Annotated in this window: 65 protein-coding genes, 1 tRNA gene and 2 pseudogenes (2 of these 68 cut by a window edge); 60 read left to right on the top strand and 8 right to left on the bottom strand. The window is 59.8% G+C overall.

All coding sequences use genetic code 11. The annotated features are described in order from the left end of the window. Both asrA and AAEU42_RS08905 read right to left on the bottom strand, forming a co-directional pair. On the bottom strand, positions 1–859 hold the 5' portion of the coding sequence (gene asrA, locus AAEU42_RS08910) for an anaerobic sulfite reductase subunit AsrA (RefSeq protein WP_342233347.1). 185 nt of this gene lie to the left of the window's left edge; 859 of the gene's 1,044 nt are visible here — the first part of the coding sequence; its start codon is at positions 857–859; the stop codon falls past the left edge of the window. Between the two features lie 167 nt (positions 860–1,026). Continuing rightward, on the bottom strand, positions 1,027–1,896 hold the full coding sequence (locus AAEU42_RS08905; RefSeq protein ID WP_342233184.1) for a LysR family transcriptional regulator: 870 nt from the start codon (positions 1,894–1,896) through the stop codon (positions 1,027–1,029). Between the two features lie 242 nt (positions 1,897–2,138). Between AAEU42_RS08905 and AAEU42_RS08900 the strand changes: the two genes are divergently transcribed. The 5 genes and pseudogenes from AAEU42_RS08900 to AAEU42_RS08880 all read left to right on the top strand — a co-directional run bounded on the left by AAEU42_RS08900 (position 2,139) and on the right by AAEU42_RS08880 (position 4,208). Beyond that, complete coding sequence (locus tag AAEU42_RS08900) at positions 2,139–2,351, top strand: 4Fe-4S binding protein (RefSeq protein ID WP_342233183.1); 213 nt, start codon at positions 2,139–2,141, stop codon at positions 2,349–2,351. Then, positions 2,348–2,923 carry a 4Fe-4S binding protein gene (locus AAEU42_RS08895; RefSeq protein WP_342233182.1) on the top strand — a complete coding sequence of 192 codons (576 nt, stop codon included), beginning with the start codon at positions 2,348–2,350 and terminating at the stop codon, positions 2,921–2,923. Before AAEU42_RS08900 ends, AAEU42_RS08895 begins: the two co-directional genes overlap by 4 nt. 173 nt (positions 2,924–3,096) lie before the next feature. Beyond that, a pseudogene (trxA, locus tag AAEU42_RS08890) lies at positions 3,097–3,401 on the top strand (thioredoxin). Between the two features lie 44 nt (positions 3,402–3,445). Continuing rightward, positions 3,446–3,817 (top strand): DsrE family protein, encoded by a 372-nt coding sequence (locus AAEU42_RS08885; protein ID WP_342233181.1) that lies wholly within the window; start codon positions 3,446–3,448, stop codon positions 3,815–3,817. Between the two features lie 31 nt (positions 3,818–3,848). Further along, the gene (locus tag AAEU42_RS08880) at positions 3,849–4,208 is read left to right on the top strand and encodes a CoA-binding protein (RefSeq protein ID WP_342233180.1); all 360 of its coding nucleotides are present in this window, start codon (positions 3,849–3,851) and stop codon (positions 4,206–4,208) included. Between the two features lie 88 nt (positions 4,209–4,296). Here the strand turns inward: AAEU42_RS08880 and AAEU42_RS08875 are convergent, their stop codons facing one another. Continuing rightward, positions 4,297–4,920, bottom strand: a complete 624-nt coding sequence (locus AAEU42_RS08875) for a Crp/Fnr family transcriptional regulator (protein ID WP_342233179.1) — start codon at positions 4,918–4,920, stop codon at positions 4,297–4,299. Positions 4,921–5,213: 293 nt separating this feature from the next. Here AAEU42_RS08875 and AAEU42_RS08870 point away from each other — a divergent pair, with 293 nt between their 5' ends. The 3 genes and pseudogenes from AAEU42_RS08870 to trxB all read left to right on the top strand — a co-directional run bounded on the left by AAEU42_RS08870 (position 5,214) and on the right by trxB (position 7,041). Next, positions 5,214–5,588, top strand: coding sequence for a desulfoferrodoxin family protein (locus tag AAEU42_RS08870; protein ID WP_342233178.1), 375 nt, complete (start codon positions 5,214–5,216; stop codon positions 5,586–5,588). Positions 5,589–5,772: 184 nt separating this feature from the next. Further along, positions 5,773–6,069: pseudogene (locus tag AAEU42_RS08865) on the top strand (thioredoxin family protein); the annotation flags it as partial. Positions 6,070–6,135: 66 nt separating this feature from the next. After that, the gene (gene trxB, locus AAEU42_RS08860) at positions 6,136–7,041 is read left to right on the top strand and encodes a thioredoxin-disulfide reductase (RefSeq protein ID WP_342233346.1); all 906 of its coding nucleotides are present in this window, start codon (positions 6,136–6,138) and stop codon (positions 7,039–7,041) included. Between the two features lie 160 nt (positions 7,042–7,201). Here trxB and AAEU42_RS08855 read toward each other — a convergent pair whose 3' ends face one another. The 3 genes from AAEU42_RS08855 to AAEU42_RS14570 are packed head-to-tail and all read right to left on the bottom strand — an operon-like array spanning position 7,202 to position 8,379. Then, positions 7,202–7,777, bottom strand: coding sequence for a Swt1 family HEPN domain-containing protein (locus tag AAEU42_RS08855; RefSeq protein ID WP_342233177.1), 576 nt, complete (start codon positions 7,775–7,777; stop codon positions 7,202–7,204). 9 nt (positions 7,778–7,786) lie between these two features. Continuing rightward, the gene (locus AAEU42_RS08850) at positions 7,787–8,188 is read right to left on the bottom strand and encodes a DUF5343 domain-containing protein (RefSeq protein ID WP_342233176.1); all 402 of its coding nucleotides are present in this window, start codon (positions 8,186–8,188) and stop codon (positions 7,787–7,789) included. After that, positions 8,113–8,379, bottom strand: a complete 267-nt coding sequence (locus tag AAEU42_RS14570; RefSeq protein WP_425288207.1) for a DUF5343 domain-containing protein — start codon at positions 8,377–8,379, stop codon at positions 8,113–8,115. The genes AAEU42_RS08850 and AAEU42_RS14570 overlap by 76 nt, the downstream gene beginning before the upstream one ends. 609 nt (positions 8,380–8,988) lie before the next feature. Here AAEU42_RS14570 and AAEU42_RS08845 point away from each other — a divergent pair. After that, a complete protein-coding gene (locus AAEU42_RS08845; RefSeq protein WP_342233175.1) occupies positions 8,989–9,222 on the top strand; it encodes a hypothetical protein in 234 nt (77 codons plus the stop codon). A 319-nt stretch (positions 9,223–9,541) separates the two neighbouring features. Here AAEU42_RS08845 and AAEU42_RS08840 read toward each other — a convergent pair. Beyond that, positions 9,542–9,618 (bottom strand) — tRNA-Pro (locus AAEU42_RS08840). Positions 9,619–9,811: 193 nt separating this feature from the next. Here AAEU42_RS08840 and AAEU42_RS08835 point away from each other — a divergent pair. The 17 genes from AAEU42_RS08835 (at position 9,812) to AAEU42_RS08755 (ending at position 25,516) form a co-directional block, all read left to right on the top strand. Next, a complete protein-coding gene (locus AAEU42_RS08835; RefSeq protein ID WP_483145452.1) occupies positions 9,812–10,309 on the top strand; it encodes a DUF3795 domain-containing protein in 498 nt (165 codons plus the stop codon). Between the two features lie 103 nt (positions 10,310–10,412). Beyond that, entirely contained in the window at positions 10,413–11,372 is a 960-nt protein-coding gene (locus AAEU42_RS08830) for a M23 family metallopeptidase (protein WP_342233173.1), read from the top strand. Continuing rightward, on the top strand, positions 11,369–11,974 hold the full coding sequence (locus AAEU42_RS08825) for a metalloprotease (protein WP_342233172.1): 606 nt from the start codon (positions 11,369–11,371) through the stop codon (positions 11,972–11,974). Before AAEU42_RS08830 ends, AAEU42_RS08825 begins: the two co-directional genes overlap by 4 nt. A 155-nt stretch (positions 11,975–12,129) precedes the next feature. Then, a complete protein-coding gene (gene rplS / locus AAEU42_RS08820; RefSeq protein WP_342233171.1) occupies positions 12,130–12,471 on the top strand; it encodes a 50S ribosomal protein L19 in 342 nt (113 codons plus the stop codon). 156 nt (positions 12,472–12,627) lie between these two features. Then, a complete protein-coding gene (gene ylqF, locus AAEU42_RS08815; RefSeq protein WP_342233170.1) occupies positions 12,628–13,509 on the top strand; it encodes a ribosome biogenesis GTPase YlqF in 882 nt (293 codons plus the stop codon). Further along, a complete protein-coding gene (locus tag AAEU42_RS08810; protein WP_342233169.1) occupies positions 13,506–14,120 on the top strand; it encodes a ribonuclease HII in 615 nt (204 codons plus the stop codon). The genes ylqF and AAEU42_RS08810 overlap by 4 nt, the downstream gene beginning before the upstream one ends. After that, positions 14,117–14,539, top strand: a complete 423-nt coding sequence (locus tag AAEU42_RS08805; RefSeq protein ID WP_342233168.1) for a VOC family protein — start codon at positions 14,117–14,119, stop codon at positions 14,537–14,539. Before AAEU42_RS08810 ends, AAEU42_RS08805 begins: the two co-directional genes overlap by 4 nt. Beyond that, complete coding sequence (locus AAEU42_RS08800; protein WP_342233167.1) at positions 14,536–14,904, top strand: YraN family protein; 369 nt, start codon at positions 14,536–14,538, stop codon at positions 14,902–14,904. Before AAEU42_RS08805 ends, AAEU42_RS08800 begins: the two co-directional genes overlap by 4 nt. After that, entirely contained in the window at positions 14,904–15,839 is a 936-nt protein-coding gene (locus AAEU42_RS08795) for a dipeptidase (RefSeq protein ID WP_342233166.1), read from the top strand. Before AAEU42_RS08800 ends, AAEU42_RS08795 begins: the two co-directional genes overlap by 1 nt. Next, positions 15,827–17,314: a threonine synthase gene (gene thrC / locus AAEU42_RS08790; protein ID WP_342233165.1), complete on the top strand. Its 1,488-nt coding sequence runs from the start codon at positions 15,827–15,829 to the stop codon at positions 17,312–17,314. Before AAEU42_RS08795 ends, thrC begins: the two co-directional genes overlap by 13 nt. Then, positions 17,314–18,009: a metallophosphoesterase gene (locus AAEU42_RS08785; protein WP_342233164.1), complete on the top strand. Its 696-nt coding sequence runs from the start codon at positions 17,314–17,316 to the stop codon at positions 18,007–18,009. Before thrC ends, AAEU42_RS08785 begins: the two co-directional genes overlap by 1 nt. A gap of 139 nt (positions 18,010–18,148) precedes the next feature. After that, on the top strand, positions 18,149–19,642 hold the full coding sequence (tig, locus tag AAEU42_RS08780; protein ID WP_342233163.1) for a trigger factor: 1,494 nt from the start codon (positions 18,149–18,151) through the stop codon (positions 19,640–19,642). 75 nt (positions 19,643–19,717) lie between these two features. Next, positions 19,718–20,299, top strand: a complete 582-nt coding sequence (locus AAEU42_RS08775; protein ID WP_342233162.1) for an ATP-dependent Clp protease proteolytic subunit — start codon at positions 19,718–19,720, stop codon at positions 20,297–20,299. A gap of 75 nt (positions 20,300–20,374) precedes the next feature. Continuing rightward, positions 20,375–21,691 carry an ATP-dependent Clp protease ATP-binding subunit ClpX gene (gene clpX / locus AAEU42_RS08770; protein WP_342233161.1) on the top strand — a complete coding sequence of 439 codons (1,317 nt, stop codon included), beginning with the start codon at positions 20,375–20,377 and terminating at the stop codon, positions 21,689–21,691. Positions 21,692–21,759: 68 nt separating this feature from the next. Then, on the top strand, positions 21,760–24,159 hold the full coding sequence (gene lon, locus AAEU42_RS08765; protein ID WP_342233160.1) for an endopeptidase La: 2,400 nt from the start codon (positions 21,760–21,762) through the stop codon (positions 24,157–24,159). 8 nt (positions 24,160–24,167) lie between these two features. Continuing rightward, positions 24,168–24,767, top strand: a complete 600-nt coding sequence (yihA, locus tag AAEU42_RS08760) for a ribosome biogenesis GTP-binding protein YihA/YsxC (protein ID WP_342233159.1) — start codon at positions 24,168–24,170, stop codon at positions 24,765–24,767. Continuing rightward, complete coding sequence (locus AAEU42_RS08755; RefSeq protein ID WP_342233158.1) at positions 24,764–25,516, top strand: fumarylacetoacetate hydrolase family protein; 753 nt, start codon at positions 24,764–24,766, stop codon at positions 25,514–25,516. The genes yihA and AAEU42_RS08755 overlap by 4 nt, the downstream gene beginning before the upstream one ends. A gap of 55 nt (positions 25,517–25,571) precedes the next feature. Here the strand turns inward: AAEU42_RS08755 and AAEU42_RS08750 are convergent, their stop codons facing one another. Beyond that, positions 25,572–26,702, bottom strand: a complete 1,131-nt coding sequence (locus tag AAEU42_RS08750; protein WP_342233157.1) for a GGDEF domain-containing protein — start codon at positions 26,700–26,702, stop codon at positions 25,572–25,574. A 224-nt stretch (positions 26,703–26,926) separates the two neighbouring features. Here AAEU42_RS08750 and AAEU42_RS08745 point away from each other — a divergent pair, with 224 nt between their 5' ends. The 34 genes from AAEU42_RS08745 to pknB form a co-directional block, all read left to right on the top strand. Then, a complete protein-coding gene (locus AAEU42_RS08745; protein ID WP_342233156.1) occupies positions 26,927–27,172 on the top strand; it encodes a helix-turn-helix domain-containing protein in 246 nt (81 codons plus the stop codon). Positions 27,173–27,374: 202 nt separating this feature from the next. Beyond that, a complete protein-coding gene (locus AAEU42_RS08740; protein WP_342233155.1) occupies positions 27,375–28,088 on the top strand; it encodes a site-2 protease family protein in 714 nt (237 codons plus the stop codon). Positions 28,089–28,106: 18 nt separating this feature from the next. After that, a complete protein-coding gene (locus AAEU42_RS08735) occupies positions 28,107–28,904 on the top strand; it encodes a segregation and condensation protein A (RefSeq protein WP_342233154.1) in 798 nt (265 codons plus the stop codon). Positions 28,905–28,919: 15 nt separating this feature from the next. Next, positions 28,920–29,645: an SMC-Scp complex subunit ScpB gene (scpB, locus tag AAEU42_RS08730; RefSeq protein WP_342233153.1), complete on the top strand. Its 726-nt coding sequence runs from the start codon at positions 28,920–28,922 to the stop codon at positions 29,643–29,645. Positions 29,646–29,878: 233 nt separating this feature from the next. Then, positions 29,879–30,256, top strand: a complete 378-nt coding sequence (locus AAEU42_RS08725) for a DUF2953 domain-containing protein (protein ID WP_342233152.1) — start codon at positions 29,879–29,881, stop codon at positions 30,254–30,256. Then, a complete protein-coding gene (ytfJ, locus tag AAEU42_RS08720) occupies positions 30,257–30,667 on the top strand; it encodes a GerW family sporulation protein (protein WP_342233151.1) in 411 nt (136 codons plus the stop codon). A 41-nt stretch (positions 30,668–30,708) separates the two neighbouring features. Further along, positions 30,709–31,845, top strand: coding sequence for a D-alanyl-D-alanine carboxypeptidase family protein (locus AAEU42_RS08715; RefSeq protein ID WP_342233150.1), 1,137 nt, complete (start codon positions 30,709–30,711; stop codon positions 31,843–31,845). Between the two features lie 7 nt (positions 31,846–31,852). Continuing rightward, on the top strand, positions 31,853–32,557 hold the full coding sequence (locus tag AAEU42_RS08710) for a pseudouridine synthase (RefSeq protein WP_342233149.1): 705 nt from the start codon (positions 31,853–31,855) through the stop codon (positions 32,555–32,557). 134 nt (positions 32,558–32,691) lie between these two features. Then, on the top strand, positions 32,692–33,555 hold the full coding sequence (locus AAEU42_RS08705; protein ID WP_342233148.1) for a MurR/RpiR family transcriptional regulator: 864 nt from the start codon (positions 32,692–32,694) through the stop codon (positions 33,553–33,555). 12 nt (positions 33,556–33,567) lie between these two features. Then, the gene (locus AAEU42_RS08700; protein WP_342233147.1) at positions 33,568–34,824 is read left to right on the top strand and encodes a BaiN/RdsA family NAD(P)/FAD-dependent oxidoreductase; all 1,257 of its coding nucleotides are present in this window, start codon (positions 33,568–33,570) and stop codon (positions 34,822–34,824) included. Further along, positions 34,814–35,488, top strand: a complete 675-nt coding sequence (gene cmk, locus AAEU42_RS08695) for a (d)CMP kinase (protein WP_342233146.1) — start codon at positions 34,814–34,816, stop codon at positions 35,486–35,488. The genes AAEU42_RS08700 and cmk overlap by 11 nt, the downstream gene beginning before the upstream one ends. After that, entirely contained in the window at positions 35,485–36,078 is a 594-nt protein-coding gene (locus tag AAEU42_RS08690; protein ID WP_342233145.1) for a lysophospholipid acyltransferase family protein, read from the top strand. Before cmk ends, AAEU42_RS08690 begins: the two co-directional genes overlap by 4 nt. After that, positions 36,075–38,081: a bifunctional 4-hydroxy-3-methylbut-2-enyl diphosphate reductase/30S ribosomal protein S1 gene (locus tag AAEU42_RS08685; RefSeq protein WP_342233144.1), complete on the top strand. Its 2,007-nt coding sequence runs from the start codon at positions 36,075–36,077 to the stop codon at positions 38,079–38,081. The genes AAEU42_RS08690 and AAEU42_RS08685 overlap by 4 nt, the downstream gene beginning before the upstream one ends. Positions 38,082–38,318: 237 nt before the next feature. Next, complete coding sequence (locus tag AAEU42_RS08680; protein WP_342233143.1) at positions 38,319–38,798, top strand: CarD family transcriptional regulator; 480 nt, start codon at positions 38,319–38,321, stop codon at positions 38,796–38,798. A gap of 69 nt (positions 38,799–38,867) precedes the next feature. Then, positions 38,868–39,596: a 2-C-methyl-D-erythritol 4-phosphate cytidylyltransferase gene (gene ispD / locus AAEU42_RS08675; protein ID WP_342233142.1), complete on the top strand. Its 729-nt coding sequence runs from the start codon at positions 38,868–38,870 to the stop codon at positions 39,594–39,596. Then, on the top strand, positions 39,593–40,075 hold the full coding sequence (gene ispF, locus AAEU42_RS08670; RefSeq protein WP_342233141.1) for a 2-C-methyl-D-erythritol 2,4-cyclodiphosphate synthase: 483 nt from the start codon (positions 39,593–39,595) through the stop codon (positions 40,073–40,075). Before ispD ends, ispF begins: the two co-directional genes overlap by 4 nt. Before the next feature lie 100 nt (positions 40,076–40,175). Continuing rightward, positions 40,176–40,442 (top strand): putative Se/S carrier protein, encoded by a 267-nt coding sequence (locus AAEU42_RS08665; protein ID WP_342233140.1) that lies wholly within the window; start codon positions 40,176–40,178, stop codon positions 40,440–40,442. Next, the gene (locus tag AAEU42_RS08660; RefSeq protein ID WP_342233139.1) at positions 40,442–41,566 is read left to right on the top strand and encodes an aminotransferase class V-fold PLP-dependent enzyme; all 1,125 of its coding nucleotides are present in this window, start codon (positions 40,442–40,444) and stop codon (positions 41,564–41,566) included. Before AAEU42_RS08665 ends, AAEU42_RS08660 begins: the two co-directional genes overlap by 1 nt. A gap of 209 nt (positions 41,567–41,775) precedes the next feature. After that, a complete protein-coding gene (gene cdaA, locus AAEU42_RS08655; RefSeq protein WP_342233138.1) occupies positions 41,776–42,666 on the top strand; it encodes a diadenylate cyclase CdaA in 891 nt (296 codons plus the stop codon). Further along, positions 42,644–43,864 (top strand): CdaR family protein, encoded by a 1,221-nt coding sequence (locus AAEU42_RS08650; RefSeq protein ID WP_342233137.1) that lies wholly within the window; start codon positions 42,644–42,646, stop codon positions 43,862–43,864. Before cdaA ends, AAEU42_RS08650 begins: the two co-directional genes overlap by 23 nt. Positions 43,865–43,879: 15 nt before the next feature. Continuing rightward, positions 43,880–44,308 (top strand): SoxR reducing system RseC family protein, encoded by a 429-nt coding sequence (locus AAEU42_RS08645; RefSeq protein ID WP_342233136.1) that lies wholly within the window; start codon positions 43,880–43,882, stop codon positions 44,306–44,308. 2 nt (positions 44,309–44,310) lie between these two features. Beyond that, a complete protein-coding gene (locus tag AAEU42_RS08640; protein ID WP_342233135.1) occupies positions 44,311–45,186 on the top strand; it encodes a DUF5685 family protein in 876 nt (291 codons plus the stop codon). Beyond that, positions 45,183–45,782 (top strand): J domain-containing protein, encoded by a 600-nt coding sequence (locus tag AAEU42_RS08635; protein ID WP_342233134.1) that lies wholly within the window; start codon positions 45,183–45,185, stop codon positions 45,780–45,782. Before AAEU42_RS08640 ends, AAEU42_RS08635 begins: the two co-directional genes overlap by 4 nt. A 66-nt stretch (positions 45,783–45,848) precedes the next feature. After that, a complete protein-coding gene (locus tag AAEU42_RS08630; RefSeq protein ID WP_342233133.1) occupies positions 45,849–46,727 on the top strand; it encodes a YicC/YloC family endoribonuclease in 879 nt (292 codons plus the stop codon). 18 nt (positions 46,728–46,745) lie between these two features. Beyond that, positions 46,746–47,018 carry a DUF370 domain-containing protein gene (locus AAEU42_RS08625; protein WP_342233132.1) on the top strand — a complete coding sequence of 91 codons (273 nt, stop codon included), beginning with the start codon at positions 46,746–46,748 and terminating at the stop codon, positions 47,016–47,018. Then, positions 47,015–47,623 carry a guanylate kinase gene (gene gmk / locus AAEU42_RS08620; RefSeq protein ID WP_342233131.1) on the top strand — a complete coding sequence of 203 codons (609 nt, stop codon included), beginning with the start codon at positions 47,015–47,017 and terminating at the stop codon, positions 47,621–47,623. Before AAEU42_RS08625 ends, gmk begins: the two co-directional genes overlap by 4 nt. Positions 47,624–47,629: 6 nt before the next feature. Beyond that, positions 47,630–47,827, top strand: a complete 198-nt coding sequence (rpoZ, locus tag AAEU42_RS08615; RefSeq protein WP_342233130.1) for a DNA-directed RNA polymerase subunit omega — start codon at positions 47,630–47,632, stop codon at positions 47,825–47,827. 69 nt (positions 47,828–47,896) lie between these two features. Continuing rightward, positions 47,897–50,368, top strand: coding sequence for a replication restart helicase PriA (priA, locus tag AAEU42_RS08610; protein WP_342233129.1), 2,472 nt, complete (start codon positions 47,897–47,899; stop codon positions 50,366–50,368). 9 nt (positions 50,369–50,377) lie between these two features. After that, positions 50,378–50,878: a peptide deformylase gene (gene def / locus AAEU42_RS08605; protein WP_342233128.1), complete on the top strand. Its 501-nt coding sequence runs from the start codon at positions 50,378–50,380 to the stop codon at positions 50,876–50,878. Continuing rightward, the gene (gene fmt / locus AAEU42_RS08600) at positions 50,875–51,795 is read left to right on the top strand and encodes a methionyl-tRNA formyltransferase (RefSeq protein ID WP_342233127.1); all 921 of its coding nucleotides are present in this window, start codon (positions 50,875–50,877) and stop codon (positions 51,793–51,795) included. The genes def and fmt overlap by 4 nt, the downstream gene beginning before the upstream one ends. Continuing rightward, on the top strand, positions 51,795–53,111 hold the full coding sequence (gene rsmB, locus AAEU42_RS08595) for a 16S rRNA (cytosine(967)-C(5))-methyltransferase RsmB (RefSeq protein ID WP_342233126.1): 1,317 nt from the start codon (positions 51,795–51,797) through the stop codon (positions 53,109–53,111). The genes fmt and rsmB overlap by 1 nt, the downstream gene beginning before the upstream one ends. 24 nt (positions 53,112–53,135) lie before the next feature. Further along, complete coding sequence (gene rlmN / locus AAEU42_RS08590) at positions 53,136–54,161, top strand: dual-specificity RNA methyltransferase RlmN (protein ID WP_342233125.1); 1,026 nt, start codon at positions 53,136–53,138, stop codon at positions 54,159–54,161. Next, positions 54,158–54,892: a Stp1/IreP family PP2C-type Ser/Thr phosphatase gene (locus AAEU42_RS08585; protein WP_342233124.1), complete on the top strand. Its 735-nt coding sequence runs from the start codon at positions 54,158–54,160 to the stop codon at positions 54,890–54,892. Before rlmN ends, AAEU42_RS08585 begins: the two co-directional genes overlap by 4 nt. Before the next feature lie 14 nt (positions 54,893–54,906). Next, positions 54,907–55,126 carry the 5' end (the start) of a Stk1 family PASTA domain-containing Ser/Thr kinase gene (gene pknB, locus AAEU42_RS08580; RefSeq protein ID WP_342233123.1) on the top strand. It continues 1,829 nt past the right edge of the window, so the window shows 220 of its 2,049 coding nt (coding positions 1–220); the start codon lies at positions 54,907–54,909; the stop codon falls past the right edge of the window.

The following is a 55,126-nucleotide window of genomic DNA, read 5'->3' as shown; positions in this document are numbered from 1 at the left end:
TCCGGTCCCCGGCGGTGGAGCGGAACTCCCTCTGCCCGGCCATCTGGTCGAAGCCGGCGATTTGGCAGGAGGCGGCCACCCGCCGGCGCTCGCCCACCTCCGGGTTGTCGCCATAGCAGACATCCCGGGTGGTGAAGCAGGTGCAGGTGGAGCAGGCCACGGTGCAGCTGCCGCAGGAGATGCACCGCTTGTCGAACTCCTTCCACATGGGGTGCTTTTTCAGGGCCTGGCGCACCGCCTTGTCGGAGAGGTCGGGGATCTCCACCTTCAGCTCGTTTTCCTCCACGAAGGCGGGTATGTATTCCCCCTGGGGCATTCCGCCGAAGTAGGGGGCGAAGGCGGGATCGGCCACCTGGACGGATACGCCGTCGTGGGAGAAACGGAGGGCCAGGGCGTAGTCGTCGGTTTTGTTGGTGCCCATGGAGACGCAGAAGCAGGTGTCGTCCCCGCCGCCGCACTCCATCATGGCGAAATGGACCTGTTCCCGCATCCGCTGGTAGTAAAAGTCGTCGTACCCGCCATTTCCGGCGTAGATTTTGGCCTGGACGTGCTGGGCGTTGATGTCGCAGGGCCGGGCCAGGATCAGGATGGGCTTGGTGGGCCCCTTGCTGGCGCGGTACTCATCCTCTGTGAAGTAGAAGATGGCCTGCTGGATGGGGGAGAGGACCTCCTTGGCGGGATAGTCCGATTTGACCTCCCACACGATGTCCCCGAACCGCTCTACCTCGGCGTAGCGGATCACGTCGGTGTCGGAATAGCGGCCCTGTTTGGGGAACCGCTTGGGGGCGTATACGCGGTAGTCTTTTCGCAAAGCGCTCAGAACCTGGTCGGCCTGGGCGGCGTTCAGGCAATAGCCCATCCTGCAAACCTCCATATTTATCAATTCCAATGAGTCCCATTTTTCTGATTTGGTACGCTCATTCTAGCATAGGACCAGTATCAAGAAAAATTAGGGTTTATTATTGTCCAATAATATTTTGTGATTGATAGAAAAATGCCCCGGGCTTTTTGCCCGGGGCATCTCCTTTATTGCGCTCCGCACAGCTCAGAGAAGAATTGGCGGAATTCCGCCGCGAAGGCGCTGCCTTTTCTCCAGAGAAAGGTGAATTCGTGCTCCACGTGAAAATCGGACAATGGCACCTCCCGCAGGGTCCCGGCGGCCAACTCCCGCTCCGCCGCCCGGCGGTAGAGAAAGGTGATGCCGCAGTCGGCCTTGACCAATTCTTTGATGATGGTCAGATCGCTGATTTCGATGACGTGGCGGAAATCGGCGGGGCGGAAGTTGCGCTCCTCCAGCACCCGCACCAGCACCTCCCGGGAGCCGGAGCCCGGGTTTCGGAGGATGATGGTTTCCCCGAACAGGTCCTCCAGGTGAAGCGGCGCGGGAGGAAGGGGGTGCTCCGCCGCGCAGACGCACACGTAGGGCTCCGTGGTCCAGGGAATGAAATCGTATTCGTCCTTGTGAAAGTACCCCTCCACCAGGGCAAAGTCCAGGCGGCCCTCGTCCAGCTCATGGAGCAGGAGCCGGGTGTTCTCCACTAGAAAGTGGACGTCGACCTCGGGGTGGCGCTTCAGATACGCGGCAAGCCTCTGGGGAAGCGCATAGGTTCCGATGGTAAGCGTGGCGCCGAAGCGGAGGGAGCGGGCCCCCTCCCGGCGGGCGGCAAAGTCCCGCTTGAGTTTTTCCTCGTCATGGAGCATGGCGACAGCGGCATCCCGCAGCATAGCCCCCTCGGCGGTCAGGGCCAGCTGTTTGTTGTGGTAAGTAAAAAGTTTGGCTCCATAGTGCTCCTGGAGATATTGGATGTGCTGGGTAACGGCGGGCTGGGTGACGTTCAGCCTTTCCGCCGCGCGGGTATAGTTGAGACAGCGGCAGACCTCCAAGAATGTCTCCATCCGAAAATCCAACACAGGCAGACGCCTCCCCTCTGGAAACAGTATAGCGGGTTTGGAGGGCCAAGTCAAAAAATGATGCGTGTCAAATATGAAAATCCCCAAACCATCCCAATCAGGCAGCTGTTGGAATGGCAGCGGCAGAAGGGCACCGAAACCTGGATGCTTTCTATAATGGTGATATCATCACAGAGGCGTATCCGCCCCCGTGCTATATTATTTTCATCCTGTTTTGGAGGTTTTGTATGGAACTCAAGATCAAAAAAGGGCGAAGGGCCTTTGTTGACACGGACTGCTGCGTTGCCTGCGGCTGCTGCAAGAAGGTATGCCCCACGGGGGCCATTGAGATATGGCGGGGAGTGGCGGCGCAGGTGGACCTGGAGAAGTGCGTGGGCTGCGGCAAATGTATGAAAGAGTGCCCCGCGAGCGTGATTGTCCTTCAGGAGGCGGCCATATGAAAAAGCGTTGGTATGACTATCTTTGGATCGTGTCCCTGGCCTATCTGATCCTGGGGTTTTTCAATATTTTATTTGCCTGGGCCGGTCTCTTGTGCTTTTTTATCCCGCTGCTCATCTCTGTGACTAAGGGGACGAAGGCGTACTGCAACCACTACTGCGGCCGGGGACAGCTCTTCAGCCTGCTGGGCAGCCGGTTTGGCCTGTCCCGTAAAAAAGATGTCCCCGGATGGATGAAAAGCAAATGGTTCCGCTATGGATTCCTGATCTTCTTTTTCGCTATGTTCTTCCTTATGCTGTGGAATACCTATCTGGTTTTTGCCGGCGCGGCAGATTTGAAGCAGGTGGTGACGCTGCTGTGGACCTTTAAGCTGCCCTGGCAGTGGGCATACCACGGAACCTTGTTTCATCCGGGCGTGGCCCAATTCGCCTTTGGCTTTTACAGCGTCATGCTGACCTCCACCGTCCTCGGCTTTCTGACGATGATGCTGTTTAAACCCCGGAGCTGGTGTGTCTACTGCCCGATGGGGACCATGACGCAGCTGATTTGCAAAGTGAAAACGGCGTCTGAATAAACCGGCCGCTCCCGCCTGGCCTTATGCCAGGTGGGAGCGGCTTACGGCAGCGGCCCTCAGAGGGTACATAGGAACTGGGGCCATGATTACTTAAATGTGACAATGTCACGGAAAGCCTGAGGCAAGTCAGGTATTATAAATTCAGAAAACACAAGGAACAGGAGGGCAAGAACATGTCTGCGATCCATATCCATAAAACAACTTTCACGCCGAGGTCATTGATTCCGATAAGCCCGTCTTGCTAGACTTCTGGGCTTCCTGGTGCGGCCCCTGCCGGATGGTCGGGCCGCTGGTGGAGGAGATCGCCGGGGAGCGCACCGACATCAAGGTGGGCAAGGTCAATGTGGATGAAGAGCGGGAGCTGGCCGCACGGTTTCAAATCACCAGTATTCCCACGCTGATGGTTATCAAGAAGGGAAAGATCGTCAGCCAGGCCATGGGGGCCAGACCCAAGCAGCAGATCCTCGCCATGCTTTGAGCGCCGGGCAGCGGATATTAACGTTATTTAAGGAGTTGAGCGGAATGAAGCAAACCGATTTTGTGGTCACCCTTTTTGAGGGGAAGGAAAATCCGAACAATCTGACCGTGGCGGTGGTCATGGGGGTCAACGCGCTGAAACAGGGGCACAGCGCCAGCATTATCCTCATGGTCGACGCCGTGGCGCTGGGCCAGCCGGACGCCGCGAAGGGGGTGGACATTGGAGCGCCCTTCCCGGAGGCGGGCGGCCAGTTGGAGGAGTTCCTGCGGCTGGGTGGTCAGGTGTGTATCTGCAACGCCTGCATGGAACACAACGGCTTTACGGCGGAGCAGATGGACAAACGCTATGTGCTGATCAACGCGCCCGATGTGGTGAGCCTGCTGATGGGGGCGAAGGGCTCCCTGCAGATCACGTAAACCACAGGAAGAAAAACAGGGGGGGAACAGAATGGAATTGCCGCAAGTCATGGAACAAAAATCCTTTGTCATCGTGGGAGATACGCTGAACGAGGAGAAGTACGCCAGCAAGATCAAGCGGGCGATGATGGAGCATGGTTATCAGGTCCAGTGCGTTGGGAAGGAACTGCGGTCCATCAACGACGTCTCCGGCGAGATTGACATTATCGACCTGTGCGTCCGGGCGGACAAGGGGCTGGCGCTGCTCCAGGAATGCCAAAAGGCTTTTAAGAGCGTGGTCATTCAGCCGGGAGCCTCCAGCGAGGCGCTTGTTCAGTACCTCAATGAGCATAACATCCCGTACATAGACGGATGCCTCCTCGTGGGGTTGAAGCTGTATCAATCGCAATAAGAAAAGCACCAGGCGCCGCCTGTGCAGCATCCAGTGCTTTCCTGTGAGGTGAGCGGCCGGATGGAACAGCGGCCTCACCCTGTGTGTCCTATTTGCCGGCCAGTCGTTCAAGCCGTTTTGTGTCTACGATTTCCACAGTCCCCCGGGCCAGGCTCACCATGCCTTCGTTTTGAAAATAGCGGAGCATCCGGGTGACCACCTCCCGGGCGTTGCCCAGGTGATTGCCGATGACCTCGTGGGTGATTTTCAGGCAGTTTGTCCCCTCAATGACCGCTTCCTCCAGCAGGAAGGCGGCAAGCCGCCGGTCAAAACTCTTCCACATGATCTGCTCAATGAGCCACATGACCTCGGAAAACCGTGAGGCCATGATCTCATTGGTGTAATTGGCCATCGGCGCCGACTGCTCCATCACCTGCTGGTAGACCTGCGCCGGGATGACCCAAAACTGAGAATCCTTCTCCGCCTCAATGGTGATCTCAAACTGTATGCTCCGCATCATGCAGGACGCGGAAAACAGGCAGACATCCCGTTCAAACAGCCGGTAGATCGTGACCTCCCTGCCTTCGTCTGAGAGGATGTACGCCCGGAGCTGACCGGAGGAGATCAGCAAAAGGCCCAGGCAGTCCGTGGACCCGTTATGGATGACCGTGCCCTTTTTGACATCCTGGCGGACAGCGGACCCGGTAAGCATAGACTGCTGTTGTGCCGTCATTTGATCCCAGATCGGAAAATAACTTGAGATATCCAACTCGGCCGCACCTCCTAAACGCGCATTATTATAGGTTGTATCAAGGTATCTGTCAATTATCCATTGACGTATGACAGAAAAGTTGCTATTCTGACAGGGAAAATAGAAAAGAAAATATGTGTTCAAGTAATTCGGGGACGGCAGGTGGGGAAACAAGTATCCCCGCAGGCAGAGAAGTCCCGGCAGTCACGAACAAACGAGATAAAATAGTCCGCTTGAAAAAAGACGGCTTATAAAAATAATTTGGAGGTATCACTATGGAACAGAAATTCTACATCTGCGAGCACTGCGGAAACATCATTGCGATGGTCAGAGACAAGGGCGTGCCTGTTATGTGCTGCGGCCAGAAAATGACGGAGATCATTCCCGGCACCACTGACGCCGCCCAGGAAAAGCACGTGCCTGTTTATCAGGTGGAGGGGGGCAAGGTCCATGTCACGGTAGGCGCGGTGGAGCATCCCATGACCCCGGAGCACTATATTGAGTGGGTGTCGCTCCAGACCAAGCAGGGCAATCAACGCAAGGCCCTGAAGCCCGGCGAGCCCCCGAAGGTATGCTTCTCCATTTGTGAGGGAGACGAGGTGGAAGCCGTCTACGCCTACTGCAATCTGCACAGCCTTTGGAAGGCCTGAACTGAATCCCAAACCATTACCGCTGATATCTTCGCGGAGAATGATAGACATACGAATGCTCAGACAGACCGCCGTGGAGAGGAGAACTCCACGGCGGTCTTTTTTATCTATGTGATAATATCACGGAAAAACCGGCGAAAAGAGAATATATTAAAGACAGCAAAAGAAAAAGGAGTTGTGCTCTATGGCGATTTTGCAAATGAATCATGAAAGCTATAAAAAATATATTGCCGAGTCGGACAAGCCTGTGCTGGTGGAGTTCTGGGCGCCGTGGTGCACCTATTGCCGCCGCCTGGCTCCGGCGCTGGAGCAGGTTGCGAAGGAGTATGAGGATACTCTGCTCATTGGCCAGGTCAATATCGACGATGAGCCGGAACTGGAGGAAGAAGAGCAGATTGAGGTGGTCCCCACTCTGCTGCTCTATCAGAACGGCCAGCTTCTGGACTCTATCGTGGCGCCGGAATCCAAGCCGCAGCTGGAAGACTTTATCAGGGGATCTCTGAGCAAGCGGGAAACCAGGCAGGAAGAGTCCGGACATATCTATGACATGATCGTTGTGGGCGGCGGCCCCGGAGGATATACGGCGGCACTGTACGCGGCCAGAGCCGGTCTTGATACCATCGTCCTGGAAAAGCTGTCCGTTGGGGGGCAGATGGCCCTGACGGAGCAGATCGACAATTACCCCGGCTTTGAGGATGGTGTGGACGGCTTCACCCTGGGTGAAAAAATGCGGCGGGGCGCAGAGCGGTTCGGCGTGGAGAGCCGGACGACAGAGGTGCTGTCCTTTGATTTTTCCAATCAGGTAAAGGCCGTGGAGACCAGTGAAGGGACGCTGCGGGGCAAAACGGTGGTGCTCGCCACCGGGGCCAGCCCCAGGGAATTGGGCCTGGCCGGGGAGCGGGAGCTGCTGAGAAAAGGCGTCAACTACTGCGCCGCTTGTGACGGCATGTTCTACAAGGGGAAAACGGTGGTCGTCGTAGGGGGCGGCAATACGGCCGCGGCGGATGCCCTCATCCTCTCCCGTATCTGCGAGAAAGTGATCCTCGTCCACCGGCGGGACACGCTGCGGGCCACGAAAATTTACCACGCTCCCCTGATGGAGGCAAAAAATGTGGAATTCCGCTGGAACAGCGCGGTGACGGAGCTGCTGTCCGACGAAAAGGTGACGGGCGTCCGGCTGCGGGACCTGAAAACCGAAGAGGAAAGCATCGTGGCCTGTGACGGCGTATTCGTCAGTGTGGGGAGGAAGCCCGCCACCGAGCTGGTGAAGGGGAAAATCGAGCTGGACCCCTCGGGCTATGTGGTGGCCGACGAGTCCACCCGCACTAGCGTCCCGGGCGTGTTCGCCGTGGGGGACGTGCGCACCAAGGCGCTGCGGCAGGTGGTGACCGCCGTGTCCGACGGTGCCGTGGCGGTCCATTTCGCGGAAGAATACCTGGCGGGCGGTGTGTGAAGTATAGCTGTCTTTACAAATCCGCATAGATACAAATATAACAAAAGACCGCTGGCTTTTGTCAGCGGTCTTTTCCGTGGTCAGAGTGTAATTATAGGGTTTCAGAAAAATTTGAACACAAAGTTGGTATTCGGGTATGGGCAATCAGTATTTCAAGGTATTAGCCAATCTGTCTCAACAAATCTCTGACAATACTTTCAATTCGGTCTATTTCATCGGCAGGAAGAATTCCTGTATGCATAATAATATTTCGGGACATTTCTAAATCATCCATTCTAGACATTAACCACGCTTGATTTGGCACAATATCAGAAAAATCATTCCAATTTGCAATAATGATTTGGCCCAAATTCCCAAGCATAGTATATCCAATTTCATTGCCAGTACGATTAGAATGGTATTTATTCTTTTCTTCTTTTTTCTTTAGATCAACAACGGCATCTTTTATTTTTTTGGGCACTGTGTGTTCCCACCAATCAATTCCGTGACGTTCTGACATACGTTCAACAATAAAATTCCGAATAGTATTTTCGATACAATAAAGAGCCGTGTAAACGGATGACATCTTTGTGGCATCATTCCAAACCCTTGGGCTAAAGTCTCTTTCTACAACTCGGCTAATTGGCACAAAATCACCTGAGGAAGAAACAGAAATCCCCTCGTTTTCTAATGTATTGAAAGAATCTTGAGCCAACAACGCATTGAATACAAATTCTTTAATTGTACGTTCACTCATCATTAGTCCTCAAAGCATAAGGTTATCTTTTAAGCTTTTGAAAATCGCATTATATACTGAAATATCAGTTGTGGCAGGCAGATGAATTTGAATATTATAGTGAAACTCTGTGCTTTTAGGAGACGGGGCTACAGTTACTTGAGGAGAGGTGACAACCTGTTCTTGGACGGGCATTTCAGCTGGCGTACTTTCAATAGAAGATTGACTAAAATCTGCGATATTGCAAAGAGCTTTAAATGTACTGTAAACCCTTTTTACAGAATCTTCATCCCCACCGGTTACACGAGAAATCGCACCTTTTATATTAGCTTCATTATCTTTATAAATTTCTACATTTATAGTAAATAATTCGGAATATAATTCACGAATACGTGCAGCGACGATCTTCTTGTAGGTTGTTTTATCACGCAACTGGTCATATAGTATACGGTAGGTACACTATCGTCAGTCAAAAATCCAAGCTTCTTAAAGAGAGGAACGATACCGCGATCATTTGTGCTGGTATATCCCATATTTCTCAAAAAATCGAGTGTAAATTTGGCGGGTTTTGCGGCGGATTGTAGGCTTTCGATAATCATGGAAATTTTATTATTGGATGTCATATATGGGTATTCAGTCACACGTATCCCACCTAAAAGTTAATTTGCAATATATATTTTAAGTTATTTTTCTTGGGATTGCAAGCACAATTATTGAATGTGCTTCGGGACAAAATGTCCCAAACCGTTTTCCCTTTACATGGCTTGGGCCGTATATCCCCCAACACCGTATATCGTTTAGAATAGCCGGGGGCTGTCTGTCAAGGGTGCATCAGCACCGCCGCTTTGCGGCGGCTTGCCCTTGACTGATTGCACTGGCTGTTCTATTTTCTGGCGGCGTGACAGAGCATATCCTCCAGAGCATCCCTCTTTCCCAAGATCGGGAAAGAGAGGGGGATTTGGTTGAACACATGGAGTTTGAATATGAACTTTACTAATAGTCCCTATGATCGTATGATGAAAGAAGTCCCCAATTATGAGAATGTAAAACAGCAAACGGTATCGGTAATCAAAGAGCCAGTCGCTTTGACGCAGAGCCGATAGCACAGGAACTTGCCCTGTAGTTGTCGGCTTTTTCATGTTTATATAGCTTTATTATCTGCGCGGCGGCAGAAAAGAAAAGAACGCCGTGGGCAGATCATTGGTCTGTTATTCATTTTGGAAGGAGGTACAATGCCGGAACAGCACACCTATCAAGTCGGCAAAATTACTTTCATTGTTACCCCGGTCTATAAGGACAAGAGGTTGGGAGAAACGATGGAGGACATTCTCTTAAAGCTTTTGCTGGCAGATCTGGAAAACAGCGACATCCTTAACAACGGGTCGGAACGGAGGTACAATATACTTGGAATTACTGATTGCCCGACACCCGAGGAAGGAGGCTATTTTGAAACTGTCGGGCAATAAAACTACTACCTTTGGCACAGCCGCTCTTTACTCTCGTTTGAGCCGTGACGATGGTAGCCGAACTGATAGACCACATTGAGGTATATCCGGTGGTCTAGGAGGACGGCGTAACCAATCAGCGGGTGACAAACCATTACAACTGCATCGGCGTGTTTGAGGTGCCGGATCGCCGCAAAATCCCCGAGCGGGATATTCTGCTGGAAACAAGACGAGGCGTAGCATTGAGCTACGCCCCGGCATGGATTGCAGTATAATGTTAGGAATAAAAAATGCGGAATGCCCATTACAGGATACTCAGATCCTATAAGGACACTCCGCATGGTCGGAGTGGCGGGATTCGAACCCGCGGCCTCTTGGTCCCGAACCAAGCGCGATACCAAGCTTCGCCACACCCCGTTAAAACGCAAGGGTAATTATACCGGCAAACAAATGGAATGTCAAGCCAAATTGACAATGGGGCCCGTCGTTTTGGGGATTGCGGGCCTAACTCTTATATAGTAAGATGAAGCAAAGGGGTGATGGCGTGAAGGGGTTTGTACGAGATGATTTGTGGTTTTCCCTGTGCGGGCTGAATTGTGGGCTATGCCCCATGCGGTTGGATCAGTACTGCCCCGGCTGCGGCGGGGGAGCCGGGAACCAATCCTGCGCCATCGCGAGGTGCGGCATGGAGCATGGGGGCGTGGCCTACTGCTTTCAGTGCGGCAGCTTCCCCTGCGGAAAATACGAGGGGCTGGATGAATACGATTCCTTTACCTCCCACAGAAACAGGAGGAAAGATTTTGAAACGGCCCGGAAAATCGGTGTGGATGCCTACCGTGATATCCAGACCAGAAAAGCGGAGATTTTGAAGCTGTTGCTGGATCAGTACAATGACGGACGAAAGAAGCGCTTTTTCTGCTTCGCCGTCAATCTCTTGGAGCTGGAAGATCTGGAGCGTGCTTTGGAACAGCTTTTGACCCGGAATGTGCCGGAGGGAGAAACCGGCAGGGAACGGGCCGCTTACGCCGCCGGCCTGCTTCAGGAAGCGGCGGACCGGAAGAGTATTGATTTGAAGCCCCGCGGGAAACCCAGAGAAAAAAAGCGGTGAAAGCAGGAGGCTGTCTCGTGTATGGGACAGTCTCCCGACGTTTGAGTACATAAAGCCGCCGCCTGCCGCATACAGTGTCCCAGGATTAAAGGGGTGGACTTGTATGGAGAAGACGGCGGGACGGGCCGAGATAGGCCGGCGGGTATATCGCAGAAGCAGAGGGAAGCGGGCGGAGCTGGGGGAGCGGGAGAAACGGCGGCTCATACAGCTGGCGGCCTGTCTGGCGCTGTTTTTGGCCGTGTTTTTTGCCAAGGGAGCGGACAAGCTGGCGGGCCTGCGGGCCGACTTGTCCTCCGCCATCAGCGCCGACATGGATTTCCAGGCCGTGTTTGCCGACCTGGGCTGGTCCATCGCCTCGGGCCAGCCGGTGGGGGAGACCCTGAACGATCTTTGGACCGACGTATTCCTGCCCACGGAAAAGGCGGCTCCCGCATCCTGGAGGGAGGGGCCGCTCTACCAGTCGTCTCTGGAGACCCTGTCCCGCCGGGACGGGGTTCCGGTCATGGCCCTGATGGGCCTGGAGCCGGAGGGGGGCCACGCAGACCCCATGTCCTCCAGCGGCGCCCCCGCCGAGCCGGAGCCTGAGCCGGAACCGGCAGTGGTCCATGTGGACTATACCGGCCCAACTCTGCCGGACAACACCACGATGGACCGCTATGCCCTCAACGTGGGGGAGACGGTGACGCCGGTGATGGGGGTGCTGTCCTCTGATTTCGGCTGGCGGGAGCATCCCATCGACGGGGGAGAAAAATTCCATTGCGGCGTGGATCTGGCCGTGGATACCGGCACAACGGTGAAGGCTTTCGCCGACGGGACAGTGGACTATATCGGCGAGAGCGATGTCTACGGAAAGTATCTCCAGATCAGGCATGCCAATGGGGTGACGTCCTTCTACGCCCATTGCAGCAAGCTGTGCGTCCAACAGGGACAGACGGTGGCGGCGGGGGATAAGGTGGCTGAGTCGGGGGCCACCGGACATGTGACGGGGCCCCACCTCCACTTTGAACTCAAGATCAACGGGGTGCGCCTGGAGCCCCTCTATTATATTGAGACTCGTTCATGACGCTGGGACGGGTGGAGGTGGGGGGCGGCTTCCTGCTGTGCGCCGCCCTCCTTTATTATTTGGATGGAGAGGGGATCGTCCTTTGGGCGCTTATGTCCTGCGCCCTTCATGAACTGGGGCATCTGGCGGCTATCCGGCTGCTGGGCGGACGGGTCGTCAAGCTCCGGCTGACCTGTGCCGGGGCGGAGCTGCGGCTTTCCGCCGCCCGCCCCCTGCCGCCGGGCAGAATGATGGCGGCGGCATTGGCCGGTCCGGCTGTCAATCTGGCGCTGGCCGTGGGGACGGCCCGTCTGGCGCGGCTGGGCTTTGGAGAACGGCTCTATCTGTTTGCAGGGCTCAATCTGGGGCTGGCCTGCTTCAACCTGCTGCCCGTCCAATGGCTGGACGGCGGGCGGGCTCTGGCAGCGGGGCTGACACTGCTGTGGTCGGAGCGGCTTGGAAAGCAGGTGGTGGCTGCCTGTACCGCGGCTCTGGTGGCGGCGCTGCTGGCAGTGGGGGCCCTCCTGCTCTGGGAGAGCGAAGGGCGGAATTTTACGCTGCTTATCGCCGGCCTTTGGATGGCCGGTATGGCAGGACGTGCCAAACGGGCGGAAATCTTTTAAAAAAGAGATCCTATCCTGAAAATTTTGCTTGCATCGGAGAAATCCTTGTGATAAAATACCATAGTCTCAATAAAGGGTGTTCCGCTGCGGTGCCGTCTGGAAAATGGATGGCGAAAAGGCCGGAATGAACGCCTATAAACTAGGAGGAAAAACAAATGGATCTGATGCAGGCTTTTACCGCCAAGTACGTCAAGGCTGAGCCCCCTGTGGCCAACGTGGGCGACACCGTGCGTGTCCACGTGAAGATCAAGGAAGGCAGCCGTGAGCGTGTCCAGGTGTTCGAGGGCACCGTGATCGCCAAGAAGCATGGCGGCATCGATGAGAGCATCACCGTGCGCCGCGTTTCCTACGGCGTCGGTGTGGAGAAGGTGTTCCCCCTTCACGCTCCCTCTGTGGAGAAGATCGAGCTGGTGCGCAAGGGTAAGGTCCGCCGGGCCAAGCTCTACTTCCTGCGCGACCGCGTGGGCAAGGGCGCCAAGCTCAAGGAGAAGCTGTAAGAACCATACGGAAAAGGAGCGGGAAACCGCTCCTTTTTTGTTTCCTTGGGCCGTGAACGGCCTTTTCAAAAGGCAAAAAGTTGTGTATAATATATCAAATACGCCCATCCGGTGGGCGGGTCCAAATCAGAGCGTTGACAAAGGAGCGTGGGGGAAGTGAATATTCAGTGGTATCCCGGCCATATGACCAAGACCCGGCGGCAGATCGAGGCCGACCTGGGACAGGTGGATATGGTGGCGGAAATCGTGGACGCCCGCATCCCCATCTCCTCCCGGAACCCGGACATCGACGCCCTGGTGGGCGCGAAGCCACGGCTCATCGTCCTTAACCGGGCCGACCAGGCCGACCCGGCGGGGAACCGGGCGTGGGCCCAGGCCTTCCAGGCTCAGGGCCACGCCGTGCTTGAGACTGACGCCAAGACGGGCAAAGGGGTTTCCCGGTTCTCCGCCGTCTCCAAGGAGCTTCTGCGGGAGCAGATCGAGCGGTGGCGGGCCAAGGGCCAGGTCGGGCGCCCCGTCCGGGCCATGGTGGTGGGGGTGCCCAACGTGGGCAAGTCCACCTTTATCAACCAGGTGGCCAAGCGGAAATCCGCCAAGGCGGGGGACCGGCCCGGCGTCACCCGGGGCAAGCAGTGGGTGACGGTGGACGCCGGCCTCTCCCTGCTGGACACGCCGGGTATCCTCTGGCCCAAGTTTGAGGATGAGCGGGTGGGCCGCCATCTGGCCTATACCGGGGCGGTGAAGGACGACATCATGGACGTGGAGACCCTGGCCTGCCACCTGATGGATGACCTGGCCCGGCGCTACCCGGACGCCCTACGGGAGCGGTATAAGCTGGAGCTGCCCCGGCGGCAGGAGGAGCAGGACGCCGTGGCTTACGGCTATGAGCTTTTGAAGGCGGGGGCTGGGAAGCGGGGCTTTCTCATTTCGGGGGGCGAGGCGGACACGGAGCGCATGGCCCGCATCCTGTTGGATGAGTTCAGAGGCGGCAAGCTAGGTAACTTTACACTGGAACTGCCCCAGGAGATGGAAAAATGAACCTCTGGGAGCTGGAGGAGCGCTGCTGGGCCCAGGGCCGCAGTCTGGTCTGCGGCGCCGATGAGGCGGGGGCCGGGCCCTTGGCCGGGCCGGTCTACGCCGCCGCCGTCATTCTGCCCCGGCATCTGGAGCTGATGTGGCTCAACGATTCCAAGCAGGTGACCCCAAAACGGCGGGAGGTCCTGTTTGAGGAGATCAAGGCCCAGGCGGTGGCCTGGTCGGTGGCCTCGGTGGATGAGGGGACCATCGACGACATCAATATTCTAAACGCCCGGCTCCTGGCTATGGAACGGGCCATCCGGGCACTGGAGCCCGCCCCGGACTATGCCCTTATCGACGGAAACCGCGACAAGGGGATTACCTTGCCTCATGAAACGGCCGTGAAAGGGGACAGCCGCAGCGCCAGCATTGCCGCGGCGTCTATCTTGGCTAAGGTGAGCCGGGACCGGTATATGGAGGAGATGGCGAGGCAGTACCCGGAATACCGGTTTGAGAGGCATAAGGGCTACCCCACCAAGCTCCATTATGAAATGCTCAAAAAATATGGGCCCAGCCCTATTCATCGCAGGAGCTTTTTGAAAAAATTTTACGCCGGGGAGGCGGGGACTTGATGCAGGCTTTGGTACATATTGCCCTGGTGGTCCGGGATTACGACGAGGCCATAGAGTTCTACACGAGAAAGCTCCACTTCACGCTTTTGGAAGACACCTATCAGCCCGAGCAGGACAAACGCTGGGTGGTGGTGGCGCCTCCCGGTTCCAATGGGACCACCATTTTGCTGGCGCGGGCTTCCAAGCCGGAGCAGGAGCCTTTCATCGGCCACCAGTGCGGCGGCCGGGTCTTTCTCTTCCTGGGGACCGACGATTTTCAGCGGGATTATCAAGACCTGCTGAGCCAGGGGGTGGAGTTTGTCCGCCCGCCCAAGGAGGCCGACTACGGCATTGTGGCGGTCTTTCGGGACCTGTATGGGAACCTCTGGGATCTGGTGGAATTCAAGCCGGGCCATCCCATGGCCGGGCGGGTTTGGTGAGCGGGGAGGACCGGCGGCTCCTGGGCCGCTGGGGGGAGGCCTTGGTGGCCGCGGACCTGCGTGGAAAGGGCTTTGACCTTGTGGCCGCCGGCTGGCACTGCCGGATGGGGGAGATCGACCTGATCGCCTCCGATGGGCGATACCTCTGTTTTGTGGAGGTCAAGCTGCGCAAGAATGCCCGTTTTGCCCAGGCACGGGAGGCGGTGGACCGGCGCAAGCAGGAGAAGCTGCGCCTTGCCGCCCAGCTCTATCTGGCGGAAAACCCCACCCGGCTCCAGCCTCGGTTTGATGTGGCGGAGGTCTACGCCCCGGAGGGTACCGCCACCCGCCAGCCCAAAATCCAATATATAGAGGACGCGTTTTGATGAGAGTTTTCGACGGACACTGTGATACCATTCTCCGCTGTTATGAAACTGGAGGGGGATTTCGGAAAAACGAGGGCCATTTGGACCTGGAGCGGATGGGAAGGTATGAGAATTACGCCCAGTTCTTTGCCATCTTCGCCTCAAAAGAGGAGGCCGGGAGCAAGCCGCTGTTCCAGATCTTCCAGGAGGAGTACGCCCTCTTCCACCGGGAGATGTCGGCCAACGCCGGCCTGGTGGTCCACTGCCGGACGGCCCAGGAGGCGGAGGCGGCCTGGAAAAAGGGGCGGGCCGCCGCCTTTCTCTCCGTGGAGGGGGCCGAGCTGCTGGACTGTGACCTCCACAAGCTGGAGCGGGCCTGCGAGCTGGGCGTCCGGGCGGTGAACCTGACCTGGAACTACGAAAACGCTCTCTCGGGCAGCAACGCCGAGGGGGCCGGCAAGGGCCTCACCGAACAGGGAAGGGCCTTCGTGGAGCGGATGCAGGCCCTTGGGATGCTGGTGGACGTGTCCCACCTGTCCGATCCGGGCTTCTGGGATGTGATGGCCCTGGCGAAAAAGCCGGTCATTGCCAGCCATTCCAACGCCAGGGCTCTCTGCGGGCACAAACGGAACTTGACCGACGCGCAATTTACTGCCATAATAGGCAATCATGGAGTGGCAGGGCTCAATATGTGCCCCGATTTTCTGGGGGAGGAGCCGGACCAGGACAGAGTGGTGGCCCATATCGAGCACTGGTTTTCCCTGGGGGGAGAGAAAAACGTCTCCCTGGGGGGAGACTGGGATGGGATCGCCAGCACCCCCCGGGACATCCGGGGCATCCAGGATCTCGATTCCCTGGCCCAGCGGCTCCTGCGGATGAATTATCGAGAGGAACAGGTTAGGGACCTGTTTTGCAATAACTTGATGAGGGTAGTGAGAGAAGTATGTACTATGTAAGCACCAGAGACAAGCTGAGAAAGACCCCGGTGGCGGGGGCCATCGCCTATGGTCTGGCGCCCGACGGCGGCCTCTATACCCCGGAGGCCATCCCGACCCTGGCCGGAAACGCCCTGAACACCCTCAAGAGCATGACCTATCAGCAGCGGGCGGTCTATCTGATGAGCATGTATTTGGACAGCTATTCCGCCTCTGAGCTGGCCGGCTTCTGTTCCCGTGCCTACGGGCCGGAAAAGTTCGACGACGCCCGGGTGGCTCCGGTCCGCACGGTGGACGAGACGACCTATGCTCTGGAGCTGTGGCACGGGCCCACCTGCGCCTTTAAGGATCTGGCCCTTCAAATGCTGCCCTACCTGCTTACCGCCGCCCTTCAGAAGGAGGGGGAGCGGAAAACCGCCTGCATCCTGGTGGCCACCTCCGGCGATACCGGTAAGGGGGCCCTGGAGGGCTTCAAGGATGTGGCGGGCACCCGTATCCTGGTGTTTTATCCCAAGGACGGGGTCTCCGCCATTCAGGAGCTTCAGATGAACACCCAGGAGGGCGCCAACGTGGGCGTCTGTTCCGTGGTGGGCAATTTTGACGACGCACAGACCGGAGTGAAGCGGATCTTTTCCGACCCGGAGCTGCGGGAGGAGCTGGCCCAGCGGGGGTTCTTCCTCTCCTCGGCCAACTCCATCAACTGGGGCCGGGTACTGCCCCAGATCGTCTACTATGTCTCCGCCTACTGCGACCTCATGAGGGACGGAGTGCTGGAGAAGGGGGATAAGCTCAACGTCTGCGTCCCCACCGGCAACTTCGGCAATATCCTGGCGGCGTACTACGCCAAGCAGATGGGTGTGCCCCTGGGACGGCTGATCTGCGCCTCCAACCAGAATAACGTCCTCACAGACTTCATCCAGACCGGTACCTATGACCGGAACCGGCCCTTCTACAATACAATCTCTCCCTCCATGGACATCCTGATCTCCTCCAACCTGGAGCGGCTGCTCCACGCCTTCACCTGCGGGGACGCGCCTCAGGTCCGGGATTACATGGACCGTCTGTCCGCCGAGGGCCGCTATCAGGTCTCCGGGGAGGTAAAGAAGAAGCTGGACCGGGAGTTCGCCGCGGCCTTCTGCGACGACGCCCAGGCCAAGCGGGCCATCGCCAAGGTATGGAATGAGAAGCACTACCTCATCGACCCCCACACCGCCGTGGCCATGGACGCCCTGGAGCAGTACCGGGCCAAGACGGGGGACGCCACGCCTACGCTGGTGGTCTCCACCGCCAGCCCCTTCAAGTTCGGACCCGCCGTCATGGAGGCCCTGGGGGTGGCGGAGCCCATCCGGGGTTTGGAGAGCATCCGGCAGCTCAGCGACCTTACCGGCGTTGCCGCCCCGGCGCCTCTGGCCTCCCTGGCCGGGAAGCAGATCCGCTTTTCCGGCACCGTGGAGAAGGACCATATGGCCGACAAGGTCCGGGAGATGCTGAAGTAATGGCCCTCTATGCCATCGGAGACACCCATCTCTCCCTGGGCGGGAAGAAAGCCATGGACACCTTTGGGGGCGCCTGGGAGGGGTATGTGGAAAAGCTGCGTCTCGGCTTTTCCGGGCTGACGGAGCGGGATGAGATCGTGCTCTGCGGGGACCTTTCCTGGGGGATGAGCCTGGAGGAAGCCCTGCCGGATTTTCAGTTTTTGGAGTGCCTATTTCCTGGGAAAAAGTATCTCCTGAAGGGGAACCACGACTATTGGTGGACCACCGCCAATAAAATGATGAGCTTTTTCAATGACCACGGGCTGGAAAACTTCGCGCTTCTCCACAATAACTGCCAGTTTTACGGGGACGTGGCCCTCTGCGGCACCCGGGGGTGGTTTTTTGAGGAGGAGGCCGACGGCCACAACGAAAAGGTCTTTCACCGGGAGATCCTGCGGCTGGAGACATCGCTGAAGGCGGCGGGGGAGGCGGAAAAGCTCTGCTTCCTTCACTATCCCCCCCTCTATCAGGGATATATCTGCCAGGAGATCGTAGACCTTTTGGAGCTCTACAAGGTAAAAGCCTGCTATTACGGCCATCTTCACGGGGGCAGCCACCGGCTGGCCCAGGAGGGACGACGTGGGAGCGTGGAATATCACCTGATCGCGGGGGATTATGTGGGATTTGTCCCCCAAAAAGTCCTGGATGGGGACTGAAATTGAAAAAGTTCTGTGAATTCCTGAAAAAACGCTGGAAATATGACGCTATGTCTGATACAATGAAAAAGATTTCGTAAACGGGCGCTGCCGGCCAAGAGAGAAGGTAGGGCCTGCGCCGACAGGAGGAAGTACAAACATGAATGTCAAGAGCGTGGAGAAACTGGAAAAGAGCATGGTCGCCCTGACCATCGAGGCGAGCGCCGCCGAGCTGGAGGCCGCCGTCGACAAGGTCTACAAGAAGCAGCGGGGCAAGATCATGATCCCCGGCTTCCGGAAGGGCCACGCGCCCCGTAAGATCATCGAGGCCATGTATGGAACCGACGTCTTCTACGAGGACGCCGTCAACGAGATTTACCCCGACCTCTTCGCCCAGGCGGCGGAGCAGGAGAAGCTGGACACCGTGGCCTATCCCGAGGTGGAGCTGCAGGACATCAACAAGGAGGGCTTTACCTTTAAGGCCACCGTGGCCGTCCGTCCCGAGGTCACCCTGGGCGACTACAAGGGCCTGACCGCCCCCAAGGAGACCGTGAAGGTCACCGACAAGGATATCGACGAGGAGCTCAAGCCCTACATCCAGCGGGCCACCAGCATGAAGGACGTGGACCGCAAGGCCAAGAAGGGCGACACCGTCACCATCGACTTCGAGGGCTTCATGGACGGCAAGGCCTTCGAGGGCGGCAAGGCCGAGGGACACGATCTGGAGCTGGGTTCCGGCTCCTTTATTCCCGGTTTTGAGGATCAGCTCATCGGCGCCAAGGCCGGCGAGGACAAGGAAGTGAAGGTGACCTTCCCCGCTGAGTACCAGGCGGAGGAGCTGGCCGGCAAAGAGGCCACCTTTAAAGTGACCGTCCACGCCGTCAAGGAGAAGGTGGAGCCCACCCTGGACGACGAGTTCGCCAAGGACGTCTCCGAGTTTGAGACTCTGGAGGCCCTTCGCAAGGACCTGGGCGACAAGCTCACCGAGCGCCGGGAGCGCGCCGCCCGCAGCGCCTTTGAGGAGGCCCTGCTGGACCAGGTGACCGAGAACATGACCGCCGACATCCCCGACGCCATGGTGAATTTCCGGGCTCAGCGGATGCTGGAGGATTACAGCCAGCGCATCACCTCCCAGGGCATCCCCTTTGACCAGTATTTGGCCATGACCGGACTCACCGTGGACATGCTCAAGGAGCAGGCCATGGAGGGGGCTCTCCGTCAGGTCAAGACCGACCTGGCCCTGGGTGCCATCGCCAAGGCCGAGGGGATCGAGGTCACCGACGCCGACATCGACGCCGAGTGTGCCCGTCTGGGCGAGCAGTACCATATGACCGCCGAGGACGTGAAGAAGGTGGTGCCCCTGGGTGACCTGAAGAACGACCTGACCAACCAGAAGGCGGCCAACATCGTCTTTGATTCCGCCAAGGCGGGCAAGGCCCCCGCCAAGAAGGCGGCCAAAAAGGCCGAGGACGAGGGCGAGGAGAAGAAGCCCGCCGCCAAGAAGTCCACCGCCAAGAAGGCCGCCAAGGCCGACGAGGGCGAGGAGAAGCCCGCCGCCAAGAAGAAGGCCCCCGCCAAGAAGGCTGAGGGAGAGGCTGAAAAGAAGCCCGCCGCGAAAAAGACCACCAAGAAAGCGGAGAAGACCGAGGAATAATCCAGACCGGTTTGGGGATACTATGGTGTGTGTTTGTGTTCTCTGTGTCAATTTGGTAAAGGAGATAAGTCAATCATGAGTTTAGTTCCCTATGTAGTAGAGCAGACCAGCCGGGGCGAGCGTTCTTACGACATCTTTTCCCGACTGCTCAACGACCGGATCGTCTTCCTGGGGGAAGAGGTCAACGCCACCACCGCCAGTCTGGTGGTCGCCCAGCTTTTGTATCTGGAGGCCCAGGACCCCGATAAGGAGATCCAGTTCTACATCAACAGCCCCGGCGGCTCCGTTACCGACGGCATGGCCATCTATGACACCATGCAGTACGTCAAGTGTGACGTGTCCACCATCTGCATCGGCATGGCCGCCTCCATGGGCGCGTTCCTGCTCTCCTCCGGCACCAAGGGCAAGCGCCTGGCCCTGCCCAACGCCGAGATCATGATCCACCAGCCCTCCGCCGGGACCCAGGGTCAGATCACTGACATGGCCATCCACCTGAAACGGCTGGAGGTCATCAAGAAGCGGATGAACAAGATCCTGGCCGACAACACTGGAAAGTCCATCGAGGAAGTCACCGCCGCCTGTGAGCGGGACAACTTCATGTCCGCCGAGGAGGCCAAGGACTTCGGATTGGTTGACAAGGTCATCTATCAGCGTTAAAATATCCTCTTAAGGGGAGCGGGGCCGTTCGCCCCGCTCCTTTGAGTATGAACACCCAAGGATGAGGGAAACATTATGCCGAAAAACGACGAACATAAATCTGTCCGCTGCTCCTTCTGCGGAAAGCATCAGGAGCAGGTGTCCCGCATCATCGCGGGGCCGGGAGCCTATATCTGCAACGAGTGCGTCCATCTGTGCATGTCCATTCTGGACGACGCGGAGGACCAGGCGGAGACCTTCAGCCCGGAGGTCCCCGACGCGATCCCCACCCCCAAAGAGATCCACCAGGTGTTGGATCAGTATATCATCGGCCAGGACGGGGCCAAGGTGGCTCTGTCGGTGGCGGTGTATAACCACTATAAGCGCATTTACTTCGGCGGCGCTGACGACGTGGAGCTCCAGAAGAGCAATATCCTTCTGGTGGGTCCCACCGGCTGCGGCAAAACGCTCTTTGCCCAAACACTGGCCAAGGTGCTGAAGGTGCCCTTCGCCATCGCTGACGCCACCACCCTCACCGAGGCGGGCTACGTGGGCGACGACGTGGAGAACATCCTTCTGCGCCTGGTGCAGGCCGCCGACTACGACGTGGAGCTGGCGGAGCGGGGCATCATCTATATCGACGAGATGGACAAAATCGCCCGGAAGAGCGAAAACACCTCCATCACCCGGGATGTGTCCGGCGAGGGTGTCCAGCAAGCCCTGCTGAAGATCCTGGAGGGGACCGTGGCCAATGTGCCGCCCCAGGGCGGGCGGAAGCACCCCCATCAGGAGTTCATCCAGGTCAACACCAAGAACATCCTCTTCATCTGCGGCGGTGCCTTCGACGGTCTGGAGAAGATCATCGAGCAGCGTCTGGACAAAAAGACCATCGGCTTCGGCGCGGAGATCAAGAGCAAGGAGGAGCGCAACACCGGCGAGCTCTTTGCTCAGGTCCAGCCCCACGACCTCATCAAGTTCGGCATCATTCCCGAGCTGGTGGGCCGTCTGCCCGTGGTGACCACCCTGGGCTCCCTGAACCGGGAGCAGCTGGTCCGGATCCTGACCGAGCCCAAGAACGCTCTGGTGCGCCAGTATGAGAAGCTGATGGAATACGACGACGTGGAGCTGGAATTCCGGCCCGAGGCGCTGGACGCCGCCGCCGGCAAGGCCATCGAGCGCGGGATCGGCGCCCGCGGCCTGCGGGCGGTCCTGGAGGACGTCATGGCTCAGACCATGTACGAGGTGCCCTCCGACCCCACGATTTCCAAAGTCATCATCACCGCTGAGAGCGTCAACGACGGAGTGCCGCCCGAGGTGGTCCACGACCGGGACAAGACGGAGCGGCCCAGGCTGGGCGGCGCCGCCCTTCACTCGGCCCAGGGCGGGACGCCCATGCGGGATACCGCGTCTTAAATCATCTCAACGAGCCGTGGGGCGGGGGAGACCCCGCCCCACTTTTTCAAAGGAAGGAAGTGTTTGCCGTGGCGGAGGAGAAAATTCCTGTCACGATCCCCGCGCTGGCCCTCCGGGGCCTGACCATTTTCCCCAGTATGCTCCTCCACTTCGACGTGAGCCGGGAGACCTCCATCCGGGCGCTGGATGAGGCCATGTCCAGCAACTCCACGGTGTTCCTGGTCTCTCAGCGGGATCTGGCGGTGGAGGAGCCGGGGGAGCGGGACCTGTTCCACATCGGCACCATCTGCAACATCCGCCAGCTCCTGCGCATGCCGGGGGACAATGTGCGGGTGATGGTGGAGGGCGTGAGCCGGGGGCGGCTCCTGACTCTGACCCAGACCGCGCCGTACCTGACGGCGGAGGTCCAGGAATTGGAGCCGGAACCGGCGGGACGCAGAAATGCCCGGACGGAGGCGCTGATCCGCTCCACCTATAATCTTTTTGAATCGTACATCGAGCTCTCCTCCCATATGACCTCCGATGTGCTGCTCAGTGTGCTGTCCAGCGATGACCCCGGCTATATCGCCGACTACATCGCTCAAAATATCCCCATGCGCACCGAGGACAAGCAGGCCATCCTGGAGGAGATCCACCCCGTCCGGCGGCTGAGCCGGCTCAACCGGTGCCTGCGCAGGGAGATCGAGGTGCTGGAGGTGGAGCAGGACCTGGAATCCAAGGCGCGCCAGCAGATCGCCGGGACCCAGCGGGATTTTGTCCTGCGGGAACAGCTCAAGGTCATTCAAAGCGAGCTGGGGGAGAACGGGGGAGACGATGAACCGGGGGAGTACCGCCGCAGGATCGCCGCCGTCGATCTGCCCCGGGAGTCCAAGGAGAAGCTGGAAAAAGAGGTTTCCCGTCTGGAGAAACAGCCCTTCGGCTCCGCCGAGGCGTCGGTCCTCCGGGGATATCTGGACACCTGCCTGGATCTGCCCTGGGGGAAGCGCACCAAGGACCGGCTTGACGTGGAGGCGGTTCGGAAGGCCCTGGACGGCGACCACTATGGCCTGGACAAGGTGAAGGAGCGGGTCCTGGAATTCCTGGCGGTCAAACAGCTGGCCCCGGATCTGAAGGAGCAGATCATCTGCCTGGTGGGTCCACCCGGCGTGGGAAAGACCTCGGTGGCCCTCTCCGTGGCCAAGGCCACCCGGCGGAAGCTGGCCCGGGTCTCACTGGGCGGCATCCACGACGAGGCGGAGATCCGGGGGCACCGCAAGACCTATGTGGGGGCCATGCCGGGACGGATCATCGCCGCCGTTCAGCAGGCGGGGAGCTGCAATCCCCTGCTGGTGCTGGATGAGATCGATAAACTGGGCAATGACCAGAGGGGGGACCCGGCTTCGGCCCTTTTGGAAGTGCTGGACCCGGAGCAGAACGGTTCCTTCCGGGATCATTTTTTGGAGATCCCTTTCGATCTCTCCGAGGTGATGTTCATCACCACCGCCAATACCACTGATACCATTCCCCGGCCCCTGCTGGACCGGATGGAAGTCATCGAACTGCCCAGCTATACTGATGAGGAAAAGCTCCAGATCGTCCGGCGGCATCTGCTGCCCAAACAGCTGAAACGCCACGGCCTGAAAAAAAGTCAGCTCAAGATCAGTGACGGAGCTCTCCGGGCTCTGATCGCGGGGTATACAAAGGAATCCGGGGTCCGGCTCCTGGAGCGGGAGCTGGCCTCTTTGTGCCGGAAAACGGCAATGCGTCTGGTCTCAACAGATGTAAAGTCAGTTTCCATAACAGAAAAAGATTTGGAACCCATGCTGGGGCCGCGGAAGTTCCAGCCTGAACTGCGGGATCACGTCCCCAGACTGGGCGTGGTCAACGGTCTGGCCTGGACCAGTGTGGGCGGTGAACTGCTGGAGGTAGAGGTCAACGTGGTCCCCGGCTCCGGCAAGCTGGAGCTTACCGGGAATTTGGGGGATGTGATGAAGGAGTCCTGCCGGGCCGCCCTCAGTTATATCCGCGCCCATGCGGGGGAGCTGGGGCTCCAGGAGGACTTTTACAGGAAAAAGGACATTCATGTCCACTTTCCGGAGGGGGCCGTACCCAAGGACGGGCCCTCCGCCGGGGTGGCGGTCACCACCGCCATGGTCTCCGCCCTCACCGGAACCCCGGTGCGGGGAGATGTGGCTATGACAGGCGAAGTAACTTTACGGGGAAGGGTGCTGCGGATCGGCGGCCTGCGGGAAAAGACCATGGCGGCCCTGCGGGAGGGGATCCGCACTGTGATCCTGCCGGAGGGGAATCTCCCGGATCTGGAGGAGATCGACCCGCTGGTGCGCTCCGCTCTGCGGTTTGTTCCCGCCGGGCAGGTGGATGCCGTGCTGGACAGCGCCCTTGTTCGGGAAAAAGTGGATGCGGAGCTGCCGCCCCTGCCGGAGGCGGCGGCCAATATAGTCCAGGGCCAGCGGCCCTGGGCACAGTGAGGTGAGCTATGGGACTGAATACACAAAAGGCGGAGTTTGTACGCTCCGCCGCCGGGGCCAAGGACTTTCCGAGGGATCTTTTGCCGCAGATCGCCTTTGCGGGCCGTTCCAATGTGGGCAAATCGTCTGTCATCAACCGGCTTCTCAACCGGAAGAACTTTGCCCGGGTGGGTGCGGCGCCGGGAAAGACCACCCACATCAACTATTTCCGCATCGATGAAAAAATCTATCTGGTGGACCTCCCGGGCTATGGCTACGCCAAGGTCTCCCAGACGGAAAAGGCCCGCTGGGCGGGACTGATCCAAAGTTGGTTCGACGACCGCTCCCTCATGACCCTGGGGGTCCTGATCGTAGACGCCCGCCATAAGCCCACCGGGGACGATAAGATCATGTCGGACTATTTCAAGGGGACGGGCCGGCCCTTTGCCGTCGTGGCCAACAAGCTGGACAAGCTGAAAAAAAGCGAGATCGAACCCAATTTGGCTCTTATCCGGGAGACTTTAGAGCTGCCTGATGATGTAAAGGTAATTCCCTTTTCAGCCGAGAAGGGTACAGGCAGGGAAGAGCTGCTGGGACTGATTTTAGATCATATGGGGGGAACAGTATGAAATACGTCCGCATCCTGCGCCGGGACACGCCGGTCTGGGGCGTGCTGAAAGGGGAGACGGTACGGACCCTGTCCGCCGCGCCCTATGAGAGCATCCAATATGACGGGGAGAGCCTGCCTCTGTCCAGCTGCCGCCTGCTGGCGCCCTGCGAGCCTACGAAAATCGTGTGCATTGGGAAGAACTATTTCGACCATGTGAAGGAAATGGGGGGCGAGGCTCCCGCCAAGCCTCTGCTGTTCATCAAGGCGCCCAACACCCTCAACCACCCGGAGGGCCAGGTCCATGCCCCCGGCTTCGTGGAGCGGCTGGACTATGAGGGAGAGCTGGCCCTGGTCATCAAAAAGCGGGCCAAGGATGTGACGCCGGAGCACTTTGAAGAATACGTCCTGGGCTATACCTGTCTCAACGACGTCACGGCCCGGGATATCCAGTATGGAGACGGCCAATGGACCAGGGGGAAGAGCATGGACGGCTTTGCCCCGGTGGGGCCGCTGGTCACGGATGAGATCGACGGGGCCTGCGCCGACGTGGAGACCCGCCTCAATGGTCAGGTGGTCCAGAAGGGGAATACCGAGCTCTTCATGCACAAGCTCCCGGAACTGATCGCCTTCATCACCGCCTCCATGACCCTGGAGCCCGGCGATGTGGTCACCACGGGGACTCCTGCCGGCGTGGGGCCCATGAAGCCCGGGGACACGGTGGAAGTGGAGATTCGGGGGATCGGCGTCCTGCGCAATCACATTGTCTGAGCGAACGGATAAGAAAAGGCCTCACTCTGTCGTGGAGTGAGGCCTTTTTCCATCCTTAAGTTCCGTGGTACTGCTGCTTATCCAGATACATGGCGTCGTCGGCCCGGTGGTAGGCCGCGGACAGGTCACCGTCACGGGTGGGGTCAAATGTGGCCCAACCGGCGGAGAACGACAGGGGCGCGGTCCAATTCTCGGGGCGGAGCCGTTCCAGGCCGTGACGGACACGCTCTACCAGCTGTTTGATGTCCGCGTCTTCCTGGAGAGGCGTAATGATGGCGAACTCGTCTCCGCCGATCCGATAGGCAATGTCCTGCTTGTCCAGGGCGGCGCGGATGGCCTGGGCGGCCAGTTGGAGGTAGAGATCCCCGGAGTTATGCCCCAGAGAATCATTGACCAATTTGAGCTCGTTTAGATCAAGAAGGATCATGCTGCACCCAGGGAGGGCGGTCCGGCGGGCGTTGGCGTTGCTGAGATCGGTTTGGAAGGCGTTGCGGCTTTTCAAACCTGTGAGATAGTCGGTGTTGGACGCATCCTGGAAGGTGGGGTTGGAGATCCGCCGAAAAACCCGCAGGGCAAGCAATCCGGCCAGCAGACAGGTGAGCAGGATGATCATCGGTGTGATGAACTTGAGGTTGCGGTAGGTGTTGAACTGGCTCTCCGCCTCAAACTCCACGCCCAGAACGCCCACCACCTGGTCATCCGTGTCGTCGTGGATCGGGATATAGGCGATGAAGATTTTCCCCCATTCGGTATTTTTAATGCTGTCCGGCAGTACGGGATGGTCGGTCATCGCATATTCCAGCTCTGGGATGATCTCCGGCTCGATGGGGTCGCCGGGATGACGAAAATCCTCGGCGGACAGATCCAGTCCGTCCACCAGGTAGATGAACTCCCCGTCCTCGGTGCGGGTGGCGGTATAGAGGTACCGCACGCCGGTGCCAAGTTTGATCCGGTAGAGCTCCTCCTGAGAGCGGAGGTAGAGATCGCTGTTCATGTCCTCCTCATCATACAGCTTGAAGAAACCTTCTTTATCCAAGAGGGAATCCGCCGCGTTGGCGATGGAGTAGACCCGCTCCTCCAAAACATGGATCATGTTCTTATAGGTCAGGTGATAGCTGACAGCGTATAGGAGAAGGCAGGAGAGAAGGACCATCAAAGCGGTGAAGAGGGACACTTGAACGTCCATACGCTGTATGGCCCGGTGTAATTTGCCCATTGGATCACCTACTCACGTTATTTCAAAAGGGAAATGATAAAAACAAAATAGTCATTTTTCTGCTCAAAAAGAATTTATAAACGGCGGGATATTACTTAATCATCTTTTTTATAATTACGGGGTTGGGTTCATGTTATTGTCAATTCGGCATACTATACGAAAGATGATCTGGATAGAAAAGGTAGGGTATACGGGTGCGCCTGTCGCTTCAAAATGAAAAGTCCAATATTTCAGGCGCCCGTGTAAGACTGGCCCGCCAGTTTATCGGGCTGTCCCAGGAGGCGCTGGCGGGCCGTCTGCAGCTGATGGGGCTGCAGCTTGGTCAGATGGCCATCAGCCGGATCGAGACCGGTAAGCGGATCGTGCCCGACTTTGAACTTCCTCTGCTGGCCAGGGCTCTGAACGTCAAGGTGAGCTGGCTCCTGGGACTGGAGGAATAAAATAAAAAGAAACAGCCGTGTGTCGCGGCTGTTTTTTATTTTGCAGAAAGCTTTTTGACATAGTTTTTCTGAAATCATTATACAAGATTCGGCGGAAAGAGGCAAGGGCATATCTGCTTTTCCGCAACCTCTGCCGGGCACTTGTGTGAAGTTAAAAAATTTGGTATAATATCTTTTATTCAAATCGGGAGGAGGCTCTGCTTTGCGGGATTTGACGGAATTCTTGAACAGCATGGACTGGTGGGGCCTCGTCGGGCTTTTGGTATCCGCCGTGGCGGCCCTTTTCTGCATCACCTTCCATGAGCTGTCCCACGGGTTTGTGGCCTACCGGCTGGGAGACCCCACCGCCAAGAATGCCGGACGGTTGACCCTCAACCCCATCCGGCACATCGACCCCGTCGGGTTGTTGATGATGCTGGTGGCCAAGGTGGGCTGGGCCAAGCCTGTGCCTGTTGATATGCGCTATTTCAAGCATCCCAAACGGGATATGGCCATCACCGCCCTGGCGGGCCCCTTGTCCAATTTTTTACTGGCCTTTCTCGCCCTGGCGGTAAGCTCGCTGATCTATCATTTCACCCGCCTGGGCAACACCGCCCTGGTGGTGCTGTGCTTCCTTTCAAATTTGGCGGTGCTGAGCACGGGGCTTGGGATATTCAACCTCATCCCAATTTCCCCTCTGGACGGCTCCAAAGTCCTGTTCGCCTTTCTGCCGGATAAGGCGTATCTGACGATCCTACGGTATGAGCGGTATGTGATGATCCTAGTCATCGTACTGACCATGGCGGGCACCTTTCAGGGGCCCCTGTCCCGCCTGATCCTGATGGCGCTGCAAGGGCTGTGCTCCCTGGTGGGCTATCCCCTGGGCGCGGTATTCGCCACCCAGGACATCTCTTCTCTGATCCGGCTATTTTCCTGAAAAGGCAGGTGAGACTCCATGGACGCTCCGATCTATCATCTGGAAAAAGTGGTGCGGGTCCGCGCGGACGACGTGGAGGATTTTACCGGCCCTCTGGACCTTATCTTGAGCCTGCTAGCCAAGAACAAGATGGAGATCCAGGACATTCAGATCTCTTTGATTTTGGACCAGTACATGGCTTGGATGAACAAGCGCCGGGCCCTGGACCTGGAGGTGGCCAGCGAGTTTATGTCCATGGCCGCCCAGCTCATGTTCATCAAGACCCGGATGCTGCTGTCCATCCACGACGAGGAGGCCATCTCCGAGCTGGATCAGCTCATTGCCTCTCTGGAGGAGCACCAGAGGCACGAAAACTATGTCCGCATCCAGTCCATCGTCCCCATGCTTTCGGATCGGTACGCGGTGTGCCGGGACTACATCACCAAAGTGCCGGAGCATCTGCCGGTAAACAAGGTATACCGGTACAGCCACAAACCGGAGGACCTCTTTCGGGCCATTTCTTCGGCGCTGGAACGGGTGGACAACCAGCTTCCGCCGCCTATGGCCGCCTTTGAGGGCATCGTGGGCCGGGAACCCTACCCGGTGGCGGATAAGGCGGGGGAAATCATGGACCGGCTGCGCCAGTTCGGGGTCACCCGGTTCCACGCTCTGTTCCGCGGCAACCGGAGCCGCTCCGAGGTAGTGGCTACCTTCCTGGCGGTGCTGGAGCTGTGCAAGGCCCGGCGGCTGCGCCTGGCGGGGACCGAGACAGACTGCACCGTCACCAGCATCGGGGGCGGGGAAGAGGACTTTGAATTCTCTTCCGACGCCTATTAAAAGGAGGGGCTTTCTATGGAATTGAAGGAAGTGGAGTCCGCCATCGAAGGCATCCTCTTTGCCGCCGGAGAGCCGGTGGGGGTGGAGCGTCTTTGCATGACGCTGGAGGTCGACAGGGCCACCGCCGACGCCGTGTGCCAGCGGTTGGCCGATCAATACAGCTATGAGCGCCGAGGCATCCGGCTGGTGAAACTGGAGAACTGCTACCAGCTGTGCTCTGCGCCCGAGTACGCCGGATATATCCGAAAAGCCTTTGAGAGCAGAAAGCCCGCCCGGCTGTCCCAGCCCGCCCTGGAGGTATTGGCCATCATCGCCTATTATCAGCCTACCACAAAGGCCTATGTGGACCAGATCCGGGGCGTGGACAGCGCCTATACCGTGGGCCTGCTCACCGAGCGGGAGCTGATTGAGGAGTGCGGACGGCTGGCGGTGCCCGGCCGGCCGATCCTCTATCGGACGACCCAGAACTTTTTGCGCTCCTTTGGCCTTGCCAGCCTGGAGGAGCTGCCGGACCTGCCCAGCGCCTCGGCGGAGGACGAACAGCTGACTCTGGATATGCAGATGGAAGTGGAACGGCTTCAGGAAGAAGAGAAGAAGCCGGAGGAAGAGCCGGGCATCACCGATGAGGAGTTGGAGGCCGCCGCCCGGGAGCTGGCCGAGCGGGAAGCGCTGGCCGCCGGGGCCGGGGAAGAAGCCGAGCCGGCGGAAGACGGAGACGCCCCGGAGGCGCCTGTCCCATGAGCGGGTGGATGGTTTGCCTTATCATTCTGGCGGTCCTGATTCTGCTCGCCATGGTCCGCGTGGGCGGCGCGGCGGAGTTTTTCGCGGGCGGCCTGATCGTATGGGTCCGGGCGGGGTGTTTCCGGTGGAAGGTCTATCCCAGGAAGAAGCGGGAAGAAAAGGAGCCCCGGAAGGCGCGAAAAGCGAAGCCGGAGAAAGAAGGGGAAGGACCCCGGCATAAACCGGGCGGAGCAATGGAGACTCTCCGGCGATTTCTGCCGCTGATTGGGGAGGCGGCTGGGGAATTAAAACGGCGCATCCGAATCGACACGCTTCATTTGGATTTTGTTGCCGCGGCGCCTGATGCGGCAATGGCGGCCATGGCCTTTGGCGGGGCCAACGCGGCCGTCGGTATGATTTGGCCCATTTTCGAGCAGAATTTTGATATCAGAGACCATAGGATCCGCACGGCGGTGGATTTTCAAGCCGGCAAGCCCACGGTCTACCTCTATGCCGCCTTTTCCGGCCGAATCGGGCAGTTCGTGAGTTTCGGGGCGCGGTACGCCGTCAAGTGCCTGAGGATATACAAAAGCGGGAAACGGCCCGCCAACACACAGAAAGAGGCGATTTAAGTGGAGAAGAAAGAACATCCCCTCAGCGACCTCATGAGCGCCACCATGGAAAAGATCCGGACGATGGTGGACGTGAACACCATCGTGGGCCAGCCCATCCTGGCCGGCGAGGTCACGATCATCCCCGTGTCCAAGGTGAGCTTTGGCTTTGCCTCCGGCGGCAGCGATTTCGCCACCAAGAACCAGAAGCCGGACGCCGACAACTCTTTCGGCGGCGGCAGCGGCGCCGGGGTGAACATCAACCCCATCGCCTTCCTGGTGGTCCGGGGGGATACGGTGAAGCTTCTGCCTGTGGCGCCTCCTCCCGACGGAGCGGTGGACCGGGTGGTGGACATGGTTCCCGAGCTGGTGGACAAGGTCACCGGGTTTATTGAAAAGCAGCAGGAGAAGAAGGATAACGCCGACTTCTAAGGCGCATACTGGCACTATCTCTTTTTGCGAGGTAGTGCCATATGAAACGACTGCTTGCGGCCATACTGGCCGTGTCTTTGCTATGCCCTGTCTGCTATGGGGCGGAGAGCGCCCCGGCGGTCTCCGCCGCCTCCGCCATCCTGGTGGACGCGGGGAGCGGGCGGGTCCTCTATGAAAAAAACGCCCATGAAAAACGGCTCATCGCCAGCATTACCAAGCTGATGACCGCCCTTGTGGCGGTGGAGTCCACGCCCGATCTCCAGAAGGTCATCAAAGTAAAGCCGGAGTACCAGGCGGAGGGCTCCTCCATGTACCTGCGGACCGGGGAGGAGATCACCCTGGAGGGCCTTCTCTACGGCCTGCTCCTCTCCTCGGGAAACGACGCTGCCCTGGCCATCGCCGGGGGCTGCGCGGGGGATGTGGAGACCTTCGTGGACTGGATGAACCAGCGGGCGGAAACTCTTGGCATGAAGGACACCCACTTTGCCAATCCCAACGGACTGGACGACGATGAGCACTATTCCACCGCCGCCGATATGGCGCTGGTGGCCCGGGCGGTGCTGGAAAACGAGACCCTGTCCATGATGGTGGCCACCCGCTCCATCACCATCGCGGGCCGAAGCCTGACCAACCATAACAAGCTGCTGTGGCGGTACGAGGGATGCGGCGGTATGAAGACCGGCTATACCGACGCCGCCGGGCGCACCCTGGTCTCCTGTGCCACGAGAGGGGATCAGACCCTTATTTGTGTGACGCTGAAAGACCCGGACGACTGGGACGACCATACCAAGCTCTTCAACTACGGTTTCGACACATGGCCCAGCCATCCTCTGGCCCACGCGGGGAAGCAGTTCCGCACACTGCGGGTGAGGGGGAGCCTCCTGTCCCAGGTGGGAGTTGAGACCGCCTCCGACGTTTTCTATCCCTTGGAGGAGCGTGAGAAGGTGCGGGCGCTGATCACTCTGCCCGAGGAGGTGGAGGCGCCGGTGGAACAGGGGGCCATCGCCGGAAAGCTCACCTTTTTGATCGGAGAAGAGGTCATCGGTGAGACCTACCTTTTATATACCGCCGATGTGCCGGTGAACAAGCCCCAGCTCAGCCTGTTCCAGCGGATCACGGAATATCTGCGCGGCGGGGGAGACGGCTCCCTGGCCGCGCTTTTGACGCAGACGAGGTGAGAGGACCATGGAGGAACGACTGCAAAAATTGCTCTCCGCCGCCGGGATCTGCTCCCGCAGGGCGGCGGAAGGCTATCTGGCTTCGGGCCGGGTGGCTGTAAACGGCGCGGCGGCCAAGGTGGGCGACAAGGCCGACCCGGACCGGGATACCGTCACAGTGGACGGCATCCCCCTTCCCAAGCCGGACAGCCCGGTATGGCTCATGCTGAACAAGCCCAGGGGCTATGTCACGACCCTGTCGGATGAAAAGGGGAGACGTACGGCGGCGGAGCTGGTGGCCGGCTGCGGCTGCAGGGTGTGGCCGGTGGGGCGGCTGGATCTGGATTCTGAGGGGTTGCTTCTCTTCACCAACGACGGGGAGGGGACCAACCGGCTCCTTCACCCCAGCCAGGAGGTTGAGAAGGAGTACCACGTGTCGGTGACCGGGGATCTGGAGAGGGCACTGCCCATCCTGTCGGGGCCGCTGGAGTTGGACGGCGCCCTCCTTTCCCCGGCCCGGGTCTCCGTCCTGCGGCGGGACGGGACGGGCGGAGCGCTGTCCGTGGTGATCCACGAGGGGAAGAACCGCCAGGTGCGGCGCATGTGCGCCCTAGCGGGGCTGACGGTACATCGCCTGCGTCGGGTCCGGGAGGGGACGCTGTCTTTGGGCAGCCTGCCCATAGGGGCCTGGCGGTGGCTCACCCCGCGGGAGCGGGCGGAGCTGATCCACTGAAGCCATATGCTTCCATTTTGCAAGATGAAGTGCAGAACTTGCAAAAAACGGTTGCTTTTCCGGCGGAATCCGGCTATGATAACGGAGTGATTATCTCCCCTAAAAGCGGGGAAATAGCCGGAGGATCGTTTCATATGACAAAAGATATTTTAACTGTGATCCAAAGTGAGATGAGCACCTTTTCCAAGGGGCAAAAGCTCATCGCCAATTACATCCTGAATTCATACGACAAGGCGGCCTTCATGACCGCCAGCAAGCTGGGCAAAACGGTGAACGTCAGTGAGTCCACCGTGGTGCGCTTTGCCGCGGAGCTGGGCTATGACGGCTATCCCGCCATGCAGAAGGCCTTGCAGGAGATGATCCGCAACAAGCTCACGGCGGTGCAGCGGATCGAGGTCTCCAACGACCGCATCGGCAACCATGAGATCCTGCCCATGGTGATGCACGCGGACGCCGAGAATATCCGCATGACCCTGGAAGAGGTGGACCGCCGGGATTTTGACCATACGGTGAGCGCGATCCTCTCGGCCCGGAAGGTATATATCCTGGGGGTACGCTCCGCCTTTGCCCTGTCCAGCTTTCTGGGCTTTTATTTCAACATGATGTTTGAAAACGTGGTGGTGGCCCACACCAATTCCTCCAGCGAGCTTTTTGAGCAGATCCTGCGCATCGGGGAGGGGGACGTGATCATCGGCATCAGCTTCCCCAGGTACTCCAAACGCACGGTGAAGGCCATGCAGTACGCGAAGGACCGGGGGGCCACCGTGGTCGGGATTACTGACAGCGGAGCCTCTCCTTTGGCGGAGATCGCCGACCACACCCTGATGGCCAAAAGCGATATGGCCTCCTTTGTGGACTCCCTGGTGGCGCCCCTTTCCCTGGTCAACGCCTTGATCGTGGCGGTGAGCCGGAAGAAGAGCGAAGAGCTGTCCGGGACCTTCAGCAAGCTGGAAAAGATCTGGGACGAGTACGAGGTCTATGAAAAGACCGACGAATAGGAGTTATTTGGATTGACCTCTGATATCATCGTGATCGGCGGCGGCGCGGCCGGCTGTATGGCGGCTCTGGCCGCCGCTTCCATGGGCGCCCGCGTGACTCTTTTGGAGCGCAACCAGAAAATCGGCCGCAAGCTGTACATTACGGGCAAGGGCCGGTGCAACGTGACCAACCATTGCTCTGTGCAGGAGGTCTTGGCCAACGTGCCCCACAACGCCCGCTTCCTCACCAGCGCCGTCACCCGTTTTCCGCCGGAGGAGGTCATGGCCTTTTTCGAGGGCCTGGGCGTGCCGCTGAAAACAGAGCGGGGGAACCGGGTGTTTCCCCAGTCCGACCGGGCGGCCGACGTCATCGACGCCCTGCTTCTTGCCCTGCGGAAAAGCAGGGTGAAGCTGATCCAGGATCGGGCGGTCTCCCTGGAGATCGTGGAGGGTTCCGTCACCGCAGTCAGGGGGGAGAGCGGAACCCGCTACCCCTGCAAGGCGGCCGTCGTGGCCACCGGCGGGGTGTCCTACCCCGCCACCGGCTCTACCGGGGACGGCTACGAGCTGGCCCGGCAGGCGGGGCACACGGTCCAGCCCACCAGAGGCTCTCTGGTGCCGCTGGTGGCGGAGGACTGCGCCGGGATGCAGGGCTTGTCTCTTCGAAACGTAGCTCTGAAAATCAAGAACAGCAAAAAGAAAACGGTGTTTCAGGAGCAGGGGGAACTGCTCTTTACCCATTTTGGACTGTCCGGCCCCCTGGTCCTCAGCGCCAGCGCCCATCTTCGGGACTTTGACAAGGACCGCTACACGGCCAGCATCGATTTGAAACCGGCCCTGGACGAGGAGACGTTGGACCGGCGTCTGGTGCGGGAATTGACCGAAGGGGCCAACAAAGACCTGCGCCATGTGCTGGAAACGCTGGAGCCCCACTCCCTGATCCCCCATTTGCTGGAGCGGGCCGGGGTATCTGGAAGTGAAAAGGCAAATGCCTTAACACGCACTCAGCGCCGGAGGCTTTTGGAGACCATCAAAGCCCTGGACTTTTCCATTCTGGGCCCCAGGCCGGTGGAAGAGGCCATCGTCACAGCCGGAGGCGTGACGGTAAAAGAGGTGTCACCCGGAGACATGGCCTCCAAAAGGGCCAAGGGCCTCTTTTTGGCAGGGGAAGTGCTGGACGTGGACGCCTACACCGGAGGCTTCAACCTTCAGATCGCCTGGTCCACGGGTCGGGCGGCGGGGCTGGGCGCCGCGAGTTTTTGCCGGGAGGAAAACCGAGATGAAGTATAAAAGCATTGCCGTGGACGGCCCCTCCGGGGCAGGGAAGAGCACGATGGCGAAAAAACTGGCCCGGGCTTTGGGCTTTCTCTACGTGGATACGGGGGCTATCTACCGCACTCTGGGGCTGTTTGCCCTGAGGCAGGGGATTTCCCCGGAGGACGAGGCAGCGGTGGCGAAGCTGCTGCCCATGGTGTCCATCCGGCTGGACTACGGGGAGGACTGGGTCCAGAAAATGTACCTGAACGGGGAGGATGTAACCGACGCCATCCGCACGCCGGAGGTGTCCACCGCAGCTTCCCAGATCTCCGCCATTCCCGGTGTGCGGGATTTTTTGATGGATATGCAGAGGGACCTGGCCAAACAGGGCAACGTCATCATGGACGGCCGGGATATTGGGACGGTGGTGCTGCCCGATGCCGATGTGAAAATATTCCTCACCGCCTCGGCGGAGGATCGGGCCCGGCGGCGGTTCGAGGAGCTGGCGGCCCGGGGCAGCCGGACCGATTATGAGACGGTGCTGGCCGATATCCGGGAGCGGGACCACCGGGACTCCACCCGGTCTGCCGCGCCTCTCCGCCAGGCGGAGGACGCCCTGCTGGTGGACACCACAGGAAATTCCATGGAGGAGAGCTTTGAAGTCCTCCTTCAGACAGTTCGGGAGAAATTGGCATGAAGCGCGCGTATGCTGTCGTCTATTCCATCGTCTGGCCTTTTTTTAATCTGGTGCATCCCTGCAAGGCCATTGGCCGGGAGCGTATCCCCGACGGGCCGGTGATCCTGTGCCCCAACCATACAGGGCTTTCCGACCCATTGTTTGTGGCCTTTGCCATGACGCTGAAACACCGGCCCCAGGTCATGGCGAAAGCGGAACTGCTGGAGGTCCCTATCATTGGCTGGATCCTCAAAAAGGCGGGGATCTTTGCCGTGGAGCGGGGCAAATCTGACGTGGCCGCCGTCAAACGGGCGATGAAATGCCTGAAGAGCGGGGATAAGCTGATGCTGTTCCCCGAGGGGACCCGCCAGAAAGACGGACAGCTGGGGGAGGCCAAGACCGGCGTAGCCATGTTCTCCCTGCGCACCGGGACCCCCATCCTGCCCATTTACATCCCGGCCAAGAAAAAGTGGTTCGGCCGCACTCCGGTGGTTTTTGGAGAGCCCTATCTGCCCCAGACGGAGACCCGTCACGGCTCGGCCTTGGAGTATGAGGAGATCGCCAGGGATCTGATGGCCCGCATCGCGGCGCTGGAGGAACAGGTGAAATGAAACTGACGGTGGCAAAATCCGCCGGTTTTTGCTACGGGGTCCGCCGGGCGGTGGAGATGGCCCGGGACGCCGCCCAGAGCGGAGCCCCCTGCGTCATGCTGGGGCCGGTCATCCATAATCAGGCGGTCATCGACAGCCTGATGGGACTGGGCGTCACTCTCGTTGATCGCCCGGAGGATATTCCTGAAGGGGCGGCTGTCATCCTCCGCTCTCACGGGGAGGGGGAGGCGGTACACCGCCTGCTTCAATCGAAAAACGCCAGGGTCGTCGATACCACCTGCCCCAACGTCTCCCGCATCCATAAGCTGGTGGCCCAGGCCCAGGAAGAGGGACGGCGGGTCATCGTGATCGGCGCTCCGGGACATCCCGAAGTGAAGGCCATCGCCGCCTGGTGCCGGGATCCTTTGATCTTTCAGGATGGGAAAGCGCTGGAGGAATACCTGCTGGCCCATCCCGCCGTCGCGGAAGAGCCGGTGACGATGGTGTCACAAACCACCTCGACCCAGGCAACTTGGAATTTTTGCGTGGAAAACGCAAAAAAACTGTGTACAAATATCAAAGTTTTTGATACAATATGTAATGCTACCTGCGCCCGGCAATCCGAAGCCCAGCGACTGGCCGCCCAAAACGACGCCGTGGTCGTCATAGGAGGGCGGGACAGCGCCAATACCCGCCGGCTCTATGAGCTGTGCGCCGCGGTCTGTCCTGACACAGTCTGGGTAGAACGCTCGGACGAGCTGGACCCGTCCCGTTTTGCGGGAAGGGCTTGCGTGGCAATCACCGCGGGCGCCTCCACGCCCGTGTGGATCATAAAGGAGGTATTTGACAAAATGAGCGAAGAAAACATGGAGATCGAGGAATCCTTTGCCGAACTGCTGGAGAAATCGATCAAAACTTTAAATACGGGGGAGAAAGTCACGGGCGTTGTCACGGACATTACGCCGACCGAGATCTACGTGGATCTCGGGACCAAGCACGCCGGTTACATACCGGTGTCTGAGCTGACCGACGACCCCACGGTCAAGGTCGAGGATCTGGTTCATGTGGGCGACGAGATCGAGACTTACGTCATGCGCGTCAACGACGCGGAGGGCGTGGTCACCCTGTCCAAAAAGCGTCTGGATACCGTCAAAAGCTGGGACGACGTGGCCCAGGCCTGCGAGGACCGCACCACCGTCGAGGGCGTGGTCACCGAGGAGAACAAGGGCGGCGTCGTGGTGAGCGTCAAGGGCGTTCGCGTGTTCGTGCCCGCCTCCCAGACCGGGATTCCCCGTGACACGCCCATGACTGAGCTTCTCAAGAAGAAGGTCAAGCTGCGCATCACCGAGGTCAACCGCGCCCGCCGCCGGGTGGTAGGTTCCATCCGCGCCGTCGGCGCCGCGGAGCGGGCCGAGAAGGCCGCTGAGGTGTGGGCCGGCATTGAGGAGGGCAAGCACTACCACGGCGTGGTGAAGTCCCTCACTTCCTATGGCGCTTTTGTGGACATCGGCGGCGTGGACGGCATGGTCCACATCTCCGAGCTCAGCTGGAGCCGCGTGAAGCACCCCTCTGAGGTGGTCAACCCCGGCGACGAGGTGGACGTGTACGTGATTTCCTTCGACCCCGAGAAGAAGAAGATCTCTCTGGGCATGAAGGACCGGGGCCAGGATCCCTGGGCCAACTTTACCGACAAGTACAAGGTGGACGATACCGCCACCGTGCGCGTGGTGAAGCTGATGACCTTCGGCGCCTTCGCCGAGGTCGTGCCCGGTGTGGACGGCCTGATCCACATCTCCCAGATCGCCGACCACCGCATCGACAAGCCCGGCGACGTGCTGAGCGAGGGCGATCAGGTGGAAGTGAAGATCACCGATATCGACTATGACCGTAAGAAGGTCTCCCTGTCTATCCGTGCCGTGCTGGAAGACGCCCAGCGGACCAACGATGACAGTGATGAGGACACCGTGGTGGCCAGCTCCGACGGCGAGACCACCGAGGTGGCTCCCGACTTTGACGGCGAGTAAGTCCCCTCTGCTGCGTTTCAAAACATCCTCTGGCTTTCGCCGGGGGATGTTTTCTTTTTCCGGCAGCCCCGCCCCGCTGGCCTGCGATCTGAAAATAGAATATGTTCTTTTTCTTGTCAAATAACGGTGTGGTTTTGGCATGGTTTTTATGATTTTCTGGATTATTCTTGCAAAATTCAGAAAATAAGGCTATAATACTCTTTGTTAAGATTTGTATACGGAGCAAGGAGGCGCGGAATGTTCCACGTTGGGGATAAAATCGTCCATCCCATGCACGGTGCTGGCGTGATCGACAGCATCGTCACCAAAAAAGTCAACGGAGTGGTGCGGGATTATTATATTCTGAAGCTACCCGTGGGCGGGATGCTGGTGATGATCCCGACGGAGAATTCGGAAGAGATCGGCGTGCGTCCCATCGTGGACCCGGATCAGGCCGACCAGGTCATCAACGCGCTGCCCGGCATCGAGGTGGACACAGATCCGAACTGGAACCGGCGCTACCGGGAGAATATGCTGCGGCTGAAAAGCGGAGACATCCTGGAGGTAGCCCGGGTGGTGAAAAGCCTCATGCTTCGGGATGGGGAGCGTGGGCTGTCCACCGGAGAGCGGAAAATGCTCCATTCCGCCAAGCAGATCCTGATCTCGGAGATCGTGCTTTCAGAGAGCGCCAGCTATGAAGAGGTCGAATCCCGCATCAATCGGGCCGTGGCGCAATAAGATAGAGGAAAGAGAAAAAGGAACCGTAGGGTTCCTTTTTTCGATTCGGAAATAGAAGGGGGAGCCCCTATGGGATTGTTGAACCGCCTGTTCCGGCGGGAGCGGGAACCCGGCTTTACCTGTTCCGCCGTAGTTCCGGCGGCGGGCCGTTCCACCCGGATGGGGGAGGATAAAGTGCTTTTGCCGCTGGGAGAGATCCCAGTTCTCATCCGCACGCTCCGGGCGCTGGAGGAGTGTCCCTGGATCACGGAAATTATTGTGGCGACCCGGGAGGATTTGATCGTCCCCATAGGGCAGCTGTGCCGGGATGCCGCCTTGGAGAAGGTACATAAAGTGGTGGTCGGGGGAGAGACCCGGACGGAATCCGTATTGGTGGGGATCCGGGAGGTAACGCCTGCCGCGGGGCTCATTGCCATCCACGACGCCGCCCGGCCTTTGGTGACATATGAAGTGATAATGGAAGTGATCGAGGCCGCCGCCCAGTGGGGGGCCGCCGCTCCGGCGGTGCCGGTGAAGGACACCATCAAACGGGCGGTGAATGGTGTGGTTGAGGCCACGCCAGACCGGTCCGAGCTTTTCGCCGTCCAGACGCCCCAGGTCTTTGAACATGGCCTCATCCTGGGGGCGCTGGAAAAGGCCGTGGCGGAGGGGGCGGAGCTCACCGACGACTGCTCCGCCGTTGAGCGGCTCGGTATGCCGGTGCACCTGACCGCCGGGTCCTATGAAAATCTGAAACTGACGACACCGGAGGACATCGCGCTGGCGGAGTCTATTTTAGAAGGACGTGGAGAACTGTGAGGATCGGACACGGATATGATGTACACCGCTTGACTCAGGACCGGGAACTGATCCTCGGCGGTGTACGCATCCCCTATGAAAAGGGCCTGCTGGGCCACTCCGACGCCGACGTACTTACCCACGCTGTGATGGACGCCCTGCTGGGCGCCTGCGCCATGGGGGATATCGGACATCTCTTTCCGGACAGTGACCCCGCCTTTGCCGGGGCGGACAGCCTCAAGCTGCTGGAGGAGGTCATGTCCCGCCTGCGTGCGGGTAGCTTCCGGGTGGGCAATGTGGACGCCACCATTGTGGCCCAGGCCCCCAAGCTGGCGCCTTTTTTAGCAGAAATGCGGGAAAACCTGGCCCATCGCCTTGGGGTCCCGGCGGATCGGGTCAATGTCAAAGCGACCACCGAAGAGCACTTGGGCTTTACGGGAAACGGGGAAGGCATCGCCGCCCACGCCGTGGCTCTGGTGCTGGAGACGGGAGACCGGTAGAACCAGGTTCCGAAACGCTCCTCCGGCGCATATGATGCGCTGAGAGGAGCGTTTTTGCCTCTCCCAATGGGAGGCCATTTCTCTCAAGCTTTGGAAAGGAATGGTCATTCGGATGGTCTATTATCTCATTGTCTGCCGCTCCCTGACCTACGCCCAGCGGACGCAGGCCGCACTGGAGCGGGCGGGCATCACAGCTCACCTCCTCCGCTCGCCTAAAGTGATCGACAGCGAGGGGTGCAGCCACTCGGTCAAGGTCTCGGAGCGGAATCTGGCTCCGGCGCTGGTGACGCTGGCCCGTGTGGGTCTCTCTCCCAAACGGGTATTCATCATGGCCAGCGATGGAAGCTACAAGGAGGTGCTGCTCTGATGATCTATCTGGACAGCGCGGCCACCACCCTGCAAAAACCGCCCTCGGTCCGGCGGGCCGTCGCCAATGCCATGGAGCATATGGCAAGCCCCGGGCGGGGCGGGCACAAACCGGCCATGCTGGCGGCTGATACGGCCTTTGCCTGTCGGCAAGCCGCCGCCGAACTCTTTCATCTGGAGGACCCCGGAAACGTGGTCTTTACCCTCAACGCCACCCACGCGCTGAATCTGGCCATCAAGTCCGTGGTAAAGCCCGGGGATACGGTGGTGGTCTCCGGTTACGAGCACAACGCCGTCACCCGCCCCCTGGCCGCTCTGGGCTGCCGGGTCAAGGTCGCCCGGGCCCCGCTGTTCCGGCCGGACGCCATGCTGGAAGCCTTTGAGGAGCAGCTCACGCCGGAGGTAACGTGCGTCATCTGTACCCACGTCTCCAACGTGTTCGGCTATATCCTGCCTGTGGCGGGCGTAGCGGAACTGTGCCGGCGCAGAGGAGTGCCCTTTATCCTGGACGCGTCTCAGTCCGCCGGATGCCTCCCGGTCCACATGGATGAGCTGGGCTGCGCTTTTATCGGGATGCCGGGGCACAAGGGGCTCTACGGTCCCCAGGGGACCGGCCTCCTGCTCTGTGGGGACGGACAGGGCACTGCCACCCTGCTGGAGGGCGGTACGGGAAGCCTTTCAGCCAGGCAGGAGATGCCCGACTTCCTCCCGGACCGGCTGGAGGCCGGGACGCACAATGTTCCCGGCATCGCCGGTCTGCTGGCCGGGATCCGGTATGTGGCGAAGCGTGGGGAGCTGGCGGTCCTCCGGCATGAGCAGTCGCTGGTGTCCCAGGCGGCCAGGGGACTGACCGCGATCCCCAACGTTACGGTATACGCCGCCGGAGACGTGGAAAAGCAGGCCGGGGTGCTCTCCTTCTCCGTGGCGGGACAGGACTGCGAGGCAGTCGGGGAAACGCTGGGGGAGCGGGGGATCGCCGTCCGCGCGGGACTCCACTGCGCCCCCTACGCCCACCAGACCGCCGGGACGCTGGAACGGGGTACGGTCCGCTCCAGCTTCTCCGACTTTAACACAGCCGCCGAGGTCAAGCGGTTTGTTTCCGAGGTGAGCCGGCTGGCCGGCTGACAGAAGAGGGGCCCCTTCGGGGGCCTCTTTTTTCGGTCCATGCAAAAGTGGACGGGCTCACGGTAAAAAAGGAAGATAAATTCAGGAAAAATTCACGTTTGCCGCCCTTGCGCAGGACATACAAATCAAGTATAATATCTTAGATAAGCAGGAGAATGTGTGACCATGCCGGAGCGCGCTGGATTTTTACACGGAGGGGAGGGAATGAGATGGACCAGATGATCGCGATGGTGGAGCGGCTTTTTACCAATTTTGGCAACATCGCCATTACGGATATCATCGATATCGCCATCATGGCCTTCCTCATCTACAAGCTGATCGACCTGATCCGTTCCACCAGCTCCGGGAAGGTGGCTAAGGGCATCGTGCTGGTGGTGGCCGCGCTGGGGCTGTCCAACCTGTGCCATCTGTATACCGTCAACTTCCTCCTCAGCAAAATGCTGGAGTGGGGCGTGCTGGCACTGGTCATCCTCTTTCAGCCCGAGCTGCGCAAGATCCTGGAACAGGTGGGGAGCAGCAGTCTGGGCACGGTGTTTGTCAGCCACCAGGACGTGCCCGATGAGCTGGAAAACGCCATCGTCCAGACGGTGGAGGCCTATACTTCGCTGTCCAAGAGCAAGACCGGCGCCCTGATGGTTTTTGAGCGGAAAAACATGCTGGATGACGCCATCCGGACCGGTACGAGCCTGGACGCCGTGGTGAACAGCGAGCTTTTGAAGAACATTTTCTGGAACAAGGCCCCCCTTCATGACGGGGCTGTCATCGTCCGCAACGGACATATCGTGGGTGCCGGGTGCATGCTGCCCATGTCCGGGAACGTGAATCTCTCCCGGGACCTCGGGATGCGCCACCGGGCCGGGATCGGCGTCAGCGAGCAGACCGACGCTGTGGTGGCCATCGTCTCCGAGGAGACCGGGTCCATCTCGGTGGCGGTGGGCGGGATGCTGAAACGGCACTTGGCCCCCGAGACGCTGGAGCGGCTGCTCCGCAATGAGCTGCTGCCGGAGCAGAAGGAAGAGAGCGGTTCCCGCTTCAAGCTGCCCGCTCTGTTCCGGGGGAAGAAGGAGGAGAGGAAAGATGGAGACAGCAAAGAAAAATAAGGGGCTGTACATCGTCCTCTCCGTCCTCATCGCCGTTGTTTTATGGATGTATGTCGGGAAGGTGGTCAACCCCGAGATCGACGGGGTAGTCCGCAATCTGCCCGTGAGTTTTGTGGGGCTTGACGTTTTGGAAGACCGGGGGCTGATGATCAGTGACGGCCTGGATCGGACCGTCACGATCAATGTCAAGGGGAAGCGGGACCTGGTCAACAAGCTCTCCGGGGAGACGGTCTCCGTCACCATTGACGTGTCCTCCATCGCTCAGCCGGGGACCTACACGCAGGCCTATCAGGTCACGCCCAGCGTGGGCGGAACGGTCTCCATCATTGACCGCCATCCGCTGAATGTGGAGTTTACAGTAGCCAAGCTCGCCGTCCGTACCGTGCCGGTTCAGCCCAATTTTACCGGCGGCGTGGCGGAGGGATACCAGGCCGGAGAGTTTTCCTTCTCGCCATCCACCATTGAAGTCAAGGGAGAGGAGTCGCTGGTCAACCAGATCGACTACGCCCAGGTGACTCTGGATAAGACCGAGCTTTCTGAGACTTACAGCGGAGATTTGCCCTATGTCTTCATTTCCTATAACAAAGAGGTGATGGACGGGGCCAATCTGGAGACCAATGTGCCGCTGATCCGCACAACTCTTCCCGTGGTACAGATCAAAGAGGTTCCTCTCACGGTCAATATCCTGCCCGGCGGCGGTGCCACCAAGGACAATATCACATATGAGATCTCGCCCAAGACCATCATGGTCGCCGGCAGCGCCGGAGACCTGGAGGGGGTAAAGGAGATTTCCCTGGGCGATATTGACCTGGCCAAGGTCCTGGGCAGTGACACGCTCTCGTTCCCCATCACCCTTGCCCCTGAGCTGACCAACGTCAGCGGCGTCAGTGAGGCGGCGGTGACGATCACGGTAGAGGGGCTGACCACCGCCACGCTGGAGGTGGACAACATCGAGCTGATCAATAAGCCCGCCGGCTATACGGCCACGGCGGTGACTCAGTCCCGCCAGGTTCAGATCCGGGGCTCGGAGGAAGCCGTAGCCTCGGTGAGCCCCTCTCAGCTCCGCATTGTGGCCGACCTGGGACAGGCCGTGGCGGCCACCGGCACGCAGACCATCCCCGTCAAAGTGTACCTGGACGGCAGGAGTGACGTGGGCGTGGTGGGTGAGTATAACATTGTGGTATCCATCAGCAGATAAGGAGTTCTCAGCATTATGAAACAAACAGCACAAGTCATCCGTTCCGTCAGCCCCGGTTACGCGGAAGTGATGGTCCGCCGGACCTCCGCCTGCGCCAGTGCCCATAAGTGTGGTTCCTGCGATCATTGCAGCATGATGGAAAACGCGCCCGAGATCATAGTGGTGGCGGAAAACCCCAACGGGGCCCGGCCCGGGGACACCGTCACCGTGGAGAGCGCCACTTCCAGTGTTTTGGGGGCTGCGGTCCTGTTGTATGTCGTCCCCTTCGTCCTCTTTTTCGCCCTCTATCTTCTGGGGGGGGCAATGTCCTTGACGGAAGGGGTCTCCATCGCCATGGGCGGTGTGGGCTTCGTACTGGGCCTGCTGGCCGCTATGGGGCTGGACCGCTACCGGAAGAATCACAGCCCCGTTATTTTTAAGATCATTTCCTCTCTCGAGGGCTGAGCGTGTTCGGCTACGTCAGAGCGAGGCAGGACACCCTTACCCCGGAGTGCTTGGCCGGCTATGAGTCGGCCTACTGCGGGCTGTGCCACAGCTTGGGCCGCCGGCGGGGACTGTTCAGCCGCATGTTTCTCAGCTATGACTTTGTCCTGCTGGCCATGCTCCTTGCTCCGGCGGGAGAGGGAAAACCAGCGGAGTGCCGCCGCTGTCCCGTCCATCCTGTCAAAGGAAAGCCGACGTGCCTGGAGCGGGATTGGCTGGACCTGGCGGCGGACGAGAGCGTCGTTCTGACCTGGTGGAAGCTTCAGGACACCATCGCCGACGGAGGATTCTTTGCCCGCCTGGGGGCACGCTTCCTGTCTTTGGGGTTGCGTGCCGCCTATCGGAAGGCCAGGGCGGCCTGCCCCGGTTTTGACGCCCGTGTGGCGGAAGATCTTGTGGAGCTGCGCGCCCTGGAGGGGCGCCGCTGTCCTTCCATCGACCAGACGGCGGACTGCTTTGCCCGGCTGTTGAGCGCCGCCGCCCCCATGACAGGGGACGCCGTCCGGGACCGGGCGCTGGAACAGCTCCTCTACCATTTGGGCAGGTGGATCTATCTCGTCGACGCGGTGGACGACCTGGCCGAGGACCAAAAGGCGGGGCGGTATAATCCGGTGGCCTGCCGCTTTCCGGAGTGGGGGCAGGAGGAGCAGAGCTACCTGCGCCGGACCATGGACCACTCTCTGGCCTTGGCCGGGGCCGCGTTCCAGCTGTTGGAGCGGACAGAGTGGTCGCCGGTGGTGGAGAATATTTTATACAGCGGTCTTCCCGGCGTGGAGGAGTTGGTCTTCTCCGGTCAGTGGCGGGACTATCAAAAGAGACACAGGAGAAACGACCGATGAATGATCCTTACAGCATCCTTGGCGTAGACCCTGGTGCCAGTGACGAGGAGATCAAAAAGGCCTATCGTGATCTGGCCCGGAAGTACCATCCGGACAACTACCAAAACAATCCTCTGGCTGACCTGGCCGAGGAAAAGATGAAAGAGATCAACGAGGCCTACGACTCGATCAACCGCTCCCGCTCCGGCGGCGGTGGGCAGAGCCAATACGGCGGCTACCAGCAGCAGCGGTATCAGCAGCAACAGTATACTCATCAGCAGTATACCGGCGGCGATGCGCTGTACGCCCAAGTGCGGCAGGCCATCAACCTGGGGAATCTGGCTCAGGCGGAACAGCTGCTTCGTACGGCACCCCGTCAGGACGCCGAGTGGCATTTTCTCACCGGCTATGTGGCCTATCAAAAGGGCTGGCTGGATGAGGCCACCCAGCACTTTCAGACCGCCTGTTCCATGGAGCCGGGGAACACCGAATACCGTCAGGCGTTGTCCATGATGCAGCAGGGCGGCGCCAGCTACCGGCCCGCGGGATACGGCTACGCCGGGTGCGATCCCTGTACGACCTGCATGTGTATCAGCTGCGCCAGCCCGTGCTGCTGAGGAGCAAGGCTTTTCAACAGACCTATTTTGTGGTATAATACATCGTTCAGAAGGGAAGCGGTGCCTGTGATCAAAAGCATGACCGGCTACGGCAGGGGAGAGTCGGTGTGGAACGGACACGCCATTACCGCTGAGATCCGCTCGGTGAACAACCGCTATCTGGACTGTGTCGTCAAGCTTCCCCGGATGTACAATTTTGCCGAGGACGCCGTCAAAGCGGCGGTCCAGCAGCGGGTGAGCCGGGGAAAGGTGGAGGTCTATCTCTCAGTGGGCCCCTCTGAGACCGGCGGTGTCTCCATCTCGGTGAACCGGCCGGTGGCCGACGGGTATTACAGCGCCCTGCGGGAACTGGCCGACGCATACAGTCTGGCCGACGATATCTCCGTATCTCTGCTCTCCCGGTTCCCCGACGTGTTTTTGGTGGAGCGGACGGAAGAGGACCGGGACGAGGCGGTTGCCGGGCTTTTGGAGGCTCTGAGCAAGGCCTTGGACGAGTTCGACGCCATGCGGGAGCGGGAGGGCGCTAAGCTTGCGGAGGATGTGCGGAACCGGGCTGAGACCATCAAACAACTCACCGCCCAGGTGGAGGAGCGCGCCCCCGGCATCGTGGCCGATTACCGGGCCAAGCTCACCGCCAAATTGCAGGAGATCCTGGGCAGCACCCAGATCGACGAAAGCCGTATCCTCACTGAGGCCGCCATTTACGCAGACAAAGTGGCCGTGGATGAGGAGACCGTCCGGCTGAGAAGCCATCTGGATCAGCTGGCCGGGATGCTGGAGCAGGGCGGCAGCGTGGGACGGAAGCTGGATTTCCTCATTCAGGAGTTCAACCGGGAAGCCAACACCATTGGCTCCAAGTGCAACGACGTGGAGACCGGCCGCCTGGTGGTGGACATCAAGGCGGAGATCGAGAAGATCCGGGAGCAGATTCAAAACCTGGAATAGAAAAGGAGGGCGAAGCGGGTGAAGCTGATCAATGTGGGCTTTGGCAACATGATTTCAGCCGGACGGCTCATTGCCATCGTGGGACCTGATTCGGCCCCCATCAAACGGATGGTCCAGGAGGCGCGGGACAGCGGAAACCTGATCGACGCCACCTATGGCCGCCGGACCCGGGCCGTCCTCATTATGGACAGTGACCATATCGTCCTCTCGGCCCTCCAGCCGGAGACGGTTGCCGCCAGAGCGGGCGGGAAGGAGCCGGAGGCGGTCATTGAGGAGGAGGACGCCACGTGATACGAAAGAAGCAGAGAGGCCAGCTCATCGTTCTCTCCGGGCCCTCGGGCGTGGGAAAGAGCACGGTGATCTCCGAACTTCTCAGCGAACGGTCCGACATCTACTTTTCCGTTTCCTTTACCACCCGGAAACCCAGGGTGGGGGAGGAGGACGGCGTCAACTATTGTTTTGTCTCCAAAGAAACCTTTGAGGGCATGATCGGCCGTGGCGAGTTTTTAGAGTACGCCCAGTATGTCGATAATTACTACGGGACCTCCCTCAGAGTGATCGAGGAAAAGCTGGCCGCCGGCATTGACGTGCTGCTGGATATCGAGGTGCAGGGGGCGGCCAAGGTGCGGGACAAGTGTCCCGACGCCGTTTTTATTTTTATTATCCCGCCTTCCTTTGAAGAGCTTTCCCGCCGCCTTCACAGCCGCAACACGGATGACGAGTCCGTCATTGAGGGCCGCCTGAGAAAAGCCCGGGAGGAATATAAGGAGATTTCCCATTACGACTACCTTGTCGTCAACGATAAGGTGTCCGACGCTGCCGCCGAGATCATGTCCATTCTGGTGGCGGAGGGATGCCGCACCAAGTACCGGATGAATTTAGTTGAAGGAGTTTGATGTCTTATGATGCTTGAACCCGCTATGAACGACCTTTTGAAACAGGTCCCCAGCCGCTACATGCTGGTGAACGTGGTGGCCCACCGGGCCCGGCAGATTGCCAGCCAGGCGGAGGACGAGGGCTATCCTCTGGATGAGAAGCCCGTTACCCTGGCCCTGAACGAGGTGGCCCGCGGGGATGTGGAGCCCTCTGAGGAAGTGTAACATGAAAGGCAAGCGGCGGGTCACGGCCCGGTCGCTTGCCTTTTCCGGGATATAAGGGGGGACGTCGGCGTGCCGGTTCTGATTGCCAAGATCGCGCTTTCGGCGGCCACATTTGCCATTGACAAGCCCTATGACTATCTGATCCCCGCCGAGCTGGCCGAACTGTCTCCCGGCGTCCGGGTGATCGTCCCCTTTGGGGCGGGAAACCGTAGGACGGAGGGGATCGTCCTGGCGGTGGAGACCGCTGAGAACCTTGACAAGCGGCTGAAATCCATTCTGGCCTGTCTGGATGAAGAGCCCGTCCTCACTGACGAGGGCATCCGCACGGCACTTTGGATGCGGGAGCGGTGGTTCTGTACCGTGTATGACGCCGTCCGGGCCATGCTCCCCGCCGGGCTCTATTACGCCTTGCAGGACTGCTACCGGCTGGCCGACGGCATAGAGAAAGAGGCTGCCCTGGAGGCCGCCGGACGCTCCAAATACGAGCGGCAGGTGGTGGAGCTGGTCTCCGTCCGGCAGAGCGGCCTGGAGGCGGCGCAGATCCGGGAAGCCTTTGGGACCAAAGATCCCGGCCCGGCTCTGCGTTCCTTGCTGGGAAAGGGCGTTTTGGCGCTGGAGACCAGTGCCGCCCGCGGCGTGGGGGATAAGACGGAAAAGCTGATCTCTCTGGCCATCCCGCCGGAAGAGGCCCTGGCACAGGTAACCCCCAAGCGAAAGACGGCGCCTCTGCGCTATGCCGTGGTGGAGCTGTTGGCGGGGATCGGGGAGGCCGCGGTCAAAGAGGTCTGTTATTTTACGGGCGCCGCCAACGCCACCATACGCTCCCTGGAAAAAAGCGGACTTGTGACCATAACGGAACAAGAGGTTTTCCGCCGGGCCGGGCCGGATCATGTGGAGCCCGCCGGGCCGGTCAAACTGAACCGGGAGCAGGATGCCGCCTTTCAGGGACTCAACGCCATGGCGGAGGCTGGGACGGCGGCGGTGGCCCTCCTGTACGGAGTCACCGGAAGCGGAAAGACCCAGGTTTACCTCCGGCTGATCGAGGAGACATTGAAGCGGGGCAAGACGGCTCTCACGCTGGTGCCGGAGATCGCCCTCACCCCGCAGCTCATGGCCATCTACACCGCCCATTTCGGGGACGAGGTGGCGGTGCTCCACAGTTCCCTGCGGGCGGGAGAGCGCTACGATGAGTGGAAGCGGATCCGAACGGGAAAGGCCCAGGTGGTCATCGGGACCCGCTCTGCCGTGTTCGCCCCCCTGGAACGGCTGGGCCTCGTCATCCTGGACGAGGAGCAGGAGGGGAGCTATAAATCGGAAAACGTGCCCCGCTACCACGCCAGGGACGTGGCGAAATACCGGGCCCAGCGGAACGGGGCGCTGTTGGTGCTGGGGTCCGCCACCCCCTCGGTGGAGACCATGTACCACGCCCGCCAGGGAGACTACCGTCTCTTTACTCTGGCCCGGCGCTACAATGAGCGGGAGCTGCCCGCCGTTTTTCTGGCCGATATGAAAGAGGAGCTCCAGGCCGGGAACACCTCTCCGCTGAGCCTTCCCCTGCGGCAGGCCCTAGAAGAAAACCTGAAGCGGGGCGAGCAGAGCATCCTCTTTCTGAACCGGAGGGGCGCCAGCCGGATGGTGACCTGCGTCCACTGCGGGCAGGTGCCCAGCTGTCCCAGGTGTTCGGCCTATCTGACGTACCACTCCGCCAATCACCGGCTCATGTGCCATTACTGCGGCCACTCCGAGCCCATGCCGGACAGCTGTCCCGACTGCGGCGGCGCGCTGGAATTTGTGGGAGCCGGGACCCAGAGGGTGGAGGAGACGCTCAAGGAGCTCTTTCCAGACGTGGAAGTGATGCGGATGGACGCCGATACCGTCACTGCCAGCCAGTCCCATGAAAAGCTTCTGGCCCGGTTTCGGGAAGAGAGGATTCCCATTCTGGTGGGGACCCAAATGGTGGCCAAGGGGCTGGATTTTGAAAATGTCACGCTGGTGGGGGTCATCTCCGCCGATCAGGGACTCTACCTAGACGATTACCGGGCAGGAGAGCGCACATTTTCTCTCATTACCCAGGTGGTGGGCCGGGCGGGCCGTGGCAGCAAAGCGGGCCGGGCCATCATCCAGACCTTTACCCCGGAAAACGACGTTATCACCGCCGCCGCCCGGCAGGATTACGACCATTTTTACGAGCAGGAGATCGGGTTGAGAAAGGTCCGCAACTGTCCGCCCTTTTCATCCTTCTTTGTTATTACAGTCTCCGGCGCCGAGGAGGGACAGACCCTCCGGGTGTGCGCCATGCTGCGGGACACCCTTCTGGGCTGGCTGGGGGCGGAGCCTTATCGGGGCTTTTCCTGCCAAGTCCTGGGGCCGGCCCCCGCCGCCATCACAAAGGTAAATAACCGCTACCGCTACCGGCTGACGCTGATGGCGGAAAACATTCGCTTGTTTCGGGCGTTGGTGGCCCACCTGGTGCGCTGCGCCCAGGCGGACCGAAAAAACCGGGGCGTGTCCATCACAGCGGACATAGACCCCATGAATTAGGAGGATATCATGGCGATACGAAAGATTTTGACCGATGAGGACCCGGTCCTGCACAAAAAGTGCCACCCGGTCACACAGTTTGACGAGAAATTGGGCTCTCTGCTGGACGATTTGAAGGCCACTTTGGCCAACGCCAACGGAGCTGGCCTGGCCGCGCCCCAAATCGGTATTCTCCGCCGGATCGTGATCGTGGTGGACGCCAACGACGAGATGCTGGAGCTGGTCAATCCCGAGCTGCTGGATCAGGAGGGGGAGCAGGACGGCTTTGAGGGCTGCCTCTCCGTACCTGGCCGTTGGGGCATGGTGAAGCGGCCCATGAAGGTCCGGGTAAAGGCCCAGGACCGCAGCGGCAAATGGTTTGAGGCAGAAGGGGAAGAGATGGTGGCCCGCTGCTTCTGTCACGAGATCGAACATCTGGACGGCCATATTTTTACCGAGCACACGGACAAACTCTATACTTCCGAGGAGCTGGATGAGCTTCTCACCAGACAGGAGAAAAAGCGGAAATGAGGATCCTATTCATGGGCACGCCTGAGTTTGCCGTGCCCTCCCTGGAGGCCCTGGTGGCCGCTGGGCATACCATCTGCGGCGTATTCACCCAGCCGGACAAACCCAAAAACCGGGGGATGAAGCTGCTTCCAACGCCTGTAAAGGAATGTGCCATGTCCCATGATATTCCCGTATTTCAGCCGGTAAAGCTGCGGGACGGGACGGCGCTGGCTCAAATTCAGGCGTTGGCCCCCCAGCTGATCGTGGTGGCCGCCTACGGCCGTATCCTGCCGCAGGATATCTTGGACTGCCCGCCTTTGGGCTGTATCAACGTCCATTCGTCCCTGCTGCCAAAGTACCGGGGTGCCGCCCCCATTAACTGGGCCATCCTGAATGGAGACCGGGTGACTGGGATCACCATCATGCATATGGCCGCGGCCCTGGATGCAGGAGATATCATCTCCCAGACCGAAACGGAGATCGGCCCGGACGAGACCGCCCCCGAGCTCACCGCCCGGCTGGCTGAGCTGGGCGGGAAACTTTTGGTGGAGACAGTGGGGAAAATCGAGACTGGGACCGCTCCCCGGACGGCCCAGGACGAGAGCCAGGTGACCCTGGCCCCCATGCTGGACCGGGAGCTGTCGCCCATGGATTTCACCAGACCCGCCCAGGCCCTTCACGATCAAGTCCGGGGTCTGATCCCCTGGCCCGCCGCCACCGCTCAGGTAGGCGGTGTGCGCTGTAAGATATTCGCTACGTCGGTGGAGCCGGGAACCGGCAGGCCCGGGACCGTGCTGGAGGCCGGGAAGGGCGGCCTGCTGGTGGCCTGCGGCGAAGGGGCCCTGCGCGTCCTGGAGCTCCAGCCGGACGGCGGGAAACGGATGCGCTCCGCGGATTACCTTCGGGGGCATCCCCTGGAGACGGGGAGTGCCCTTTGATGGCCCTTTCCGCCCGGGAGGTGGCGCTGAACTGCCTCATTGCCTGTGAAAAGCAGGGGGCCTGGTCCGACGGCTATCTCCGCAACGCCATCCGGCAGGCCGGGCTGGACGGCCGGGACGCCGGGCTTTGCACCAGGCTGGTCTTTGGCGTCCAGCAAAACAGACTCCTGCTGGACTGGTATCTGACCCGTTTTTCCTCGGTAAAGCCCGAAAAAATGGAGCTTCCGGTACGGGGGGCTCTTCGCCTAGGCCTTTATCAACTCCTGTTTATGGACCGGATCCCGGTCCATGCCGCGGTCAATGAATCGGTGGCCCTCACCCGGAAACGCAGCCGGAACCCGCGTTCCGCCGCCCTGGTCAACGCCGTTTTACGGACGGTGGAGCGGGAGCGGAAAGAGGGGCTGCCCCAGCCGGAGGAGCTGTCTGTTCGTTACAGCCACCCGGAATGGCTGGTCAGGGAGCTGACCAATGCGGTGGGCCCGGAGGAGATCGAGGCGCTGCTGGCCGCGGACAACGGGGAACCGCCTATCCAGGCCCAGGTCAATACCCTGAAGGCCACGACGGAAGAGACGGCGGCGGAACTGACGGCTGCCGGAGTCACTGTGCGCCCCCATCCCTGGCTGCCCGACTGCCTGGAGCTGGAGGATACCGGAAATCTGGAAGGGCTGGACGCCTTCCAAAACGGGACGATCTATATTCAGGACGCCGCCGCCCGTCTGGCGGTGCTGGCGGCCGGGCCGGAGCCTGGAATGGCCGTGCTGGACGCCTGCGCCGCGCCCGGCGGCAAATCTTTCGCTGCCGCCATCGCCATGGGGGACAGCGGCTCTATTTGCTCCTGCGATATCCACCCCCATAAACAGGCGTTGATCGAACAGGGGGCAAGGCGTCTGGGCATCCACAGCATCACCGCCGCCGTGATGGATGGCAAGGCCTTTGACCCTGAGCTGGCCGGGCGCTTCGACCTGGTCATCGCGGATGTGCCCTGTTCCGGGCTGGGGATCATTCGGAAAAAGCCGGATATCCGTTATAAGGACCCTGAGCCCTTGGGGGGACTGCCCGGTGTGCAGAGGGCTATTTTGGAGAACGTTTCCCGCTATGTCCGGCCCGGCGGCGTGCTCCTTTACGCCACCTGTACGCTGCTCCGACGGGAAAACGAGGCAGTCGTATCCTGGTTTTTGGACAAGGATACTAACTTTACACTTGAGCCGTTTACCCTTCCCGGGCATGTGGGGGCCTCGGAAGGGATGGTGACCCTGTGGCCCCACCGCCACGGCACCGATGGATTTTTCTTTGCCAAGCTGCGCAGAACGCGCTGAGGGCAGAGGGAAGGAGGAAGCCCGTTGCTGGATCTGAAATCAATGACCCTGGCCGAGATGACCGGCCTGATGAAAGAGATGGGGGAGCCCGGATTCCGGGGGAAGCAGATTTTCCAATGGCTCCACCGGGGCGTTACCTCTTTCGATGAGATGACGAACCTCTCCAAAGCCCTGCGGGACAAGCTGGCGCAAACCTGTTTTATCACGGTGCCCACTGTGGAGCGCAAACAGGAATCCCGGCTGGATGGGACCATCAAGTACTTGTGGCGCCTGGGAGACGGTAATTGTGTCGAAACCGTTTTGATGCGCTATCACCATGGGAATACTGTCTGTATCTCCTCTCAGGTCGGCTGCCGGATGGGCTGCGTATTCTGCGCCTCCACCATCGGCGGCAAGGTCAGAAACTTGACACCTGCGGAGATGCTGGATCAGGTATTGTTTACCCAGGTGGATTCCGGTCAGCCGGTGTCCAACATCGTCTTAATGGGGATCGGAGAGCCGCTGGACAACATGGAGACCGTTCTGCGGTTCCTGGAGCTGGTCAACAGCCCGGATGGGCTGAATATAGGGATGCGGCATATCTCGCTGTCCACCTGCGGGCTGATCGAGCAAATTGACAAATTGGCCCAATGTCAGTTACAATTAACCCTGTCGGTCTCGCTCCACGCCCCGGATGATGAGACCCGCTCCCAGATCATGCCGGTGAACCGAAGTACGGGCGTGGAGGCGCTGTTTTCCTGCTGCCGCCGGTACTTTGAGACCACGGGGCGGCGGATCTCTTATGAGTACGCCATGATCGACGGGGTCAACGACGCCGACTGGCAGGCCGACCTGCTGGCCAAATATTTGAAGGGGACGCCGGGCCACGTCAATCTGATCCCCCTCAACGACGTGGAGGAGAGCCCCCTCAAACCCAGCCGGCGGGTGCGGGAATTTCAGAAACGATTGGAAGGTCACGGTGTGACGACTACCGTCCGGCGGAAGCTGGGCGGGGATATCGATGCGTCCTGTGGGCAACTGCGGCGCAAACGCATGGAGGAAGCAGAATGATACGAGCTTGGGGTATCACGGATCAGGGCGCGGTGCGCGTTCAAAATCAGGATTCATACTACTTAAGCCTCATGGAGGACGATCTGGTCCTAGCCGTGGTGTGCGACGGGATGGGGGGCGCCCGGGCGGGCAATGTGGCCAGCTCTCTGGCGGTGGAAAAGGCATCGGAATATTTGGAGTCGCTGTCGCCGGAAGAGCTGCTTCAAACGCCGGGAGAGCACCTGGCCAAGGCCGCCGCCCTGGCCAACGACGCCGTCTTTCACAAGGCCAGTCAGGAGCCGGAGTGCCGGGGGATGGGGACCACCATGGTGGCTGCCCTGGTCCACGGCCGGTGCGCCGACGTGCTCAACATCGGGGACAGCCGGGCCTATCGGATTGGGGAAGAGGGCATCGTAAAGGTGACGAGGGATCATTCCGTGGTGGAGGACCTGGTCCACCGGGGCGACATCACGCCGGAACAGGCCCGGCAGCATCCCCAGAAAAACCTCATCACCCGGGCGCTGGGTTCGGAGCGGCAGTCCCGCACCGACCTCTACCAGGTGGAGCTGAGCGGCGGGGAGTTTTTGCTGCTGTGTACCGATGGGCTCTCCAACACCCTCACCGATCAGGAGATGCTGTATGAGGCCCTCCACGGCGGTGAGCCGGAGACTTGCTGCCAGCGGATGCTGGACGTGGCCCTGTCCCGTGGGGCGCCCGACAATGTCACCGCTGTTCTCATCCAAATCCAGTAAGGGGGTAATGAACTATGGATCAGTACATAGGGAAATTACTCGACAATCGATATGAGATCCTGGAGCGCATCGGCATCGGCGGCATGGCTGTGGTCTATAAGGCCAAATGTCACTGGCTCAACCGGTTCGTGGCTGTGAAGATCCTCAAGGAAGACCTGGCGCAGGACGAGGAGTTCCGCCGCCGGTTCCACGAGGAATCCCAGGCCGTCGCCATGCTCTCCCATCCCAATATCG

It is taken from the genome of Pseudoflavonifractor phocaeensis (genome assembly GCF_038439875.1).
GTDB lineage: Bacteria > Bacillota > Clostridia > Oscillospirales > Oscillospiraceae > Vermiculatibacterium.
The sequence above is the reverse complement of the archived record's forward strand: the minus strand, read 5'-3'. Positions and strand labels throughout refer to the sequence as shown.

Coding starts and splice junctions, on each gene's coding strand:
- AAEU42_RS08690 (WP_342233145.1), top strand. CDS start 35,485: ATGAAGCGCGCGTATGCTGTCGTCTATTCCATCGTCTGGCCTTTTTTT.
- AAEU42_RS08825 (WP_342233172.1), top strand. CDS start 11,369: ATGACGCTGGGACGGGTGGAGGTGGGGGGCGGCTTCCTGCTGTGCGCC.
- AAEU42_RS08685 (WP_342233144.1), top strand. CDS start 36,075: ATGAAACTGACGGTGGCAAAATCCGCCGGTTTTTGCTACGGGGTCCGC.
- AAEU42_RS08900 (WP_342233183.1), top strand. CDS start 2,139: ATGGAACTCAAGATCAAAAAAGGGCGAAGGGCCTTTGTTGACACGGAC.
- ispD (WP_342233142.1), top strand. CDS start 38,868: ATGGGATTGTTGAACCGCCTGTTCCGGCGGGAGCGGGAACCCGGCTTT.
- AAEU42_RS08585 (WP_342233124.1), top strand. CDS start 54,158: ATGATACGAGCTTGGGGTATCACGGATCAGGGCGCGGTGCGCGTTCAA.
- rsmB (WP_342233126.1), top strand. CDS start 51,795: ATGGCCCTTTCCGCCCGGGAGGTGGCGCTGAACTGCCTCATTGCCTGT.
- AAEU42_RS08775 (WP_342233162.1), top strand. CDS start 19,718: ATGAGTTTAGTTCCCTATGTAGTAGAGCAGACCAGCCGGGGCGAGCGT.
- AAEU42_RS08845 (WP_342233175.1), top strand. CDS start 8,989: ATGCCGGAACAGCACACCTATCAAGTCGGCAAAATTACTTTCATTGTT.
- AAEU42_RS08710 (WP_342233149.1), top strand. CDS start 31,853: ATGGAGGAACGACTGCAAAAATTGCTCTCCGCCGCCGGGATCTGCTCC.
- AAEU42_RS08660 (WP_342233139.1), top strand. CDS start 40,442: ATGATCTATCTGGACAGCGCGGCCACCACCCTGCAAAAACCGCCCTCG.
- rpoZ (WP_342233130.1), top strand. CDS start 47,630: ATGATGCTTGAACCCGCTATGAACGACCTTTTGAAACAGGTCCCCAGC.
- yihA (WP_342233159.1), top strand. CDS start 24,168: ATGGGACTGAATACACAAAAGGCGGAGTTTGTACGCTCCGCCGCCGGG.
- scpB (WP_342233153.1), top strand. CDS start 28,920: ATGGAATTGAAGGAAGTGGAGTCCGCCATCGAAGGCATCCTCTTTGCC.
- AAEU42_RS08855 (WP_342233177.1), bottom strand. CDS start 7,777: ATGAGTGAACGTACAATTAAAGAATTTGTATTCAATGCGTTGTTGGCT.
- AAEU42_RS08810 (WP_342233169.1), top strand. CDS start 13,506: ATGAACCTCTGGGAGCTGGAGGAGCGCTGCTGGGCCCAGGGCCGCAGT.
- AAEU42_RS08750 (WP_342233157.1), bottom strand. CDS start 26,702: ATGGACGTTCAAGTGTCCCTCTTCACCGCTTTGATGGTCCTTCTCTCC.
- AAEU42_RS08705 (WP_342233148.1), top strand. CDS start 32,692: ATGACAAAAGATATTTTAACTGTGATCCAAAGTGAGATGAGCACCTTT.
- AAEU42_RS08735 (WP_342233154.1), top strand. CDS start 28,107: ATGGACGCTCCGATCTATCATCTGGAAAAAGTGGTGCGGGTCCGCGCG.
- AAEU42_RS08835 (WP_483145452.1), top strand. CDS start 9,812: ATGCGGTTGGATCAGTACTGCCCCGGCTGCGGCGGGGGAGCCGGGAAC.
- fmt (WP_342233127.1), top strand. CDS start 50,875: ATGAGGATCCTATTCATGGGCACGCCTGAGTTTGCCGTGCCCTCCCTG.
- AAEU42_RS08870 (WP_342233178.1), top strand. CDS start 5,214: ATGGAACAGAAATTCTACATCTGCGAGCACTGCGGAAACATCATTGCG.
- AAEU42_RS08880 (WP_342233180.1), top strand. CDS start 3,849: ATGGAATTGCCGCAAGTCATGGAACAAAAATCCTTTGTCATCGTGGGA.
- AAEU42_RS08905 (WP_342233184.1), bottom strand. CDS start 1,896: ATGGAGACATTCTTGGAGGTCTGCCGCTGTCTCAACTATACCCGCGCG.
- rplS (WP_342233171.1), top strand. CDS start 12,130: ATGGATCTGATGCAGGCTTTTACCGCCAAGTACGTCAAGGCTGAGCCC.
- AAEU42_RS08680 (WP_342233143.1), top strand. CDS start 38,319: ATGTTCCACGTTGGGGATAAAATCGTCCATCCCATGCACGGTGCTGGC.
- AAEU42_RS08755 (WP_342233158.1), top strand. CDS start 24,764: ATGAAATACGTCCGCATCCTGCGCCGGGACACGCCGGTCTGGGGCGTG.
- AAEU42_RS08885 (WP_342233181.1), top strand. CDS start 3,446: ATGAAGCAAACCGATTTTGTGGTCACCCTTTTTGAGGGGAAGGAAAAT.
- clpX (WP_342233161.1), top strand. CDS start 20,375: ATGCCGAAAAACGACGAACATAAATCTGTCCGCTGCTCCTTCTGCGGA.
- AAEU42_RS08830 (WP_342233173.1), top strand. CDS start 10,413: ATGGAGAAGACGGCGGGACGGGCCGAGATAGGCCGGCGGGTATATCGC.
- AAEU42_RS08895 (WP_342233182.1), top strand. CDS start 2,348: ATGAAAAAGCGTTGGTATGACTATCTTTGGATCGTGTCCCTGGCCTAT.
- trxB (WP_342233346.1), top strand. CDS start 6,136: ATGATCGTTGTGGGCGGCGGCCCCGGAGGATATACGGCGGCACTGTAC.
- AAEU42_RS08645 (WP_342233136.1), top strand. CDS start 43,880: ATGAAACAAACAGCACAAGTCATCCGTTCCGTCAGCCCCGGTTACGCG.
- AAEU42_RS08715 (WP_342233150.1), top strand. CDS start 30,709: ATGAAACGACTGCTTGCGGCCATACTGGCCGTGTCTTTGCTATGCCCT.
- tig (WP_342233163.1), top strand. CDS start 18,149: ATGAATGTCAAGAGCGTGGAGAAACTGGAAAAGAGCATGGTCGCCCTG.
- AAEU42_RS08650 (WP_342233137.1), top strand. CDS start 42,644: ATGGAGACAGCAAAGAAAAATAAGGGGCTGTACATCGTCCTCTCCGTC.
- AAEU42_RS08725 (WP_342233152.1), top strand. CDS start 29,879: ATGGAGACTCTCCGGCGATTTCTGCCGCTGATTGGGGAGGCGGCTGGG.
- def (WP_342233128.1), top strand. CDS start 50,378: ATGGCGATACGAAAGATTTTGACCGATGAGGACCCGGTCCTGCACAAA.
- cmk (WP_342233146.1), top strand. CDS start 34,814: ATGAAGTATAAAAGCATTGCCGTGGACGGCCCCTCCGGGGCAGGGAAG.
- AAEU42_RS08665 (WP_342233140.1), top strand. CDS start 40,176: ATGGTCATTCGGATGGTCTATTATCTCATTGTCTGCCGCTCCCTGACC.
- AAEU42_RS08795 (WP_342233166.1), top strand. CDS start 14,904: ATGAGAGTTTTCGACGGACACTGTGATACCATTCTCCGCTGTTATGAA.
- AAEU42_RS14570 (WP_425288207.1), bottom strand. CDS start 8,379: ATGACATCCAATAATAAAATTTCCATGATTATCGAAAGCCTACAATCC.
- thrC (WP_342233165.1), top strand. CDS start 15,827: ATGTACTATGTAAGCACCAGAGACAAGCTGAGAAAGACCCCGGTGGCG.
- AAEU42_RS08785 (WP_342233164.1), top strand. CDS start 17,314: ATGGCCCTCTATGCCATCGGAGACACCCATCTCTCCCTGGGCGGGAAG.
- AAEU42_RS08635 (WP_342233134.1), top strand. CDS start 45,183: ATGAATGATCCTTACAGCATCCTTGGCGTAGACCCTGGTGCCAGTGAC.
- AAEU42_RS08875 (WP_342233179.1), bottom strand. CDS start 4,920: ATGACGGCACAACAGCAGTCTATGCTTACCGGGTCCGCTGTCCGCCAG.
- cdaA (WP_342233138.1), top strand. CDS start 41,776: ATGGACCAGATGATCGCGATGGTGGAGCGGCTTTTTACCAATTTTGGC.